Origin of the sequence: Gloeomargarita sp. SRBZ-1_bins_9 (assembly GCA_039794565.1) — a bacterium.
GTDB lineage: Bacteria > Cyanobacteriota > Cyanobacteriia > Gloeomargaritales > Gloeomargaritaceae > Gloeomargarita.
In genome coordinates, this window is the sequence record JAUQVX010000002.1 from 57,348 (window position 1) to 111,807 (window position 54,460).

Below are 54,460 nucleotides of genomic sequence, written 5' to 3' on the forward strand. Positions count from 1 at the left end.
CGGATGCAGATGGCCCTGGACTGGCTCAAAGAACACGCCGAGATTACCTTTGTCCCCCCGGGAACCCTGGCGGCGCAAACCCAGCCGGAGTCATCCCCAGCGGCGGAGGGTTGAGGCATAATGGGAGACGAGTTCCAGCGGCGGGTTTGTAAGGCGATGATTACCAGTCTGGCCAACGTGCCTCTGATCACCAGCTTGATGGGGGAGATGATTCAGGAGGCGCCTCCCCGTCCCGAAACGGGGCCAAACCTCCAAGAGCGACTGATGCAGGCGCGGATCTTGGTGTTGGGCACCCAGGTCACCGATGCCGTGGCCAATCAATTGGTGGCGAGTTTGTTGTACCTAGACGCCCAGGACCCTACCCAGGACATCAAGTTATTCATCAACTCCCCCGGCGGTTCGGTGACGGCGGGCATGGCCATTTATGACACGATGCAGCAAGTGCGAGCGGACGTCTCCACCATTTGTTTTGGTCTGGCGGCCAGTATGGGGGCGTTTCTGCTGGCGGCGGGTGCTCCCGGTAAACGCTTTTCCATGCCCAGTTCGCGGATTATGATCCACCAGCCTCTTGGGGGCGCGCAAGGGCAGGCCATTGACATTGAAATCCAAGCCCGGGAAATCCTTTACCACAAGCGCCGGTTAAACGAATTGCTTGCGCAGCACACGGGCCAGCCCTTTGAGCGGATCGAGGCGGATACGGACCGGGACTTTTTCATGTCGGCCAGTGAAGCCCGGGAGTACGGTTTAATTGACCACATCCTCACCCGCGAGACCCTCTATCCCGCGGCGGCCGCCTAAACCATCTATCGTCTGTCTGGGGAGGGTTTATGTCCCGCTATGATGGTCACCTGAAATGTTCCTTCTGCGGCAAATCCCAGGATCAGGTCCGCAAACTGATTGCTGGGCCGGGGGTGTACATCTGCGACGAGTGCGTGGAGTTGTGCAACGAGATCCTGGAGGAGGAATTATCCGAAGCCCGCAGTACGGCACCGGCGCCCAAACGCAAGCCCGCAGCCAGTCGTCCGGCTGTAACCGCCAATTGGGGTCCCCTCCCCCGCCCCCAGGAGATCAAGCAGTATTTGGACCAGCACGTCATCGGCCAGGAGGAGGCCAAGAAAATCCTGTCGGTGGCGGTTTATAACCATTACAAGCGCCTGCGGGCGGAGTCCCAGGGCAATGACGACGGGGTAGAACTGCAAAAGTCCAACGTGTTGCTCATTGGGCCGACGGGGTGCGGCAAGACCCTTTTGGCCCAGACGCTGGCGAAATTGTTAGACGTGCCCTTTGCGGTGGCGGATGCGACGACCCTGACGGAAGCGGGCTACGTGGGGGAGGATGTGGAAAACATTTTGCTCCGCCTGTTGCAGGTGGCCGATATGGATGTGGAGCGGGCGCAACAGGGGATTGTGTATATTGATGAGATCGACAAAATTGCCCGCAAGAGCGAGAATCCCTCCATCACCCGGGATGTGTCCGGCGAGGGGGTGCAGCAGGCCTTGCTCAAAATCCTGGAGGGCACCATTGCCAATGTTCCTCCCCAGGGGGGCCGCAAACATCCCTACCAGGAATGCATTCAAATCAACACCAGTAATATCCTGTTTATTTGCGGCGGGGCCTTTGTGGGTTTGGAGCGGGTGATCGAGCAACGCCTTGGTCGCAAAACCATGGGGTTTCTCCTAGAGGATTCCCCAACGCCTTTGCCGGATAAGGGCCAGCGCACTTCGCTGCTGCGGGAAGTGGAACCCGATGACCTAGTGAAATTTGGCATGATTCCCGAATTCACCGGGCGGATTCCGGTGATTGCCGTCCTGGACCCCCTGGACGAGGAGGCGCTGGCGGCCATTTTGACCCAACCCCGCAATGCCCTGGTCAAGCAGTACCAGAAATTGATGCGCATGGACAATATCGAGTTAGAGTTTGAACCGGAGGCCCTACAGGCGATTGCCCGGGAGGCCTACCGGCGGAAAACGGGGGCACGGGCGCTGCGCAGCATTATCGAAGAGTTGATGTTGGATGTGATGTACGAGTTACCGTCCCGCCAGGATGTGGCCCATTGCCGGATCACCCGGGAGATGGTGGAAAAACGTTCAACGGCGGCGGTGCTACTGCATCCCACGGCGGCCCGCTCCCGTCTGGCCTAGGGTTGTCCCCCCTAGATTAGCCTGGCCGGGGTATCTGGTGCTTGACTTGACCCCTTGTAGGGGTGGCAGGTTGCTGTCCTGGAGTGGCGAAGGGGTTAGTCAGCCCACTCCTACCGGAGGACTCCCCTCGAAAGTCCCTGCTGTCGCCCTTGGTCAAGGCTCACGAGCATGGAGGGATTTGAACCCCCGACCACCAGACCCGGAATCTGGTGCTCTATCCACTGAGCTACATGCCCCTAAGCTTCCAGTGTAGCAATTCGATAGTTGCACTGGCGCACTGCTATCATACCAGGTAGTTCAGGTTTAGGTACGGTCCATGGGTGTACGTTTTTGGCGGTCTTGGTGGCAACGGTTGGTGGTCCTGGGGGCGATTGTGGGATTGGTGGTTCTGGGGGCCGTCGGTTTATCCCCAGCTCAAACCCCGGCGAATCCCATTGGGGTTGATCCCCTGGATATAGCCGTGTCTCCCCCCAAGCTGTTGAGTATGGCCGGGGGCAGGCGGTTGATGGATGAGGCGGCCCAGGCGATTGCCCGCAACGACTACAAGACGGCGATTACCAAGCTCCAGGACGCCCGCCAGGTGTTTAATCAGCTCTCGACCTTTCACTCCCAGTTGGTGAGCAGTTTTACCGGGATTGATAACCAGGTGGCGGACAGTCAACGGCGTCGGGCAGCCGAGGCGGCGGAAATGCGGGACCAGGCGACCTATCAACTGGCGCTCGTCCACCGGGCCCAGCAGGAACCGGACTTGGCCGTACCCCTGTTGGTGCAAATTATCCGTAGCCAGCAGCCGACGCGGGAGTTGGGGCAAAAAGCGTACCAGCAGTTGCTGGAAATCGGGTTTGTGGATGTGCCATTCCCCCGCTTTGGCGACACGGGTCCCCGACCACCGGCTACCCCTGCCCCCCAGCAACAGCAACCGAACCGCCCAGCGCCATCTCCAGCGCCCCGCTGATGCCAGAAGCCGGTCGCCCCAGTTGGGATGAATACTTCCTGATGCTGGCGAAGTTGGCAGCGACCCGCTCGACGTGCTTGGCCTTGCCGGTGGGGGCGGTGATCGTCAAACAACGGCAGGTCTTGGCGACGGGTTACAACGGCCCCCCCTCCGGTTCCCCCCACTGCACCGCCCAGGGCTTCTGTTACCCCGGCCTACCCCGCTGTGACCTGAGCCGTTCCTTGCCCTCCCGCGCCATCCACGCCGAAGCCAATGCCATTGCCCAGGCGGCCCGCTACGGCATTTCCACCGAAGGCGCCACCATCTACGTGACCCTAGCCCCCTGTTTGGCTTGTTTGAAGCTCATCATTTCGGCGGGGATTCGGGAAGTGGTCTATGAAACCCCTTTCCACGGGGATAATACTCTGCAGGAGAGCTTCATCCGCGAGGGTTTGCTTCGCATGCGCCAAGTTCAGATCGACCCGGCCGTGACCGCCAGGGCCATCCGGTTTCTCCAGGGGGAGACCTCCCTCCTGTTGCCCCAGGAAGCCTAGAATCCCGCTTTCCCCCGCAGGAGCATGGCCATCTCGTTGGGTTTGGGGGAGGCCTCTAGAGCCGTCTCTTCCGTGATCCGTCCCTCCTCGTAGAGGCGCAGCAGGCACTGGTTCATGGTGCACATGCCATCCAGGGTGGAGCGGGGAATCAGGTTCTCAATCTCGTCCACTTCGTCCCGGCGGATGTAGTCCTTGATGGCGTCGGTATTGATCATAATTTCGTGGATGGCCGTGCGTTTGCCATCGGTGGTGCGCACCAGGGCCTGGGCAATCACCGCCACCAGGGTTTCCGCAATCTGCACCCGCATAGGGGGTTGCTCCGACGGCTCGTACAGGTTGAGGATCCGGTCAATGGTTTTCACCGCACTATTGGTGTGCAGAGTGCCGAACACCAGGTGACCGGTTTGGGCAGCCTTCAGGGCAATGTTGACCGTCTCCCGGTCCCGCATCTCCCCAATCAGAATGATGTCCGGGTCCTCCCGCAAGGAGGCTTTTAGGGCGTTTTCAAACTTCAAGGTGTGAATGCCCACCTCCCGCTGGCGGATCAGGGATTTCTTGCTGAAATGCACAAATTCCACCGGGTCCTCAATGGAGATGATGTGTTTGGGAAGGGTCTGGTTAATGTAGTCCACCATGGCTGCCAAAGTGGTGGATTTCCCGGAACCCGTCGGTCCGGTCACCAGAATCAATCCCTTCTGGTAATGGCACAGGTCCTTGAAAACCGAGGGCAATCCCAACTGATCAATGGTGAGAATTTTCAAGGGAATGAGACGCAACACCAAAGCCGGCCCCCGCAGGGAAATAAACAGGTTAATGCGCACGCGAATCTCGTCGCGGAAGGTGCAGGCGCCGTCAAATTCCATGTTTTTGCGAAAGAGTTCGATCTGCTCCGGCTGCAACATTTCCGCAAGCCAGCGGTCGTAGGTTTCCAGGTCGGTCACCGGTAGGTCTTCCACGATTTCCATAATTCCCCGCTTGCGGAATCGGGGCCGCTCGTTGACGCCGATGTGGATGTCCGAGGCCCCCTCTGCTTGGGCGCGAAATACCAATTCCTCCATTGAGGGCACCCGGGGTCCGCTGGCTTTGGCTACCGGTGGCGCAACGGTTCGTGGGGGTGGCACCGGGGGAACGGGGGGCGGTGGTGGAATCGGCGTCGTGCTCATAACGTGCACCTGGACAGGGGTCTTGTTTACTGTACCCAGATCGCTCCTCGATTTTAGCCTGCCCTGGGGAAATCGCCTAATATTAAAGGCAGCGGCGCAGTATAAACCATGGTAACCACCTCCCGGAAGTAGTCCTTGGCTGAATATTTGGAATACGATGACGGCACGGATACCCGCTATAAGTTGGTCAAGGGGGAGCTGGTACCGCTAGTGCTGCCGACAGGACGATATGTGGCGCTTTGCCAACCTCTGGAACGCCTGCTAGAACAGGAAATTCAGGGGTTAGGGACGGATTGGTTGGTTGGGCGGGGCGATGGGGGAGTATGCCTTCCCCGAGGCGTCGGCTTGGCCACGGTGCGTATTCCCGACTTGGTGGTGATTCCCCAGGACACCTGGGCGCAATGGCAAGAGAAGGTAGCGGTGATCGACTGTGACCTTCCCCCGCCCCTGTTGGTCATCGAGGTCGTCAGCCCTTCCACCCGCGACACGGACTACCGCACCAAACGCCCCGAGTATGCGGCCTGGGACATTCCGGAGTACTGGATTGTGGACCCCCAGGAGGAGACCCTCACCGTCTTGATCAACCGGGATGGCTGGTTTGATGCCCAGACCGATAGCGGCGACCGACGGTTACAAACTCTCACCTTTGCTGACGCTGCTTGGACACCTTGGCCGGTTTTGGCCGTTTAATCCCGTGCTGACCAGTCTGATAGCCCTCATTCTCCTGGGATTACTGGCAGGGCAAACCGCGCAACGCCTGCATGTACCGGCTTTGGTGGGGATGGTGCTGGTGGGGATGCTGCTGGGACCGCCGGGGTTGAATCTCCTCAGTCCTGACCTGCTGGCTGGTGCAGAGGAGGTGCGGGCGATCGCGGTGATGGTGATCCTGATGAAGGCGGGACTGGGACTCGACCGGGAGAAACTGCGGCAACAGGGTACGGTGGCCCTGCGACTGGGGTTTTTGCCGGCTTTGGGGGAAGCGCTGGTGGTGGCGGCAGCCGCAGTGGTCCTGCTGGGGTTTGATTGGCTGCAGGGGTTGCTCCTGGGGTGTGTGCTGGGGGCGGAATCGCCGGCGGTGATCGTCCCGGGCATGCTGCGGCTCAAGAGTTTGGGATGGGGGGTGGACAAGGGCATTCCCGACGCCATCCTGACGGGCAGCGCTCTGTCGGATGTGTTGTTGCTGCTGCTGTTTAACCTGCTGATGGCTTGGTTGACGGCCCGGTCGGCTGCCGGGGTCTGGTGGTTGCCGGTGCAGGTGGTGGTGCAGGTGGGGCTGGGAATTGCCCTGGGCTGGTTGATGGCCCAGCTGCTGGTGGCCCTGCTGGTCAAACAAAACTGGACCCAGAATGCTGTCCAGGACGGGTTGCTCACGGCGGCCTTGGCCCTGGCTTTGGTGGTGGGGGCAGAGCAGTTTCCCTGGTACTCCGGCTATCTGGCGGTGATGGCCACCGGCTTTTTTCTCATCGAATTGGATGCCCCCTTGGCGCGGCGGTTGCGGGGGAGTTTTGACGGGTTGTGGGTGGGGGCGGAACTGTTCTTGTTTGTCCTGCTGGGGGCGAGTATTCAACTGGGAGTCCTGGCGGAGACCTGGCGCGTGGGGTTGGTGATTTTAGCGGTGGGTACATTGCTGGGACGGGGGGCCGGCTGGTGGCTCTCCACCTGGGGCAGCAACTGGAATGGGCGAGAGCGGCTGTTTTTGCTGGCGGGCAATTCGGCCAAGGCCACGGTCCAGGCGGCGATTGGGGCGTTACCCCTGGCGGCAGGCCTCCCCAGCGGCGAGCAAATCCTGGCCCTGGCGGCCCTGTCTATCCTGGTGACGGCGCCCTTAGGAGCCTGGGCGATTTCCACCTTTGCGCCCCGTCTGCTCGCCCGGGGGACCGTTGACCCCACCAAAGTCACCGTGGGCCAACCGGTGGTCCTGCTGGCGGCGGTGGACGTTTCCCCTCTGGCTATCGCCGTCCTCACCAAAGCGGCGGAACTGGCGCGCCGGAGTGATGGCCGGGTGGTGGTGCTGCATGTGGTGCAAAGGGCGGACCCCCAGGGCATGGCCTGGCTGCGCCAACAGGTGGAACGGCTCCTAGCGGACATTCGCCACGAATTGCTCTATCTGGAAGGGGCGGTGGTGGAAACCATCCTGCGCACAGCCGAAACGGTGGGGGCCACGGAAATTGTCCTGGGCAAACGGGGACAGCGCCAGGAACTGCTGGTGGGTTCGGTTTCCCGGGCCGTCTTAGAAAGCAGCCCCTGGCCAGTGGTGGTGGTGGAAGAAACCCGCTAGCTAAGATTTGGCAGCCGTTTCCGCCTGATGCACCAGGTAAATCTGCCGCAGGGTGCCATTGATAAACCGGTAACTCTCTTCGCCGCAGTAGCGTTTGGCCAGCTCCACCGCTTCGTTCATAACCACCGCCACCGGCGTTCCCAAAAACACCATTTCCGCCGTCGCCAAGCGCAAAATATCCCGCTCCATGCGGTGCAGCCGTTCCAGTTGCCACCCCTTGATCCCCCGCCGCATCAGGTCGTCAATGGCCTGCCGATGGACCCACCAGGTTTGCAGCAACTGTAGGGCAAACTGTTGCACCTCCGCCTGTCCCGCCAGGTACACCCACTCCGGCAGGTGGGTCGCCGTCCCCAGGTGATTGATCGCCGTCCGGGTGGCCTCCATCGCTTCCTGTAGGTGAGCCTGGGCGCTGGCTGGGTGGAATTCCAACCGTTCGTAGGCCCGTTTCAACGTACTGCTGGCCTGTTCCAGGACCTCCTCCAACTCCTGGGTCAAGGTGCGAATGGCCGCCAAGAGCAAATCCGCCAGGGGTACCTCCTTGCCCGGGTCCACCTGACTCAGGCCCAGCAGGGCCAACTCCCGCGCCACCCGCCGTGGTTGCATCAGACCCGCTCCGAAGGAAGCAACGACTCTGGACGACCGCCCAACGTGGGGTTGACGATGCCCCCGGAAATGAGCAGCTTAAAGGCGTCCTCTACCGAAATGGGCAACGGCACGATGTCCCGCTCCGGTACCATGGCATACCAGCCCGTAGCCGGGTTTGGCGTTGACGGAATAAATACACTGACCAGGGTCTCTTGACGGGGCACCGGCAACGACCGTTCAATCACCTCCCCCGGCGTCCCCGTGACAAAGGCCACCGCCCACACATCCCGGCGCGGGTATTCCACCAGCACCACCCGGCTGAATTTCTGCCCTGAATCCCGCAGCAGGGTTTCCAGCAACTGCTTGAGTGTCTTATACACCGACCCCGCTAGGGGGATTTGCTGCAAAATCTGCTCCCCCACGTTCAGCAGCCAGCGTCCCACGATGTTGCGGGCCATCAGACCGATGAGCAAAATGCCCACCAACGGCACCGTCAGCCCCACACACAAATTCACCAAATCCTGCAACAGGGGCGGTAAATGCAAGGGGTTCAACTGCTTAGGAATGCGGGTCAACAACCGGATCACCCAATTGGCGGTGACAAAGGTAATCCAAATGGTAGTCGCCAGGGGAATCACCACCAGCAACCCCGCGATCAGATCATTCTTCAAATCCTGCTGCCACGTGGACATAGGCCGCCTTGTTCACCACCTTGTGTGTTTGAACCTAGCATAGTTTAGTGCAACCGCGACAGGACATAGTCCGTTAAATCCCACAGGGACTGGCGCGCCGGTGAAGGGGGCAAATCCGTTAAAAAAGTTGTCGCCAGACGGGCATAATCCTGGGCCATCTGTCGCGCCCGCTCAATGCCACTGCCCATGCGCACCAGGGCCACTGCCTGCTCCAAATCCCCCGGTTCGCTGAACTTGCGCTCCACAAGCTGACGCAGGGCCGGCGTTTCCTGGAGGGCAAACAGCACCGGCGCCGTGAGATTCCCCTCCTGCAAGTCCGCCCCCGCCGGTTTCCCCAACACCGCACTCGACCCGGTGAAATCAAAAATATCGTCCACCACCTGAAAGGCCAGCCCCAAATAACGCCCGTACTGGTACATTTGTTCGCACAGGGACTCCGGACAATTGCTCAACACCGCCGCCGCCTTGCAACTGGCCGCCATCAAAGACGCCGTTTTGAGAAACGATTTCTCGATATATTCCTCAAAGGACAAATCCGGGTCAAAGTGGGTCAGGCTCTGGCGGATCTCCCCCTCGGCAAAATCCATGATCACCTGGGACAGGAGCTTGACCACCGCCAGATTGTCCAAATTGGCCAGGTACCAAGACGACTGGGCAAACAGGTAATCCCCCGCCAAAATGGCCACCCGGTTGCCGAAGTAGGTATGCACCGTGGGCACATTGCGGCGCATGTCGGCCCCGTCCACCACGTCGTCATGCACCAGGCTGGCGGTGTGGATCATTTCAGTAATGGCCGCCAAACGCCGGTGCTGCAGGGTCACTTCCCCCGCCGTTGCCTTCGCCACCAGCAGCACCAGGGCTGGGCGCAGCCGTTTCCCCCCTGCCCCAAACAGGTACTCCGCGGCCGCCGACAGGATGGGGTGACGTCCTCCCACCAACTGGCGCAAGCTCTCGCTCAATTCCTGTAAGTCGGCTTCGATGGGGGCAAAGGGCGCAGTCACGAGGGTCATGGTTTGAGTTACATTTTTTTACATTGTGTATCCCTATTCTAAGGGATGCAACCGCCGGCAAGCCACCGCTTACCTACAGCCCAAGGTCACTGGGGGGCCAGTTTACGAAGCCGTTATACTTTCTTCAGATTTGCTGGTTGGCATGTTAGAGTGGAAAAAGAAAGCGGCGTGGAGCTAGCTTTCCGGCCGTAAAGGGCGGTTCAGGTTTCCGTCCTGACCGGTAGGAGATAATACGCTCTTTTTAAGAAGTTGCGATATTGGGTGTTGGGGATAGGTGCTGTATGACCATCCTACCGGTTAGCTAGGGGCAAAGAGTGGTGGTGTGGTAGGAGAACGTCCTAATTGAATCATCAGGTTTTAGATTTCAGGAGTGGGTTGGGGGCCATGACGATCTCGCTACCGATGACTATTGTGCTGGTGGCAACCGGCTATGTAGGGTTGATTTACCTACTGTTGACCCTGTGGGCGCGCTGGAAACGGCGGTTCCAAGGTTAGATGGACATTGAGGTCTGGGTGCCGGCGACAACGGCCAATCTGGGACCGGGGTTTGACTGTTTGGGGGCAGCGCTGGATTTTGGCAATTGTTTCCGTTTCAGTCTGCGGTCCACAGGTGAACCTGTCGAGGTCATCGGTGCCGATGTCCCGGCGGATAACCTGGTCTATCGGGCGTTTGCCCTGGTGTATGAACGCTTGGGCCAGCTGGTACCACCGGTGACGATGGCCCTGAAATTGGAGGTGCCTTTGGCGCGGGGACTAGGTAGTTCGGCGACGGCCATTGTGGCGGGGATGCTGGCGGCTAACCACTTTTTGGGGGAACCGGTGCCCCGCCAGGAATTGCTGCAGTGGGCCATTGCGCTGGAGGGCCATCCCGACAATGTGGTGCCGGCCTGGTGGGGGGGATGCCAGTTGGTGTGCGGCGACCAGGTGTGCACCATTCCCTGGCATCCTGGGGTGATTCCGGTGCTGGCGATCCCTGAATTTACCCTCTCGACGGTGGCGGCGCGGGCTGTTTTACCGCCCCAGGTGCCCTACCGTGATGCGGTGGCCAATTTGGGGGCGCTGGGCTGTCTATTGCAGGGGTTGCAGCGGGGGGAACCGGCCCTGTTGCGCCAAGGATTACAAGACCGTTTGCACCAACCTTACCGGCGGCAATTGATACCGGGCTATGACCAGGTGGAACAGGCGGCCCTGGCAGCAGGTGCCCATGGGCTGGTTATCAGCGGTGCTGGACCTACCCTGTTGGCCTTGACAACGCCTACCCAGGCGGAAGCGGTGGCGACGGCTATGGTCACGGCTTGGGGTCAGGTGGGGGTGCAGGCGACGGCGCGGATCAGTCGGGTATGTGCCCGGGGCGCTCAGGTGCAGGCGTAACCCTTTGCAGGCCTGAAGGTTCATCGTAGAATGGGGGCGGACAGCCAGGCGGTGAGGGGTGTGGCTATGGTGAAGGTACGGGGGCGGGCGCAGCGGTCCATATCCCTGGGGTCAGCATTGGTGGCGGGTTTAGGCGTCGGTACGATTGTGGGCTTGGCAACGGTGTTTCTCTCCAACCCCCTGCGCTGGTCGGGGTCAACCTCTACTGGCGATGATTGCGAGGTAGGGGCATTGACCCAAGTCTCAGTACTCACCTGCTGGCAGGTGCCCATCATCCAGACCATGACCCAGCAGCGGTGGGATGCGGTCACGTTCGCGGTGGCCCTGGGGGACCAGTTAATCCCCTTTTTGCGCCAGGCCCCTTGGCCCCAGGTGGCTGAAGCGGCTAAAGTTGCCCGGGTGCCAGTCTTGATGTACCACGACATCACACCCGAGAAACGGGTTTTTTTTGACGTCACGCCCCAGGAGCTGGAGGAACACTTCCGGTTGATTCAGGAGCAGGGTTTGACGCCGGTGAGTCTGGATGCGTTGGTGACCCATCTGCGCACCGGGTTGCCCTTGCCCCCAAAACCCATCGTGCTCACTTTTGACGACGGCTACCGGGGCCATTACGAATACGTCTATCCCCTGTTGCAAAAGTACAATTACCCGGCGGCCTTTGGCATCTATACCCAGGGCGTGGGCACGGGCGGCAACCGGCCTAAGGTCACCTGGGAGGAATTGCGGGAGATGGCCCAACATCCCCTGGTGACCATTGCTTCCCACAGCGTTACCCATCCCCTGGATTTGCGTCCTTTGGACGAGGCGGCCCTGGAACGGGAATTGGTGGAATCCAAACGGGTATTAGAGCGGGAACTGGGTCGGCCTATTCATTACTTTATTTATCCGGTGGGGCATTACGACGATCGGGTGCGGGCGGTGACCCAAAAGGCGGGTTACCTGGCGGCCTTCACCATGCGCAACGGCGAGGAATTTTATGCCGGGCAATCGGCGGACCTGTTGACCATTGAACGGTTTGGCCAGTCGCGCCTGCCCAGTCTCCTGGAGATGGTGTGGGGAGGGTCACCGGTGGCGGCGCCCTTGGCCGGGGTGGATTTCACGGCGCCGATTCAGTGGCAACGGGCGACGGTAGAGGGGGTGGACTTGGTGCTGGTGAGCGGCGGGCGACCCATCACCCATCACGCCGATTCCCGCTATCAGGTGGACGAGTTTTTGCGGCGCGAACCCCGGGCCGTGGCGGTGGTGGATGGGGGCTTTTTCTCCCTGGAGTCCCTCAATTCCAATGTGATGATCGGGCCGGTGTTGGCGCAGAACACCCGCCAATTTATCCCCGGTGGCAGGGGCGATGTTTCTAAATTGCGGGGACGGCCTCTGGTAGTCATTAGTCCAAAAACGGTGCGGTTTTTGCCCTTTGACCCGGACCGCCACAATACCCTGGCGGGGGTGCAGGTGGAGGTGCCGGAGGTCACGGATTTATTTGTGGCCTCGGCTTGGCTGGTGAAAGAGGGCCAACCCCGGGATTACGCCAGCTTCGGCAACCTGTTTGGCTTTGACGCCTACCGGCATCGGGCCTTTTGGGGGCTGAACCACAGCGGCCAGCCGATGATCGGGATTTCCAAAAACCGGGTGGATGCGGTGCATCTAGGACGGGCGCTGGCGCGGGCGGGCTTCCGGGAGGCGGTGATGTTGGACTCGGGGGCGACGGCGGCGCTGGCCTACCGGGGACGGCTGTACACGGATTATGAACCCCGCCCTACACCCCATGCGGTACTGCTGCTGCCGCCTGACAGGCCGTGAATGTGATCGGTCTGATTGCCGGCAATAGTCGTTATCACTGGGGTTGGTGGCGCGGGGGTCAGCTCCAACGCACCTGGCATACCCCCTGGGAAAGCGCTACGACTGTCTGGGTCGAACAACATTGCCCCTGGCCCCTGTACGTGGTCTCACCGGTGCCGAGTCAGGTGGCCCGCTGGCAAAAGCACCCCCGCGCCTATGTGCTCACCTTATCGGACATTCCCCTGCCGGGGGTCTATGCAACGCTGGGGGTGGACCGGGCCTTGGCCGCCTGGGGTGCTGCCCAAATTTATGGAACACCGGTGCTGGTCATGGACGCCGGGACGGCTCTGACCTTGAATGCGGTAGATGCCAAGGGTGTGTTTGTGGGGGGTGCCATTTTGCCGGGCTTAGGACTTCAGTGCCGCAGCCTGCACCAGGGGACGGGGGCTTTGCCGCTGGTGGCTTTGCCAGAGACTTTGCCGCCCCTGTGGGCAAAGGATACGGTATCAGCCATCCAAAGCGGGATTGGTTATACAGCAGTGGCGGGGCTGAACTTTTACCTGGAGCGGTGGTCAGGACGATTGGTAATCACGGGCGGCGATGGGGAATGGTTCTACCGGCACCTGCACCCCCGCTGGCCAAGTCTCATTTGGGCACCCGATTTGTTGATACAGGCGTTGGGGTGCTGGCAACAGCTTCAGGGGCCAAAAAGGTTGCTGTAACCGTCCGGGCAAGTGGGCCAGACCCCATCCCCATTGCCGTTAACCAGCGGCCGGTCAGCTAATCCCTGCCCAGGGGCATGACTTTCGCACAGCACAGCCGCATCCTGTAGGTGCTGATCGGTGTAGTGGTTGGGCAAGCTGACCGTGACCACATCCCGCTCCACGCCGGCTGCGTATCGCTTGAGGTCGGCCTTCTTACTAAACGCCATCAGCCGCACGTAATCCTCAGCCAAGTCCTCTTGCCCACCGTTGCCTATGTAGTTGTAGTGCTTGGTGTCGGTAGGCAATCCCAAGGCCAGCTCCTGGAAACTGGCATAGCGCCCGTAGTGTTCGCGAAAGATGCGTTGTACCTTCGTCCAGCTATTCAGGGCTGACTTGGCCTCTGCTTGCTGAGCTTTGGCCGCTTGGCTGAGAAAGCTTGGTAAGGTGAGCACGGCGAGCGTTCCCAGCATCACCACTACCACAAGCAACTCCACGAGGGTAAATCCTCCCTGCCGGACCGTCCCGTAGCGCCACCAATAATAGGCCCGCACCATGGCTGCACTCCCATCAGCGTTAGCTATTGCTCTAGGCTTACCTTACCCAACCGACACCAACTCCAAAACAGACGAGCCGATATGGATTGCTCATACCGTGAATGGTCGGAAATCACCAAGCTCTGTCTGCCACTTATCCGTAAATTGCCGGATAGGGGCCTGGAGCCGAGGGCAGGGGGGGGAAATGGGGTATATTTATCAAAGAACAAGTGACGTGCCCAGGGGGTCTATGGCCGACCGGATTATCATTTTCGACACCACCTTGCGGGATGGGGAGCAGTGCCCCGGCGCCAGTTTGAACGTGGAGGAAAAGCTCATCATTGCTCGGCAACTGGCGCGGCTGGGGGTGGATGTGATTGAGGCGGGATTTGCCTATGCCAGTCCGGGGGATTTTGAGGCGGTGCGAACCATTGCCAAGGAGGTGCGCGAGCCGATTATTTGTTCGTTGGCGCGGGCGGTCCCGGCGGATATTGAGGCAGCGGCTAAGGCCCTGGAACCGGCGGAACGACCCCGCATCCACACGTTCATCTCCACGTCGGATATCCACCTGCAGCACCAGTTGCGCAAGACTCGGGAGGAAGTGCTGGAGATTGCGGTGGCCATGGTGCAGAAGGCCAAAAGCTATGTGGACGATGTGGAGTTTTCCCCGATGGATGCGGCCCGTACCGACCCAGCCTATCTCTATCAGGTGCTAACGGCGGTGATTGAGGCGGGGGCAACGACGGTGAATATCCCCGATACGGTGGGGTATTTGATGCCAGAGGAGTTTGGGCAGCTGATTAAAAACATCCGGGAAAATGTGCCTAACATTGACCGGGCGGTGATTTCGGTCCACGGGCACAACGATTTGGGGGTGGCGACGGCGAACTTCCTAGAAGCGATTAAAAACGGGGCGCGCCAGGTGGAGGTGACGGTCAACGGCATCGGCGAGCGGGCCGGCAACACGGCGCTGGAAGAAATTGTCATGGCGCTGCATGTGCGGCGGAGCTATTTCAATCCTTATCTAGGCCGCCCGGTGGATTCCACGGAACCCTTGACCCGCATTGACACCACCCAAATTTACAAAACCTCGCGGCTGGTGTCTCAGTTGACGGGACTGGTGGTGCAGCCGAACAAGGCGATTGTGGGGGCGAATGCCTTTGCCCATGAGTCGGGGATTCACCAGGATGGGGTGCTCAAACACCGCCAGACCTACGAAATCATGGACGCCCGCACCATCGGTTGGCAGGCCAATCAAATCGTGCTGGGGAAACATTCGGGCCGCCATGCCTTCCGCACTCGCCTGCGGGAGTTGGGCTATGAGTTGAACGAACAGGAACTCAACCGGGCGTTTTTGCGCTTCAAGGAACTGGCGGACAAGAAAAAAGAAATTACCGACCGGGACCTGGAGGCGATTGCCAGCGATGAGATGCAAACGCCCATGGTGGTGAATTTCCGGCTGGAACGGGTGCAGGTGTCCTGCGGCGACCATGAGATTCCGACGGCAACGGTGACGGTGCGACTTCCCAACGGGGAGGAACGTACGGATGCGGCTACGGGAACGGGGCCGGTGGATGCGGTCTATAAGGCCATCAACCGGGTGGTGCAGGTGCCCAATCGACTGGTGGAGTTTTCGGTGCAGTCGGTGACGGAGGGGCTGGATGCTATTGGGGAGGTGACCATTCGTCTGGAGCACAACCAGCGCACCTACAGCGGTCATGCCGCCCACACGGACATCATCGTGGCGTCGGCCCAGGCCTATATCAACGCCTTAAACCGGCTGTACAACGCGTTGCAGCAACCTCCGGCGCCGGTGGTGACCAGTCAGACGTAAGATGGTGGCGGCAGGGGAGTGGCGCTGGCGGGCTATCCGGGGGGCAACGACGGCGGAGGCCAATACAGTGCCGGCGATTCGGGAGGCGGTGCTGGAGTTGCTGGAGGTCCTGGAGCGGGACAATCAGTTGCACCCCCGACAGTTGGTGAGTGTGTTATTTAGCGTGACGCCGGATTTGGACGCCGTTTACCCAGCAACGATTGCCCGGGAGCGGCCTTACTGGGATGAGGTGGCCATGTTGGATCTGCAGCACATGGTGGTGGCCCAGGGGTTACCCCGGTGTATTCGCCTGCTGGCCCATGCCTATCTACCGGCCCACCAACGGTTAGTGCATCCCTATTTGCGCGGCGCCCAGCAGTTGCGACCGGATTGGAGCTATAGCCATTGAGACGGCATGGAGGTGCGGGAATTCCGGGTAACTACGCCCATTGCCCGGTTGGACCAGGGATTGGCCCAGCAGTGGTCGGATTTGTCCCGCAGTCGCATCCAAAAGCTGATCCAGCAGGGGCAGGTCTGGGTCAACCAACAAGTGCAAACGGACAAAAACCACCCCCTGCGTCCCGGGGATCAGGTGCAGATTCACATTCCGCCGCCGGTTCCCCTGGCGATGCCCGCCCAACCTTTGCCCCTGGACATCCTCTACGAAGACGAACATCTGCTGATGCTCAACAAACCGGCGGGGTTGGTGGTGCATCCGGCGCCGGGCCATTGGGACCAAACCCTGGTCAATGCCCTGCTGGCCCACTGCCCCCAGTTTTTGGCCATGGCCGACACCCAGCGCCCGGGTCTGGTGCATCGTCTGGACAAGGACACAACGGGGGTCATGGTGGTGGCGAAAACGGCGACGGCCCTCCAGGAGCTGCAACGGCAAATCCAAACCCGCCAGATGCACCGGGAGTACCTGGGGTTGATTCACGGGCGTTTACCTACTCCCACCGGGACGATTGACGCCCCCATCGGTCGCCATCCCCGGCACCGGCAAAAGATGGCCGTGGTAACCAATGGGCGACCGGCGGTGACCCACTGGCAGGTGTTGGCAACCCAGGGGGATTACAGTTGGGTGCATTTTCGGCTGGAGACCGGCCGCACCCACCAGATTCGCGTCCACCTGAGTCATCTGGGGCGCCCTTTGGTGAATGACCCCCTGTACAGTTCCCGGCGCACCTTCAACCGTTATCTCCCCGGACAGGCCCTGCACGCCTGGCGTTTGACCCTGCACCATCCCGTCACGGGGGAACCCTTGACGTTCACCGCACCCCTGCCCTCGTCACTGGAGCAATTGCTGCGCCACCTAGGATTTAGACATAACCTAACAGGGGCGACGGTTCCCCCCGCTCCACCGGCCAATCGGGATTCACCCCCCCAATGATCACCGTCTTTAGGGGCACGTACTCCCGGGAAAACTGGCGCAGGGCGTTGATAAGTACATCCAGGGCCAGACCATCACTGGTGCCCAGGTCAAACCAGCAGCGCGCCCACCGGTCCCGGTACTCCACCTCCCCCATATTGTGCATGACCGCCTGCAGAGTTCTGTCCGCCGCCTGGTTGTCGTAGGGGAAAAAGTTCAGGTCATAGCCCTGTTCCTGGACCTGCAGGTTTTCCGCGTTGAACCCCCCCAACTTCCCCAACAAAAACCAGGAACTGAGAATCTCCTCCAGATACTGGCGCGCCCGCACATCCGGCGGTTTGGCAAATTCAAACCACAGCCAGAGATTAAACACATCCACTTCCCGGAATTGCACATTCATGGGGGGACAGCCACCACGCGGCGTTGCGCCCGTTCCCGTTCCCGCTGGATTTGGCGCACCAGGGCGGGGGGCAGTTGGGTTTCCTGGGCCAGGGCCTGGTCAAACCACTTCACCGCTTCCCCATAATTGTGCTGGCCGGCCAGGATTTGCGCCTTCAGGTAGTGCAATTCCGGGTGGTTGGGGGCCGCCGCCAGGGCCTTATCCACCTCCTGCAACGCCTCTGCCCACCTTTTCATATCCCGATAGGCCAGGGCCAACCCCCGATGCACCAGATAGGGTGGCGCTCCCGAATGGCGCAGCCGTTGAATAGCCTCCTCCACGCTGCTAAAGGGGATGTTAATCGCAATCAACAAATCGGCAAACCCCCGGATGAGATTCAACTCCGGGTCCTTGGGGTCCACCTGGGCCGCCCGGTCAAAAGCTGCCAGCGCCAGCCGCACCTTGTCCAGCAACTGGGGCACCACCAATAGCAGATTCCGCCGGTTTTGCGTGGCAATGACCCCCCCCTCCAGGAAATGGGCCACCCCCACGTATAAATGCCCCCGCAGTGGATCGGTGCGCTGGAGCTGCTCTGCTACCTGCATCGTCTGCCGGGCCGCTTGGGCCATGGTGGTCAAATCCTCATCTAGGTAAGCCACAGCCGCCTGGAGAGCATAGACCATCGGTTCCGATGGGCTTTGAGCCAGGAGGTCCCGGAGCATGGCTCGCGCTTGGGCATAGTTACCGTGGCGAAACACCTGTTCGAAGGCCTGCTCGGTTGGGTCACTGATGGGCCGTGGGGGATTCCGGCGAAAGGGGTCCCCTGCCTGAACCGGTATGGCTGCGACCCAGAGGGTGACCGTTGTCAGTAGTGCCCACCCCCACCGTTGGACCCTAGAGGCGTTCATTGCTCAAGACCGTGGTACGAAAGGTTTGTTTATCCACCCGGACCACCGTGCGGATGGAATAGCGACCAGCGGCCACCTCCTCCGGCGTGCCCCCCCGAAACGTGAAAATCCAGGCATCGCCCACATCCTCATAACGGGCTTCCCCGACCGTCCCCACCGTTTGGTGCATCGCCGGTTCCGTGCGATAGACCTCAATGCCGCCGTTGGCCCGTTCCCCCGCCATGCGCGCCAGGTTCTGCGCCCGCCGTAGCTGCATAATTTGTTGGAAACGATTAACGGAACCGGCTTGGGCCAGGGCTAGCCCAGTTGGTCCCATACTCCCAAGAGTCCAGAGCAACCCTCCCAATAGTACCAACCTACGCATGGCGTTGATCTCCTACATGCTACTCCTCCTAGGAAGCATCTGCCACCGAGAAGTTCCGCATCAGGTGTAGGTAGTGGCGTATCGCCTGGGTCAAGGGTGTCTTTTGGGCGTCAATTTGCTCCCATTGTAACCCGTAGCGGTGGGGTACCAAAGCTGCCGTGTCCTGCTCCGTCCACTGCCCCTGATAGAGCACCAGCCGACCCCCCGGTTTGACCAGGGGCGCCCCATAAGCTAATGCCTGCCGCGCCGGAGCCACTGCCCGCAACAGCACCAGGTCATAGCCCTGCCGGTGGGGAGCCAGCGTGCCCAGGACCTCCGCTCGCCCGGTGAGCACCGCGACATTTGGCAGACCCAACGCCGCCACCAATTCCTGCAAAAAGCGGGTTTTTTTCTGACGGGCCTCCAGTAGGGTGACGTGCCAATGGGGTTGCAGCAGGGCCACCACCACCCCCGGAAACCCTGCGCCGCTGCCCACATCTATCACCCGCCAGGCCGCTTTTTCTGACAGGTAGGGACGAATCCCCTGGGCGCTGTCCCACAAGTGCTTTTCCCAAAAGTCCGCTGGTGCCGTGATGCGGGTGAGATTCAACCGCTGATTGCCCCGCAAAACAACGTCGTACAGTTTCTGCCAGCGGGGGTCTTGCTGGGCTGGGTCACCCGGCCACCGGTCCAGGGGACTGAGCATCATGGCCAACCGTACTGTTGTTGGATGTAGGCGTGCAGTTCGGGGCCAGTCCCCTGCCGGCTAATGCGCCCTTCGCTCAGTAAAACCGCCTGGTCACAGTAAGCCAGTTCTTCTAGGCGATGGGTCACCCACAGGGCCGTAATACCGGTAGTGCGTACCAACTGTTGCACCTGCTGCGCCAGGTCCAGTTGTTGTTCTGGGTCCAAAAAGGCCGTCGGTTCATCCAGTAGGAGAATGGGCACCTGCCGGGCCAAAGCACCTGCAATGGCCAGTCGTTGTTTTTGCCCCCCACTCAGGCTATACACCGGTCGGTTGTGCAACTCCCACAGGCCCACCAGCCGCAATGCCTGCTCCACCCGTTCTGCCCACTGCTGCGGAGGCAAACCCGCCAGTCCAAAGGCCACATCCGCCCCCACACTGGGCATGACCACCTGGTGGTCCGGGTTTTGCAACACCAGTCCCACGGGTCCTGCCAGTTCCACCCGTCCCGCATCCGGTGCCAACAGACCCGCCAGGATTTTCAACAGGGTGGACTTGCCGCTGCCGTTGGTCCCCAGTAACATCCAAAACTCCCCCTGGGGTACCCGCAACGTGCAGTCTTTTAGAGCCAGCCGCTCCCGAGACCAACCAAAGGAGACATTCTCCAAAACAATGGCCGCCGTCACCCTTGCTCCAGATAGCTGGTCAGGGGTTGCCAGCGAAACTCCCGGCCACTGGCCACCTCCACCACCACCTTGCAACGGGGGTACTGGGTGGGCACCACCGTCAGGTAACGCAATTCCTGCCGCGCAAGGACCTTGCCCTCAATCAACCACAGCACCACGCCCTTCGCTTGGGGGGGCAGCGCCGCCAGGGCCTGATCCAGCAAAGGCGGAAAGTAGTAAACATCCCCGACCGCTGCGGTTTGGGCCAGGGCCTTGCCCAGATGGGGGGGCCGCACGCCGTGAAAACGGGTCAAATAGGCTTCCAATTCCCCCATGCCCCGGGCCGTCATGTGCAACGTGCGATACCCGGCCCCCTTTAAGCGCCGCTGGTAACGCCCCTCGTGACCCCCCTCCGGCGGCACCCAGACCGCCAACGCCCCATGTTTTTCCAAATCCTGCTCAAATTGGTTGCCAAGGACCAGTAGCGCCATATGGTTTTCCCCTCGCCGTTTACTTAAAAACTGTAACAGAGTTAACCCTAGGGCGCAGGCACCGGAAGGTCACGGGGAATGCCGCCCCGGTAAGCCCCACAGTAATAGAGGGTCATCACCGCCTCAAAGGCCCAGTGGTTGGGGTCCAAATCGGCAAAGGGAATCGGCAACTCCCGCACCCGTCGTTGGGCGCAGGCTAGGGCGACCGCACGTTCTGAAGGCATAGCCCTTACTGGCACTGAAGGCAGGCTCAACAGTAGGGTGATAAGCCCGAGGGGAAGTAATAAACGAGGCATGGCAGTACCCCCATCCCGACTATTCACACCGTAACAAAGTTGGCCCCCAAACCGGGTTAGAGTGTAGCCTTGAGGCAAGGGGAGACCACCGATGAACATCACCGATTTTCGCGCCGCCTGCCAAACCTGGAGTGTGGGTACCCGACCGGTCTTGGAATTGGGGAGCTTGATTCGCACCGGTGAGGACGCCCGGGCTGTGATGCGGGTGATTGCCGCCCTGTGGTGCCAGAGTTTAGAGATGGATGATTCCACCGTTACCCGCATGGCCTTTATCTATGACCTGCTCAGCCACTGGGAATCCTGGAGCAAACATCAAGCCCAAGAGTGCGAGCAAGTGGTCCAGGGACTGCATTTACAATTGCAACGAAGGCAGATGGACAAAAGTACCGATTTGCCCTGTTCCCAAGAAACCCTTGACCTACTCATCCAAGTCCTGGCCAGTGGCATCAGCGCCCATCTTGACGATATGGACTAAAATGGCCTGTAGGTAAGCCAGGGGTGATGGTTGGAAGTAGATTCCCGGCAGTGTTCCCTCCCATTACAATAGGCTGCCTATCCATAGAGACGGCGAGTTTTTCCCATGTTTGAGGCCCTAGCGGAACAACTCGAAGCGGCCTGGAGGAAGCTGCGTGGTCAAGACAAACTGACGGCCGGCAACATTCAAGAGGCCCTCAAGGTGGTGCGCCGCGCCCTGCTGGAGGCCGATGTCAATGTTCAGGTGGTGCGGGAGTTTATCCAGGCGGTAGAGGAGCGGGCCATCGGTCAAGCGGTGATCGCCGGCGTGCGCCCCGACCAGCAATTCATCAAGGTGGTGTACGACGAACTAGTGGCGGTCATGGGCGGTCAGCAAGCCCCCCTCCAGGAAGCGCCAGACCCCCCCACCATTGTCCTTCTGGCCGGACTCCAGGGCACGGGCAAAACCACTGCCGCAGCCAAGCTGGCCTTGTACTTGAAGAAACAGAGCCAAAAACCCCTACTGGTGGCCACCGACATTTATCGGCCTGCCGCGATTGATCAACTGCAAACCCTGGGGCGGCAGATTGACGTGCCGGTCTTTGCCCTGGGGACAGACGTCAACCCCGTGACTATCGCCGAGCAGGGGGTAGCCCACGCCCGGTCCGCAGGCTACGACTGGGTGATTGTGGACACGGCGGGACGCCTGCAGATTGACCAGGATATGATGGCGGAGCTGGCCCAAATGAAAGCGGCGATTCAACCCCACGAAGTATTGCTGGTCGTGGACGCCATGACCGGTCAGGAGGCGGCCAACCTCACCCGGGTCTTTCATGAACAGATCGGCATTACCGGTGCCATCTTGACCAAGGTGGACGGGGACAGCCGGGGGGGTGCGGCCCTATCGGTGCGTTACGTCTCCGGGCAACCGATCAAATTCATCGGCACCGGCGAAAAAGTGGAGGCGCTGCAACCCTTTTATCCCGAACGGATGGCCTCCCGCATTTTGGGCATGGGGGATGTGCTCACCCTGGTGGAAAAGGCCCAAGAAGCTGTGGACTTGGCCGACGCCCAAAGGATGCAGGAAAAAATCCTCCAGGCCAAGTTTGACTTCACCGATTTCCTCAAGCAACTACGACTCCTAAAAAACCTGGGGTCGTTGGGAGCGTTTCTGAAGCTCATCCCCGGCATGAACCAGCTCAAAGCCGAGCAGATTCAGCAGGCGGAAAAGCAACTGCGGCGGGCGGAGGCAATGATCAATTCCATGACCCCCGAAGAGCGCCAAAACCCCGATTTACTGGCCAGCAGTTCCTCCCGGCGCCGGCGCATTGCCAAGGGTTCCGGACACACCGAAGCGGACGTGGCCAAGCTGGTACAGGACTTTCAACAGATGCGCACGATGATGCAGCGGCTGAGCATGGGTGCTCTTCCGGGCATGGGTATGGCCGGCGCTACCAGCGGACGGTCAGCGCGACGCAAACAGCAGCCCAAAAAGCGCAAGGGCTTTGGCCAGTTATAGAGCTACAATTCCCCGCGCATGGCCCGCTTCATGTCCTGTACAGCTTGCGTCAATCCCACCAGCACCGCCCGGCTGATAATGCTGTGGCCGATATTCAGTTCTTCCATCCCGGGAATACAGGCCACCGGATAGACGTTGTGATAGGTCAACCCATGGCCCGCGTTCACCCGCAACCCCAACTCCTGGGCTAATTTCGCCCCCAAGGTTAATCGCCGCAGTTCCTGTTGACATTCCTCTTCATGGCGCGCCAGGGCGTAGGGACCCGTGTGTAGCTCGATCCAGCGGGCACCGGTTTGCTGAGCAGCCCGAATCTGGTCCGGTTCGGCAGCAATAAACAAACTCACCGGTATCCCCTGCCCCTGAAGTGTGCCCACCGTCTGTGTCAAGAGCTTGAGGTTACCCACCACGTCCAACCCCCCCTCGGTGGTGATTTCCTCCCGCCGTTCCGGCACCAGGGTCACATAATCCGGGCGAATGTCCAGCGCAATAGCCACCATCTCCTCGGTCGCTGCCATTTCCAGATTGAGGTGGGTTTGCACCGTTTGCCGCAGCAGGCGCACGTCCCGTTCTTGGATATGCCGCCGGTCCTCCCGCAAGTGTACCGTAATCCCATCTGCCCCCCCCAGCTCTGCCAAGATGGCCGCAGCCACCGGGTCCGGTTCCGTCGTGCGTCGGGCCTGGCGGACTGTGGCAACATGGTCTATGTTGACGCCGAGTGTAGGCACCGTGTTGGACTCCTATCCCTTCTCTGCCATTGTACCCTTCTGGCAACGCCAATCCCCGGCACAACGGGTCTTTTTACTGGGCGGCTTGGCCTTGGTGTTGGTTTATCTCCTAGCGGCTCTGCTGGCCCCCTGGCTGGTGTCCCTGGGGTTGCCGGACCCCCAAGAATTTCTCCGCCATAGCCCGCAGCAACCCCCCAGCCCCCAGCATTGGTTCGGCACCGACCGCCAGGGCTACGACGTGCTCAGCCGGGTGATTTTTGGGGCGCGGGCGGCCTGGCAGGTGGTGCTGTGGGCGACGGGCCTGAGTTTGGGGGTCGGTTTTCCCCTGGGTGCCCTGAGTGGCTATTGGGGCGGCAAAGTGGACAGGGTGATCCTGTTTCTCATGGACACCCTTTACACCTTACCCGGGCTGCTGTTGGCCTTGACGGCGGCCTTTGTGGTGGGGCGAGGGGTGCTCAATGCCGCCTTGGCTCTGAGCATTGCCTATATCCCTCAGTACTATCGTGTGATCCGCAACCACACCCTGAGCCTGAAAAATGAACTGTTTGTGGAAGCAGCCCGAGCATTGGGGGCCGGCGATTGGCGGATTCTGGTCCATCATTTGGGGCGGCACCTGGGGCGGGATTTACCGGTGCTCATTAGCGTCAACAGCGCCGATGCCATCTTAACCCTGGCCGGGCTGGGTTTTTTGGGGTTAGGTTTACCGCCGGAGACGCCGGAGTGGGGACACGAGCTGGCCCAGGCCCTCGACAGTTTGCCGACAGGTGTATGGTGGACAACTCTCTTTCCTGGCCTGGCCATGACGGGGTTGGTGGTGGGGTTATCCCTGGTGAGCGAAGCCTTGGGGGAAGCCTAGGGGCGCATTAGTATAGGTAAAAAAACGGTAGCACCCATGGAGCTGGACGACCTCTATGCGGAACTGAGCCTGCTGCGGCGGACCAATGAATTGCTGCGCCAGGAAAATGAGAACCTCAAACTGGGGCGGGATGTGCTGCTGGAGCGATTGCGACAACTAGAAGTCGTCACCAGCCCCTGCCAAAACTGCCTAGGGATGAGCGAGAGCTGGTTATTGCAGGCATCGGGGGTCAACTATGCCTACTTGAAAGAACTGCTGGCCCGAAAAGATTGGGAAGCTGCCGATCTAGAAACCCAGCGGCTACTGCTGCAAATTGCCGGCCCCAAAGCCCAGGAACGGGGTTTTTTAGACGCCACCGATATTGACCATCTACCCTGCATCGCCCTGAAGATTATCAATAAGCTCTGGAGCGTTTATTCCAACGGCAAATACGGCTATATCGTCCAGCAACGCATTTGGTCCCAAACCCGCAGCACTGCCAATTTATGGGGGCATCCCGATTTTGAGGGTTACTACCCCATGCGGGAAGGAATCGGCTATTCCCTCGCCCAGCGCCTGATCCGGTGCGCCCTGGAGAGTTTTTAGGCTGTCAGGAATTGCCGACCTAGCCGGTTATCTCCCTGAGTGAGGGATAGGGTTTTTGCTGAGACAGGCTATGTTCTCTGCCAACCCTCGACGAGAACTAGTCGTGACCACTCTCCTAAAAAAACATAACGACGTGAAGTGGTTAGCCAAAGTTTCCCAGATATGGGGGGAACTTGTTAGTAGCCGCTCCGTCTGGGGAAGTAGTCGCATGCAGGTTGTGCAAGAGCAATGAAGACTATGAACACGTTACGTCTTGGGCGTCTTTTGGGTGCTAGTGGTTTGACTTTGCTGCTGGCCACACCCAGTTTAGCATTCAGCGATACTCGGAATTTCTGGGCCGAAAGTTGCATTCAGCAATTGGCCAATCGGGGCATTATCGGTGGCTATCCTGACGGCACTTTTCGCCCCAACAATCCGGTCACCCGGGCGGAATTTGCCACGATGATTAACCGGGCCTTTTTGTCCGGGTCTGGTCGAGGGGCCATGGGTTTCCGGGATGTGCCGCCGGGCTTTTGGGCCTATGACGCCATCAATCAAGCGGCTGGGGCTGGTTTCCTGTCCGGCTACCCCGACGGTACTTTCCGGCCTAACCAAAACATCCCCCGGGTGCAGGTGCTGGTTGCCCTGAGCAGCGGCCTCAATCTCAGCCCCACCCAGGCCCCGGAGGTGACCCTCACCCGCCTGTATCGGGATGCGGACGCCATTCCCACCTATGCCCGGCCAGGGGTGGCGGCGGCCAGTGAGCAACAGTTGGTGGTGAATTACCCCGATGTTTCCCTCCTGCGCCCCAATCAATTGGCCACCCGGGCAGATGTAGCGGCCAGCCTTTGCCAGAGCTTGCAAATCGCCGGCATTCCCAGCCAGTACATCGCCAACTTCAGCCCGGCCACGCCTATCCAAGCAGGGGTCGCCACCTTGCCCCAGGGAACTCTCATCGTCACCCGCCTGGGGAATCAGCGGGTGATTCTCGCCCCCCAGGACACCTTACCCCTAACGGTCACGGTGGCCCAGGACGTGCGGGATAGTCAAGGTCGGGTGCTCCTACCTGCAGGAAGCACCATCACGGGGCGGTTGCAACCGGCAGGTCAGGGGTCCCAGTTTGTCGCCCAGCAGGTCACGGTCCGCGGCCAAACCCTTCCCCTAGACGCAACCTCGGCGCCGGTGCGGCGGACCCGCGAGGTGAGTGAGCGCAGTTTACGGCCCATCCTCCCCGGCGCCCTGGTGGGTACGGCGGCGGCCGCCCTGATTGCGGGGGTCACCGGCGACCGACGCATTGAAGCCGGCGAAGTCTTAGCTGGTACAGCAGCGGGTGCGGCAGCGGGCTTGAACTGGGGGCGGGAACCGGGTAAGGCCCTGCGGGATTTCGGGATTGGCGCAGCTGTGGGTGCAGCGGTCGGGGGTCTGTCTGGTGACCGGCGGGTAACGGCGACGGAAGTCCTCGGGGGGGCCGTCTTGGGTTCTGTCGTCGGTGGTGCAGCGGACCGGCGTCAAATCCGGGAAGTGATTGTCCTGGAACCCAACAGCGACCTGGTGCTGACCGTCAATCAACCGGTTAACCTGCCCTTGTAGGCACCTCAAACGACTCATTCCCTGGGGGCTATCACGCCGGGGAATGGGTCAACACCAGGGTCCGTGAGGGCATCACCGTCCATAGATTGGTTGAGTCACCGCCCCAGATCGGGCCAGGATGTTGAAATTCGTCGTTCAAGGTCTTTTCCAAGGCCAGCCATACCTGCATAAAACGGTCCTTCTGGGCCTGGGGTAAGGTCTTGGACAGATGTTTGAGACATTCCAGATTGCTGTAGAAAACCGCTTGAATCTGCCACCCCACTTCCCGCAGTAGCTGGTCAATTTCGGCCTGAATGACTCTCTGTTGAAACGGCGCCACATACCCCAGACGCGCCAAAAAAGGAGCTAGCCAATTATGTAGGGCCACTTTACAGGCTGGTAGCCAGGTGCGGGGTTGATGCACATCCAGCAGGGCGCGAAAATGGCCGTCGTCGTAGTTCAGGTAAAAAATTCCCTGGGGCGCCAGTTGACGTTTAGCAATTTGCAGATAACGCCGGCGGTCGTAAACGTGCTCCAGGACGCTAAAACTGACGATGAAATCGGCATTAATAGCCACCTGTTCCAACTCCGATCTCTCCAGCAACCGGGCTGGCAGACCGGCTAGACGTTCTTGTGCCAATCGGCGCCGTTGGGGATGGGGTTCAAATCCCCACCATTGGATACAGGGATAGTCCCGGAGAATTTGCGGCCAATACCCCCCATCCCCACAGCCGTAATCCAAAACCACGGATGGACGGTCCGGGCGGAGGCGGCCCAGTAGGTCTTGCAGCACCCAGGACTTGGCGCTATTGCCCCACCAATAGGCCGTTGGCACGGTGCAAACAGCAAAATAATGGTGAATTTCGTTCCCCAGGGTACCACAGGCCCGACCCCGCTTCGGTAGGATAGAGACAGGTTGTGTACCCCTTACGGGATGACCGATAGCCAACGTCTTGACCCTGCCACCCAATTGGCGTTGACCATCGCTCGGGCCGCCGATGAGCGCAAAGGTCAAGACATCCTCCTCCTACGAGTTGCGGAGATTTCCTATCTAGCGGATTACTTTGTCCTGGTTACCGGGTCCTCACCAGCCCAAGTCCGCGCCATCGCCCGCGCCATTGAAGAACAAGTAGCCCACCAGTGGCACCGGCGCCCGCGACACCAGGAAGGTTCGCCGGAAGGGGGTTGGGTGTTGCAGGATTACGGTGATGTCATCGTTCACCTTTTCCTACCCCGGGAGCGGGCTTTCTACGACCTGGAACGCTTCTGGGCCCATGCGGAGCGGTTGGCCTTTGCGCCGGTCGGTTAAAATAAAGCCCTGGGAGAGGTGGCAGAGTGGTTGATTGCACTCGACTTGAAATCGAGCGAGACGCCAGTCTCCGCGGGTTCGAATCCCGCCCTCTCCGTTACCGCCGCTGTTGGAACCGCGCCCGCAGCACGATGGCCACGCTGTTCATCAGCACTAGCAACCCCAGCAGGGCAATGATCCCGGCGGCCGCCACCTGGTGAAACTCCTTCTGGGGTCGGCTGGCCCAGTTGAAGATCTGAATCGGCAAGGCCGTAAAAGGCGTCTGCAGGGCCTCAATAAACGAACCCAGCCCCAGGGTTACCTTCTCAATCACCACCAACCCATTCTCATCTACCGTCGTCGTCACCGGCCAGGGGGGCAGGAAGGCAATAAACGTTAACGCCCCCAGGGTAATCAACGGCGCCGTTTCTCCAATCGCCCGCGCCAGCGCCAGAATCGTCCCCGTCAGGATAGCCGGAAACGCCACCGGCAGTACGTGGTACCAAATCGTCTGCCACATGGTCGCCCCCACGGCGTAGGACGCCTCCCGCATCTCCCGCGGCACCGCCCGAATCGCCTCCCGCGTGGAAATAATCACCACCGGCAGCACCAACGTCGCCAGGGTCAGCGCCCCCGACAATACCGACCGTCCCCCCGTAATCGGCTGAAACAACCGCACATACAGTTCCAACCCTAACAGCCCATAAATAATCGAAGGCACCCCCGCCAGGTTGGCCGTATTGATTTCCAGGATTCGGTTGTACCAGCGGTCCCGGTCCGCATATTCCTCCAGGTAAATCGCCGCCCCGATGCCCAAGGGAAACGCAAAGATGGGAATCAAAAACATCAGCCAGATCGAACCGACGAGGGCCGATAAAACACCCGCCTCCGAGGGGTCGCGCGAAGGAAACTTGGTCAGAAACTGCCAGTTGAAATAGGGTAGACCATTGCTAAAGACATCCCACAGCAAAAGGGCCAGGAAAAACAAACCAAAGATAGTGGCCAGAAACGCAACGACTGCAAAGATATTTGTCTGAACCTTACGCCCCTCAAAATTAGGACGAAAGTTAGCCTCAAAAGGCGGCAAGACAGTGGTCATAGCGATACCTCCACCCTAGTAGACTATGCGGTATCTACGCACAAAGATGTCCGCCAGAACGTTGAGGATCAACGTCATGACAAACAGGATGAAACCGGCAAAGAAGATACTGTAGAAAGACAGGGTACCGGTGGGGGTATCCCCCAAACTCACCTGCACGATAAAGGCTGTAATCGTCATCACCGACTGCAGAGGATTCAGCTCCAGAATCGGATTCTGTCCCGCCGCCAAAGCCACGATCATCGTCTCCCCCATCGCCCGAGAAACTGCCAGCAAAAACGCCGAAACAATCCCCGACAGAGCCGAGGGAATCACCACATTCACAATCGTTTCAAACTTGGTTGCCCCCAAGCTGTAAGCCCCCTCCCGCAACAGATTGGGCACCGCATACAAGGCATCCTCACTTAGGGACGCCACCAGGGGAATAATCATAATCCCCATCACAAACCCGGCGCTTGTGGCATTCAAACCCGCCACTACTTCCTGCCCGTTGGGAATAATAGCCTGCAACGCCGGCCCCACCACCACCAGGGCAAAAAAGCCGTACACCACCGTCGGCACCCCCGCCAGGATTTCCAGCATCGGTTTCAAAACTGCCCGCACCGATTCCGGCGCATATTCACTCAAGTAAATGGCACTCAGTAGCCCCACCGGCAGCGCCACAATCATCGCAATCAAAGACGTGATAAATGTACCCCAAATAATGGCGATAATCCCGAACTCTGGCTCGGCAAACAGGGGCGTCCATTGAGTCTCTGTAAAAAATTTGGTCCAGGAGTGTCCTTCCTCAGCAAGCTTGCGGAAGAACATTAAACTTTCCAGCACCAAAGTGGCCGTGATCCCCACCGTCACAAAGATAGAAAAAGAAGCAAACGCCCCCGTTAACAGGCGCATGAACCGATTGACCCAGCGGCTGCGCACCTGATGGCGTTCATAGTCGGTAAACCCTTGCTCGGCGATGGTCATCGTTGTTCTACTCCCGCGCCAGGTACTCCATCATCATAAAAGAAAAGGGGGAGAACCCATCAGCTCCCCCCCCCCTACAGCCAGCAGACTAGTTTACCCGCTCCAGCTTCATCAGTTGGTCAATCGTCAGACCGACCCGGTTTTCCCCGCCATACACCGTGCCTGTCCGGCCCCGCCGCAGGTTGTCCAAATTGGCCGCATAAATCCGGCTAGGCAAGGGCACGTAACCAGTTTTGGGCACCAGACGGCTCGCATTGCGCATGGAGAACTCCACATACTCCCGCACCTCCGGACGCCGCAGGGCCTCCGTGCTCACGTAAATGAACACGGGCCGCGACAGGGGGTTGTAGGAGCCGTCCTCCACCGTCTTGCGACTCGGCAGCACCGCCTGACCCCTGTTGTTCACAATGGGCACCGCCTTCAGCCGGTTCTTGTTCTCCTCATAGTAGGCAAACCCGAAGTAGCCCAGCGCATTAACGTCAGTGGACACTCCTTGCACCAGCACATTGTCATCTTCACTGGCGGTATAGTCCCCCCGGCTCTGCCTGGACTTGCCCATGATCGCTTCGGTGAAGTAGTCGAACGTCCCCGAGTCCGTGCCAGGGCCAAACAACCGCAGGGGACGATTCGGCCAACTGGGGTCCACTTGGTTCCAGGTGCGAATTTTCCCTTGGGCCGCTGGCTCCCACATCTTGCGGAGTTGCTCCACCGTCAACTGCTTCACCCAATTGTTCCGCGGATTCACCGCCACCGTAAGGGCGTCAAAGGCAATGGGCAATTCGATATAGTTAATATTCTTGCTCCGGCAGGCTTCCATTTCCCTTTTGGCAATGGGTCGCGAGGCGTTAGAAATATCCGTTTCGCCGTTGCAGAACTTCTTAAACCCACCACCGGTGCCAGAGACCCCCACTGTGACCTGCACCTGGCCCCGCTTAGACTTCTGAAACTCCTCCGCAATCGCTTCAGCAATGGGAAAGACCGTGCTGGAACCGTCAATCCGCACCACGGCACGCCTTTGCGCCACTACCTGGGTCACACCAGCTAGACCCGCCGTCAAAGTAGCAGCCGTCGTCAGCGCCCAAAAGGTCGTCGTTGTCTTCATATCCTTACCCCTCCCACAAATAGGAGCTATACATCACGGGCTTGTATCCCCTCTTCAATTGTTCCAAAAATGTCAGCCCTGTCAAGCAGAAATCCCTGTTTTTCACCATTTTTTAATCCGGTCTTAACCGTTTCTTAAATTGAAGGGTTGGAGGGATTTTGCTGCTGGGTAGGTATTGCAGGCAGCGGAAATCCCCTCATAGGTGATTGTCAGTAATGATGGTGTATTTTCAAGGCCGATGGGCGGGTGATTCGGTTTGATGGATGGACCAGCGATATTCGATGGTGAATCCAGCCCGGCGGCATTCCTCCTCCAGCCATTCCTGCTGCACGCTAGCTTTGCGTAGGGTAGCCAGGAGGTCGTGCAGGTGTTGACGTTGGCCAGGATACTGGTCGAGGGCCTTGAGGGTATGGCGTTCCAGAAGTTGCATCAACAGTTCGTAGTGAATGGGTGCAGGCAGGACAACCGATTTCATAGGGTTTGAGAACAACCGTATCCCCAATTTTAGTCGCTTTTGTGCTCCCTGAGGCTGGGCTAGAATGGGGGTGTCCGTCCCGAGATACCCGTCCATGCGTCCTTGGCCGAGTCCAGATACGCCGTTGTACAACCATTCCCTGGGGGCTATCGAAGATTGGTTGCGGACATTGGGTGCCCGGCAAAACCCCCAGGAATTGCACCGCTGGTTTCTCCAACGGGGCCAGTGGCAGGCGGAATTATCCCTGGAGATCGAGGAGTTGCAGGTGCGTTACCTGGGGGCAGGGGGTGGGCGGGATGTGGTCCGGCGCTTCCGCTACTCCCTGAGTCGGCAGGAGGTGCAGACGGGAATTTTGCAAGGGCCGTAAATTCCGTTACCTTAAATTTTAAGGAGTTCCATACCCCCCGGAGGACGTGCATGGAGGCAATGGCATTGACGGCGCTGAATACGGTCACGATCGCACCTGAGTTGCTGGTTGTGGTGACCTTGACGGTCGTGTTGCTGGCGGACTTGGTCACGGGCCGACAAGCTTATCGTTGGACACCCTATCTGGCGGTGGCGGGTCTGGTCGGGGCGGTGGTGGCCCTGGTGGGGCAGTGGTCGCTACCGGTGACGGAGGGATTTGCCGGTAGTTTTCAGGCTGACCGCATCGGCATTCTGTTCCGGGGGATGATTGCCCTGTCAGGGGCGATGGGGGTGCTGATGGCCATTCGTTATGTGGAGGAAGTGGGCAGCGCCCTGGGGGAGTACATCACAATTTTGTTGGTGGCTACGGTGGGGGGCATGTTCCTGGCCGGGGCGGATGAGATGGTGATGGTGTTTGTGTCCCTGGAAACGTTGGGGCTGGCCTCTTACCTGCTGGCGGGTTACATGAAGCGGGATGTGCGCTCCAATGAGGCGGCGCTGAAGTATCTGCTGATTGGGGCCACCAGTTCCGCCATCTTCTTGTATGGGTTGTCCTTGCTGTATGGGTTGTCGGGGGGAGAGACCCGTTTGGGGGCTATTGCCCAGGCTCTGGTGCAACGGGATTTGGGGCAGTCCTTGGGGGTGTTGGTGGCCCTGGTGTTTGTGATCGCCGGGATTGCCTTTAAGTTGTCGGCGGTGCCTTTTCACCAATGGACGCCGGATGTCTATGAGGGGTCGCCGACGCCGGTGGTGGCCTTTTTGTCGGTGGGGTCGAAGGCGGCGGGATTTGCTCTGGCGATCCGTTTGCTGGTGACGGCCTTTCCCGAGGCAACGCCCCAGTGGCGGTTTGTGTTTGAGGCGCTGGCGGTTTTGAGTATGGTGTTGGGGAATGTGGTGGCCCTGACCCAAACCAGCCTGAAGCGCCTGTTGGCCTATTCCTCCATTGGGCAGGCGGGTTTTCTCATGATCGGCTTGGCCATCGGCACACCGGAGGGCTACGCCAGCATCCTGTTTTACACCTTTATTTACCTGTTTATGAACCTGGGGGCCTTTGCCTGTGTGATTTTGTTTAGCCTGCGGGCGGGCACGGATGAGATTAGCGAATATGCTGGCCTGTATCAGAAAGATCCGCTGTTGACCTTGGGGCTGAGTTTGTGCCTGTTGTCCCTGGGGGGGATTCCACCTCTGGCGGGCTTTTTCGGCAAACTGTATATCTTCTGGGCCGGTTGGCAGGCGGGGGCCTATGGGTTGGTGCTGGTGGGGCTGGTCACCAGCGTGATCTCCATCTACTACTACATCCGGGTGGTGCGGATGGCGGTGGTGAAGGAACCCCAGGAAATGTCCCTGGCGGTCCAAAATTATCCGGCGATTACCTGGGACCGGCCCGGTTTGCCGGAGTTGAGGGCGACGTTGGTGACCTGCGTGGTGGTGACGGCGGTGGCCGGGTTGCTGGCTAATCCCATCCTGACAGTGGCCAACCAGGCCGTACAGACCACGCCCTTTCTCCAACCTACCCTGGTGTCTCAGCGCTAGGGGTGCGGGGTTGGTAGGAGGCCATAACCCGCCCAGCTCCCCGCCACTGCCGATAGTAGGTTTCGCCGATGGGTCCCCGGTCCGGTCCGAGGGAATCTACGCCAATGCCATTGCGACCCTGTTCGGGACCGGAGCAGTGAATGTACTGTTGCCGGCCTAGGTAAATCCCCACGTGGGTTGCCCGTTCCCCTAGGCCAAAAAACACCAAGTCCCCGGGCTGCAGGTCGCTGGGGTCAATGGCTAGAACAAAGGCCTCCTGCTGATAGGCATCCCGGGGCAACCAGATACCCGCCTGGGCAAAGGCCGTCTGCACCAACCCCGAGCAATCAAAATCTGGACCGACCGTCCCCCCCCAGCGATAGACATGGGGTTGTCCCATGGCTTGGATGACGAAATGCAACACCAGCGGCAACCGTAGTTGGATGGCCGGGCGGGTGAGTTGGGGTGGTTCGTAGGCTTCGGTGGTCAAGATCAACCGTTCCCAGTCCGCTGCGTTGATCCAGCCGCTATAGTCGTCCTCCGCCAAGGTGACCCGAACCCGTGACCCCTGTTTCTCCCCCCCATACAGCCAGCGGCCGGCCCGAGCCTGGGTCACCAAACGGTCACTGGTAGGGGATTCGTAGAGGTCTAAATCGGCTAGACACCGGTAGGGCATGGAGTCTCAGGTACGGTTTCCCGTGGGAGACGTCCTCGACGATGGGAACTGACCTTACGGCTGAACTTGCGGGCATAGGCCCGGTTGCGCAGCGCTTTTTCCTTCTTCGGATTTCGGCGTTTCGCCACGAATACAACCTCCAAGGTGGCCCGCCGGTGTTGGCAAGCCAGGACTGCCCTTAACCCCGGGAGCGGTATGCATCTCGCCGGTTTTCTTTGGGACGGGCCTTGTTCACTCGCAATTGCCGCCCCATCCATTCGGCCCCGTCCAGTTCGCTGATGGCCTTTTCTTCCTGGTCGTCGGCCTGCATTTCCACAAAAGCAAAGCCCCGCATCCGCCCCGTTTCCCGGTCCATGGGCAGGACCACACTTTTTACATCGCCGTACTCGGCAAAAACTTCTTGCAGGTCCTCCTTGGTGACCCGATAGTTTAGATTACCTACGTAAATCGTCATGGCTACGCCTCAACAAAAACAGTCACTGACCGTGCAGTCGGTTGCGGAAAATTTCTTCTAGCCGTCTACGGAAACCAAGAAGAACCCTCGACCCAGACCTACAGCAGTTCTTTTTTAGTATAGCAGTTGGGGAAAGCCTTAGCTAGAGTAGGGGCAGTTCGGAGGCGAAGGATGGGTTTAACCGCCTTGGGGGGGATTCTCCAGCAACTGGACAGCAGCCCCACCTGGGAACGGTGCCGGCAGTGGCAAACCCTGCTGGGTCTGTGGGCGGAACTGGTGGGGCCAACGGTGCAACGCCAGACCGAACCCCTGTACATCCGGCGGGGGGTTTTGTACGTGGCCACCCGGTCGCCGGTTTGGGCGCAAAACCTGACCTTTGAACGGCAGCGGTTGCTCCAGCGTCTGAATGCCCATTTGCCGGAGCCCTTGCAGGACATTCGCTTTCGCCCCCTGTTGACTCCCGAGGGACAGCCCCCTGCCGGTCGCATCTTTCGAGGGGGGACCCGCACGCCGGCCTTGCCCTGCGCTGGGACACCCACCTACCGCCGTCCACCCCACTGTCCCCGTTGTCACCTGCCGGCACCCCTGGTGGAGTTGGACCGGTGGGGTATCTGTGGCCTGTGCCGAGCGGCGGAACTGGCGACCTAGGCGTTAAACTAGGTAAAGGCCTGCGAGGATCCACCATGGTTCAGTCACCGTACTACGGGGATTACTACTACCGCACTCCGCCCCCCGACTTGCCCTCCCTGTTGCTCAAGGAACGGATTATTTATCTAGGGATGCCAATTGTGCAGCAGGTCACGGAGCTGATCATTGCCCAGTTGTTGTACCTGCAGTACGAGGACCCGGAAAAACCCATTTATTTCTACATCAATTCCACGGGCACCTCCCGTTTTGATGGGGAACCGGTTGCCTGGGAAACGGAGGGGTTTGCCATCTGTGACACAATGGCCTACATCAAACCGCCGGTGCATACCATTTGTATTGGGGTGGCGATGGGGATGGCGGCGGTGCTGTTGTCGGCGGGCACCAAAGGGCACCGGGCCAGCCTGCCCAATGCCTCCATTATCTTGCGCCAAAGTCGCAGCTATACCCGGGGGCAGGCCTCGGATATCCAAATCCAGGCGCGGGAGGTGCTACACAACCGGGAAGTGATGCTGGACATTCTGGCGGCCAATACGGGACAGCCCCGGGAGAAAATTGCCAAGGACATGAGCCGCACCTTTTACCTGACGCCCTACCAGGCCAAGGAGTATGGGTTGATTGACCGCATCCTGGAACCCACCCGCAAATTGCCGCCTACGGTTATGCAAGCGTTGGCTTCCAGTTCGTCCTAAGGAGTGTGACCTATGCCGCTGGGTATCCCCAAGGTTCCTTACCGTCTGCCCGGTGAACCCTATACCCAATGGATTGATATTTACAACCGGCTGTACCGGGAACGGATTATTTTTTTGGGGCAAGAAATTGACGACGACATTGCCAATCAAATCGTGGCGGTGATGTTGTATTTGGATTCGGAGGACCAGGGCAAGGATATTTACCTGTACATCAATTCGCCGGGGGGGTCGGTGCATGCGGGGCTGGCCATTTACGACACCATGCAGCACATCAAATCGGACGTGGTGACAATCTGTGTGGGGCTGGCGGCGTCCATGGGGGCGTTTTTGTTGGCGGCGGGGACCAAAGGGAAACGCCTGGCGCTGCCCCATTCGCGGATTATGATCCACCAGGTGTCGAGTGGGGCGCGGGGGCAAGCCTCGGACATTGAAATCGAAGCCCGGGAGGTGTTGCGCATTGACCGGCAACTCAACCAGCTGCTGGCCTATCACACGGGGCAGCCGGTGGAGAAGGTGCAACAGGACCAAAAGCGGGACTTTTACATGTCGGCCCAAGAGGCGCTGGCCTATGGGATTGTGGACAAGGTGATTGAAGGCCGGGCGCCCTAGGATGACTGACCCTCGCTTGGTGGAGAGTTATCGCTGTTTGGGTTTGGCGGTAGGGGCCTCCCTCGAGGAAGTCAAAGTGGCCTACCGGCGTTTGGCCCGTCGCTGCCATCCGGACTTGCACCCCCATGACCCCCATAGCCACGAACGGTTTATTGCCCTCCAGCAGGTGTACCAATATCTGTTGGCCCACTTGACCCAGACACCGGTTGGGACAGCGCCTCAGGTGCGGGTGACCGTGCAGCATCGCCCCGCGCCAGAACCAGGGCCACCCCTGACGCCCCAAGAGCGCTACCTCAAGCACAAATTCCAGGTGCAGTGGCGGACCTTGCTGGAGCAAGAACGGTTTGCCCGGGCGGTGGCCCTCCTAGAGACCCTGCGGCAGCGGTTTCCCACAGACAGGGAGATTCCGGGTTGGTTGGCCCAGACTTACCAGCGCTGGGGGCGGGCCTTGATTGACCAGGGGCAATGGGACAAGGCCCGGGGATGCCTGAAAACGGCCCTGCGCCTGGACCCCCACAACCCCACGCTCTGGCAGGAGGTGAATCGGGAGTTTATTCGGCTGGAGCAGGGGATGGGCAAGTACTCTTAGAGCCATCACGCTCACTATTACAGTTATCCAACAGGATTTTGGCCAGGTTAACAAGAGATTACAAGAAGTTAAAGACCGGCGGGTAGGGGGGAAGCGGGTGTTAGCGTAGAAGTAGTAGAGCGCACCAAATTTCTGTGGGGTTTATGCCTATGAAGATTGTGATTCACGGCAAAAACATTGCCATTACCGACCCCATTCGTGAGTATGTGGAAAACAAGCTACACAAGGCCCTGGATCACTTCAACGGTTGGATTACGGAGGTAGATGTCCATTTGTCCGTAGCCCGCAACCCCCGCATTCACGATACCCATGTGGCGGAGGTTACCGTCTATGCCAAGGGGCATGTTCTGCGGGGGGAAGAACGCAGTGAAAATCTCTACGCCAGTATTGATTTGGTGGCGGATAAATTGAACCGGAAAGTCCGCAAGTTTAAGGAGAAGAAACAGGCCAAGCTGCACCAAACACCGGTGCCGGTGGCGTCGCCGGATCTGGTCACACCGACAACCGAGCGGTCCCCCGAATTGCCCAAGGAGGTGGTCCGCCGCAAGTACTTTGCCATGCCCCCAATGACGGTCGAGGAGGCCCTTGAGCAACTGGAGCTGGTTGATCATGATTTCTATGTGTTTCGCAACGCCGAGACGGGGGAAATTAATGTGGTTTATGAACGGAATCACGGGGGTTATGGGTTGATCCAACCCCGGGGCAACGGTCACCCCAAACCCTCGGCCTAGGGGCACGTAGGGGGTTACACTAGAAAGGCGCGTGTCTAGGAGGACCCCCAATGGCGGACCTGGCCCCCAACCAGCAGTTGTTGCCCCTGACGGCCAGCACCAATGCTCAGGGTCATTTGGTGATTGGTGGTTGTGATGTGGTGGCGTTGGTGGAGCGTTGGGGGTCGCCGCTGTATATTTTGGATGAGGTGACTCTGCGCACGGCCTGCCGCCAGTATCAGGAGGGGTTCCGGCGGTGCTATCCCGGACCGAGCCAGGTGATCTACGCGGCTAAAGCCTGGTGTTGTCTGGGGGTGCTGGCGATGGTCGTGGGGGAAGGTCTGGGGCTGGATGTGGTCTCCGGGGGGGAACTCCTGACGGCCATGCGGTTGGGGGTAAAACCCGAGTGGGTCTATTTTCACGGCAATAACAAGTCTCCGGCGGAATTGGAGTTGGCCCTGGCCTATGGCTGCCGCCTTGTGGTGGACAACTGGCATGAGCTGAAGACGTTGGCGGCTTTGGCCCAGGCGCAGGGGGTGCGGGTGCCGATGCTGGTGCGTTTGACGCCGGGGATCGAGTGCCACACCCACGAGTACATCCGCACGGGGCATCTCGACAGCAAATTTGGCTTTGACCCCGGTCAGTGGCCGGCCCTGGTGGACTGGTTGCTGGGGCAATCGCATCTGGAATGCATCGGTTTACATGCCCATATCGGTTCCCAGATTTTTGCCCTGGACCCCCACCGGGATTTGACCCAGGTGCTGGTGGATTATTACGCCCAGGGGCTACAGGCCGGCTTGCCGTTGCGGGTGTTGGATGTGGGCGGGGGATTGGGTATTCGTTATGTAGAGAGCGACCAGCCGCCGGCGATTGCCGATTGGGTGCGGGTGGTGAGTGCAGGCATAGCCCATCACTGTCAAAGCCGGGGATTGCCCTTGCCTTGCCTGGTGGCGGAACCGGGGCGTTCGATTGTGGGACCGGCCGGTGTGACGGCTTATACCATCGGCGGGCGCAAGGATATTCCCGGCGGGCGCACCTATCTAAGCGTGGACGGCGGCATGTCGGATAATCCCCGTCCCATCACTTACCAGGCCTCCTACCAAGCGCTGGTGGCTAATCGCTGCCTCGACCCCCTGGCGGAAACAGTAACCATTGCCGGCAAGCACTGCGAATCGGGGGATATTTTGATCCGCGACCTCGCCCTGCCCTTGACCCAACCAGGGGATGTGCTGGTGGTGCTGGCAACCGGTGCCTACAACGCCAGCATGGCCTCCAACTACAACCGTATGCCCCGCCCGGCAGCTGTGGTGGTGCGGGATGGGGATGCGGAGTTGCTAGTGAAACGGGAAACCTGGGAAGACCTCCTGCGGCAGGACTGTTTACCGGCCCGCTTGGAACTGGTGGGGGCCTGACCCCAGATGCGCCGGTGGCTGGGGGTAGGGGGACTAGGGTTGCTGTTGGTATTGGGATTGGGGATGGTCCTGCCCCGGCGCCGGCCCGTTGCCCGGGAAACCCCCTGCCCGATTGGGATTTACATTGTGGGGGGGGTGATTCACTCGGACCTCATTTTGCCCCGCCGCAATGCCATCTGGGACTGGGCACTGATGCTACCGATGGACCAAATTGCGCTCGGTGAACCGGATTACCTAGGTTTTGGGTTTGGCGAGCAACAGTTTTACATGGCGCCCCCGGCCCCTCTGTGGCAGCGCTGGCCGGATGGGTTGCGGGCTTTATTCTGGGCCAATCCGGGAATTGTCTATGTCTATCCATTGGCTCAACCACCCCAGGCAGCCCAGTGCATTGGTTTGCAACCGGACCAGTACCGCCAACTAGCGCAGTACATCCAGGACTCGTTCCGGCGGGATGACCAAGGGCGATTGCAACCGTTGGGGCGAGGGCATCAACCGGTGGGGCAGTTTTTTGCCGCCCGGGCCACCTACTCGCTGCTGTTTACTTGCAACCATTGGACGGCGGAGGGATTGGACCGCGCCGGTGTCCCTGTGCCCTGGCTGCCCCTGGTGACCGTCAGCCTCCTGTGGCACACTCGCTGGACCTGTCCCTGTCCTCAGGCCGCCAGTTCTTGAGCCAAGGCCTCTTTCACCCGGGGGGAGCGAATCTCACCTGCGTGGGTAATGCAAGCGGCCGCCACAATGTCATCGGCAAAATCCCAGCGCAACTCCTGACCGCTAATCAGCAGGTTCAGCAGGCTCAACAGATTTTTGCTGTACATCTGGCTGGCGTGGACGGGCATCGTTGCCGGCAGGTTCAACGGCCCTAGGATGGTCACCCCGTGGCGCACCACCTGGCGTCCCGGTTCCGTCAGGGCGCAATTGCCCCCCTGGGGTGCGGCCACGTCCACGATCACGCTACCGGCTGGCATCCGGGCAACCATGGCTTCCGTGACTAACAGGGGCGCCCGTTTCCCCGGCACCTGGGCCGTGGTAATCACCACCTCCGCACGAGCCACATGGTCGCTAATCAGTTGGCGGGACTTTTCCTGGCTGGCTTCCGACACCTCCCGGGCGTAGCCCCCCCCGCCTTCCACGGCCTCCTCTAGAGTCACTTCCACCAACTTGGCCCCCAGACTGTGCACCTCCTCTTTGACCTGGGGACGAATATCAAACGCCTCCACCACCGCCCCCAAGCGCCGCGCCGTAGCAATCGCCTGTAGGCCTGCCACCCCGGCCCCGATGACAAAGACCTTGGCGGGGGGAATAGTCCCGGCTGCCGTCGTTAGCATGGGGAAAAATTTGGGCAAGTGGGCCGCCGCCAGGAGCACCGCCCGATAACCCGCCACCGACGCCTGGGAGGACAGGGCATCCATGCTCTGGGCGCGGGAAATACGGGGGATCATCTCCATACTGAAAGCCGTCACCCCCTGTTGCGCCAAATCCCGCACCAACCAGGGCCGTCCCAGGGGGTCCATAAACCCGATCAACACCGTTCCGGGCCGTAACCCGCGTACTTCGGTTTCCTGGGGGGGGGCCACCTTGAGAACCACATCCGCCTGGGCCAGCAACGTCGCCGGGTCAGAGACGATCTGGGCGCCCGCCGCGCTATAGGCCCCATCGGGGAAATAGGCCGCTTCCCCCGCCCCCTGTTCCACCAGCACCGTCAGACCCCGTTGCACCAAACGCCCCACCGCTTCCGGCACCAGGGCCACCCGTGTTTCCCCCGGCTCCCGTTCCTTCAGGACGGCTATGCGCATATCCCCCGACCCCCATCAGCGGACAGCTACTTTAATGTGGCACGGCCAAGGGCGACCCCACCCCAAAAATCCAGAAAATCTTTAGCATCCCTGCCCCTGGCGCTGGTGCTCTACAATGCCATTCGGTATCCCTGCGAGCCCTATAGCCCATGTCCTTTGTACCCCTGCACGTCCACACCGAATACAGCCTGCTGGACGGCGCCAGTCAAATTCCCCAGTTGGTGGAGCAGGCCGTGATGCTCAACATGCCGGCGATTGCCATTACCGACCACGGGGTGATGTACGGCGCCATTGAACTGATCAAGCAATGCCGGGAGCGGGGGATCAAACCCATCGTCGGCAACGAAATGTACATCATCAACGGGGACATTACCAAGCAGGAACGCAGCCCCCGCTATCACCAGGTTGTGCTGGCCAAAAACACCCAAGGGTACAAAAACCTGGTTAAACTCACCACCATTTCCCACCTCCAAGGGGTCCAGGGCAAAGGCATCTTCTCCCGCCCCTGCATCAACAAAGAACTTCTGGAGACCTACCGCGAAGGTCTTATTGTCACCAGCGCCTGTTTGGGGGGGGAAATTCCCCAGAAAATCCTCCAGGGAAAGCGCCAGGAAGCCCGCCAGATCGCCGCTTGGTACCAGAAGGTGTTTGGGGATGATTTCTATCTGGAAATCCAGGACCACGGTTACCCGGAAGACCGGATTGTGAATGTGGAAATCATCCGCATTGCCCAGGAGCTAGGCATCAAATACATTGCCACCAATGACTCCCACTACATTTCCTGCTTTGATGTGGAAGCCCACGACGCCCTGCTGTGCATCCAAACCGGCAAGTTAATTACCGACACCAAACGCCTGCGCTATAGCGGCACGGAATACCTGAAATCGGCCCAGGAAATGGCCCAACTGTTTCGGGACCACCTCGACGATGATGTCATCCAAACCGCCATCCAAACCACCCTCGAAGTTGCTCAGAAAATCGAGCCTTATCACATTTTAGGGGAACCCCGCCTACCCCATTACGACGTACCGGTGGGCCACACGGTGGACACCTACCTGGAACAAATTGCTTGGCAGGGCCTATCGGAACGGTTGGGCATGAAGCGGGACCAGATTCCCCCGGCCTATAAAGAGCGGCTGTCCTATGAATTAAAAGTTATTCAGCAGCGGGGGTTTTCCGGGTATTTTTTGGTGGTGTGGGACTACGTGAAATACGCCCGGGACCATGGGATTCCGGTGGGGCCAGGTCGGGGGTCAGCTGCCGGTTCCCTGGTGGCCTATGCCCTGAAAATCACCAACATTGACCCGGTGCATCACGGCCTGCTGTTTGAGCGCTTTTTGAACCCCGAGCGTAAATCCATGCCCGATATTGACACGGACTTTTGCATTGAGAACCGCGACCGCCTGATTGAATACGTCACCCAACACTACGGCAGTGACCGGGTCGCCCAAATTATTACTTTCAACCGCATGACCTCCAAGGCGGTGCTCAAGGACGTGGCGCGGGTGCTGGAGGGCATCAGCCACCGGGAGGCCGACCAAATGGCCAAACAGATTCCTGTGTTTCGCGGCAAGCCCGCCCCGTTGCAGGAAATGATTAGCGAAAATACCCCTTCACCGGAATTCAAAGCTCGCTACGAGCAAGAAGAAAAAGTCCGCCACTGGGTGGACCTGGCCATGCGCATTGAGGGGGTAAACAAAACCTTTGGCGTCCATGCCGCCGGCGTGGTCATTGCCCCGGAACCGTTGGATGAACTGGTGCCCCTGCAACGCAACAATGACGGCGCCCTTATCACCCAGTACGCCATGGAGGATATCGAGTCCCTGGGCCTATTGAAGATGGATTTTCTGGGGCTGCGCAATTTGACCCTGATCCGGCAAGCGGTCGAACTCATTGAAAAAAATCATCAAGTGCGCCTTGACCTGGACCATTTGCCCCTGGATGACCCGAAAACCTATGCCCTGTTGGAGCGGGGGGAAGTGGAGGGCATTTTCCAGTTGGAATCGGCGGGGATGCGCCAGATTGTCCGGGATTTGAAACCTTCGAGCATTGAGGACATTTCCTCCATCTTGGCCCTGTATCGCCCCGGTCCCCTGGATGCGGGTTTGATTCCCAAATTCATTGACCGGAAACACGGCCGAGAAAAGATTGAGTATGCCCACCCCCTGCTGGAACCCATTCTGCGGGAGACCTATGGCCTCATCATCTACCAGGAACAGATCATGAAAATTGCCCAGGATATGGCCGGTTATTCACTAGGGCAAGCGGATTTGCTGCGGCGGGCCATGGGCAAGAAAAAACCGGAGGAAATGGAAAAACAACGGCAGGTGTTTTTAGAGGGGGCGGCCAAAAACGGCATCCCCAAAGATATCGCCGTGGCCCTGTTTGAACAAATGGTGCTGTTTGCCGAGTACTGCCTGACCTACGAAACGGAGGTGCTCACCGTGGAGTACGGCCCCGTGCCCATTGGTGAGATTGTCGAGCGCCGCCTACATTGCCACGTCTATAGCGTCAATGCCCAAGGGGAACTCTACACCCAACCCATTGCCCAGTGGCACGACCGGGGAGAGCAGGTGGTCTATGAGTACGAACTCGACGACGGGACGGTGATCCGCGCCACCCCCGACCATAAGTTCATGACCACCGACGGGCACATGCACACCCTCGATGAAATCTTCACCCAGGGACTGGAATTGCAAGCCCTGCCGGTGGTGACCCTGGCCCAAGTTTAGCTTTTTGCAACCTTTATGCAATATCTGGCCGGTCGAGGCTGGCGGGTAGTCATAAAAATAGCCAGAGCAGACCGCCCCGGCTGACCTGTGTATCCATCTGAGAGAGGAGAACTCGATAGTTACTTTAGCGTTTATTGAAAATTTTTGTCAAGAGTTGGGGATGGGGAACCGGGGTTGGGGTTTGGGCATCGGAGAAGGTGGACTACAATCGAGCCACAGGAGAACAAGCCATGAACAGGATGCAGCGGCTGGCGGTGACGGGTTTATTGAGTTTGGGGTTAATGGGCGGTCTGATGGTGCCGGTGGGGGTGCAGCCGGTGGCCCAGGCCCAGCAGGTGACGGACCCGAACCCGGAGCCGGATAGTCGGCAAGTGCCTCCGGATACGTCCATTTCTGGGGTATTTGCGGGGGGACCGGTGAACCCCAATTCGGTGCGGGTGTTTGTCAACGACCGGGATGTGACGGCCCAAAGTACCATTACCCGGACGTTTTTCAGTTATCGGCCCACCAGTCCCCTGCCGCCGGGGCGCAATACGGTGCGGGTGACCTATGCCGGGATGGATGGGGTGCCGCGCACGGTGCAGTGGTCGTTTCGGGTGCAGCGTCCCCAGGCGCAAGTGCAAATCCGGGATATTAACCATAACGCCGATAGCCAGCCCCTGGGACCGGGAAGTACGTTTTTGGTGACCATGAACGGTACACCCCGCGCCCAGGCCAGGTTTTGGCTGATTCGGGAAGGTCGAGCGCCGGAGGTGTTGAACGCCCAGGAGGTGTCGCCGGGGGTGTACGTGGCCACCAAAGCGGTGCAGGCCGGGGAGGTTTTCCGCCATGGCGTTGTAGTGGGTCGGCTTGAGCGGGACGGGCAGGTGGTCCATGCGGCAGCGGCCCAACCGGTGGAGTTTGTGGCGACGGCGACGACCACACCGGTGCCTCCCATCGGTAATCTCCCTACTCCTGGCAATCCTGGCGTCATCCCCCTGCAACCCCAATTTCTCAGTCACCGGGATGGGGACCAAATCCAGAGCCGGGGCTTTACTTTGGTGGGGCAGACGCGTCCCCGGGCGGTGGTGCGAGTCCGGGTGACATCCCAGGTGCCCCTGTTGGGGGGGGTGATTACCGTGGCGCCCCAGACCCTGGTCAATCAGGACGTGGTGGCGGATGCCAACGGGCGGTTTGAGGTGGCGGTGCCCTGGCGGGGGGTTGTGCCGGTGGGGGCGGAGTACCGGGTGCGGGCGGTGGCCCGTTGGGGCAATGAGACCAGTCCCCCCACCGAATTGGTGCTGGTGCAAGGGCGATGAATACCCTGGCGGGCCGGGATATTTTGAGCATGGCGGATTTGTCGGCGGCGGAAATCCACAGCCTGTTGGAACTGGCCCGCCTGTACAAGCAGGGTCAGCGGTTGGGGAATGCCCAGGGGCGGGTGCTGGGGTTGCTGTTTACCAAGGCGTCTACCCGGACCCGGGTGAGTTTTACGGTGGCGATGTTGCGCCTGGGGGGTCAGGTGATTGACCTGCAGCCGGGAGCGATGCAGATGGGCCGGGGGGAACCCATCCGGGATACGGCGCGGGTGTTGGACCGGTATTTGGATGTGCTGGCGATTCGCACCTATGCCCAAGCGGAGGTGGCTGCTTTTGCCGAGTGGGCGACGATGCCGGTCATCAATGCCCTGACGGACCGGGAGCATCCCTGCCAAGTGCTGGCGGATTTGCTGACCATGCAGGAATGTTTTGGGGGGCTGGCCGGGTTGAGGGTGGCCTATTTGGGGGATGGGAACAATGTCTGTCATTCGCTGCTGTTGGGTTGTGCGCTGATGGGGATGCATTTAACGGTGGCCACGCCCCCGGAACATCGGCCTGACCCGACCATCTGGCAGCAGGCGCAGGCTTTAGCGCAAGGGGGCGCCCGGTTGGTGCAAACCCAGGACCCGGAAGCGGCGGTGCAGCAAGCCCAAGTGCTCTACACCGATGTGTGGGCCAGCATGGGGCAGGAGACGGAAACGGCGGCCCGTATCCCCCGCTTTTGGCCCTATCAGGTCAACGAGCGGTTATTGGCGCTGGCGGACCCCGAGGCCATTGTGCTGCACTGTTTGCCGGCTCACCGGGGGGAAGAAATCACCGAGGGAGTTTTGGAGGGTGCCCAGTCGCGGGTGTGGGACCAGGCGGAAAACCGGCTCTATGCCCAGCAGGCACTCCTGGCCCAGGTTTTGGGACTCGTCTGACCGCTGACCCCTTGGCGTCTTAACCGTCTGTTAACCTGTTTACCAATCAGGCTTAATGTTGGCGCGCTAAAGTCGCAAGTGTGAACAGAGCATGTATAGTAGAAGCATGGGTTCACCAGCTTACTGATTGGTTGTTGAGGTGTGAGGTGGAGTGATGCGTGACACGTTGCTGAAGTTGTTTCAGGTGGCGCCGGCGGCCTTTGGGGTGGTAGCGGTATTTGGTGGCGTAGCTCGGGCGCAGGCGGTGCCGGGTACGAATCCCACGCTCCAGCGGGCCGAGCAGTACTATGTGGGGCCTTCGACGATTAACCAGGCGCAGGTGACGTCGGTTTCGGAGTTTGTGGATGTGAGTCCGACGGACTGGGCGTTTCAGGCGTTGCAGTCGTTGGTGGAGCGGTATGGGTGTATTGTGGGTTTGCCGACGCAGCCGCCGACCTATCAAGGGCGCCGGGCGACGACGCGGTTTGAGTTTGCGGCTGGTTTGAATGCTTGCTTGGACCGGATTAATGAGCTGATAGCGGCGTCGGTGGAGAATCTGGTGACCAAGGATGACCTGCTGGTGATCCAACGGTTGCAGGAGGAGTTTGCGGCGGAGTTGTCGGTGATTCGGGGCCGGGTGGATGCGATTGAGGCGCGGACGGCTCTGCTGGAGCAGCAGCAGTTTTCCACGGTGACCAAGCTGCGGGGGGAGGTCATCTTTGCGCCCTATGGGGTGGCGGATAGCCGGGTGGCCTACAACCGGATTGAAAACGAGTTGCTGCGGGGGGGGCGGAACTTTACTGGTTCGAATGCGGCAGGAGCGGCTCGGGGTGCAGTTGTGTCAGCTGGCGGGAACCCCATTATCCTTGGCCGGGGGGCGCGCACGGCTGACAGATTGGCCTTCGGTTACCGGGCGCGGTTGAACTTTGATACGAGCTTTAACGGTCGGGACCGGTTGCGGGTGCGGTTGCAAGTTGGTGATGTGGATAACTTACAAACCGCAACAGGTGCGAATGAGAGTCGCTTGAGTTTTGACATTGGTACTAATGGTAATTTCCAAGTTGACCACTTATCCTATGATTTCACCTTTGACCGGGACCGGGGTCGGGTGATGATTGCGGGGGCCAATGTGGAGTTCAATGATTATTTCGATACCTACAACCCGTTGGCTTCGGATGGAACTGGCTCGATTTCCCGTTTTGGTCGTTTCAATCCTCTGTTCTATCGGTCGGGTAGCAACACGGGTTCTGGTGCCTTTATCGGCTACCGGTTCAATCCCATCTTTCGCGTTGATGCTGGTTACTTGGCTGTCAATCCTGGTCGAGGTGCTTCTGCTGCTAACCCTGATTTGGGTCTGTTTGGCTCGAACTACACAGTGGGTGTTCTCTTGGGTGTGGAACCGGTCCGTGATTTTAAGTTCGGGATCGGTTACACCCATACCTACAATGAGGATCGGAACCGAGTAGGTGCTACAGCTTCGGGCATCAATCTGACTGGTGGTACGGGGACAGATTTTGCGGTTAACCCCTTTCTTCCGCCAGGGACACCGACTGGTTCGGGGGTATTGCTTGACCCCGGCCGCACGGCTGTCAATATGGATACCGTCAACCTGATGTTCCAGTGGCGGGCTTTGCCCCAGTTCACGCTGGCGGGTTGGTTTGGCTATGGCTGGGCGCGGGGTCAAGGTGACCGACGGGGAATTGTTCCTAGGCAGGGGACCCGACGGGCGCAAATCCTGACGGCAGCTCTGGCGTTTGCTTTCCCGGATACTTTTGGCCGTCGGGGTGATCTGGCTGGGTTGATTGTGGGGATTCCCCCTTATGTGGTGTCCAGTGACTGGTTTGGTAACCAAGCTCCTACTGGTTTTAACGTACCTGCTGGTATAGTTGCGCCAAATGCACCAGCTCGTCGGATTCGGTTGCGGGACCGGGATGTGCCGGTGCATGTGGAGGCCCTGTATCGGTTCCAGGTCAATAAGTACTTGACGGTAACGCCCGGTGCCTTTGTGGTGTTTAACCCCAACGGGGATAGCCGCAACGACCCCATCGTGGTCTATACCGTCCGGACGACTTTCACTTTCTAGTCTCCACCCTATAACCTGAGTCCAACAGGCGGCTGGCTACTAGATGGCTGGCCGCTTGGTTTAGGAATGCGGAAATTGCGGGACTCGGTGTTGTCGCTTCAATAGACAATGAGCGTTGGGCAGGTATAGACCAGCGGGTGGCCAATGAGGAGTTTGGGCGCTATCATCGCCGGTGTGATGGTGGCTTTCGTCAAAGACCTGTTTTCCCCAGACCAACCCTAAATCTATGCCGGACAGGACCATTACCGTTACCTTGGGCGAGCGGAGTTACCCAATTGCTATTGCCAGCGGTCTGTTGCATCGGACAGGCCAATGGCTGGCGCAAATGGGTCTAAAAGGTAAGGTGCTGGTTGTCTCTAACCCCACCGTTTTTCGTGCCTATGGGGGAGCTGTAATACAAGCTTTACAAACCGCCGGTTTTGACGCCCAATCCTGTCTTTTGCCGGCTGGTGAACGTTACAAGACCCTGCGAACGGTGGAACGGATTTACCAGCAGTGCGCCCAACACCGTCTGGAGCGGCAATCAACTCTTGTGGCCCTGGGGGGGGGGGTGATCGGGGATATGGCTGGTTTTGCGGCGGCAACTTGGTTGCGGGGGATCAACTTGGTGCAAATCCCCACCACCCTACTGGCGATGGTGGATGCGGCTATCGGCGGAAAAACGGGCGTCAATCACCCCATGGGTAAGAATTTAATCGGCGCTTTTTATCAGCCCAAAATGGTCATGGTTGATCCCCAAGTCCTGCAAACCTTGCCCCCTCGGGAATATCGCTCCGGTATGGCGGAAGTTATCAAGTACGGGGTGATCGGGGACCCCCAACTGTTTACCCTGCTGGAAGCACAACCACGCCTGTCCCACTACCGGTATCTAGCCCCGGAAACCCTCACGCAAATCCTCTATTTCTCCTGTCAAGCAAAAGCAACAATCGTCAGTCAAGATGAGCGGGAAAGCGGACTGCGGGCGCTCCTCAATTACGGTCATACCATTGGCCATGGGATTGAAACAGTGACCCACTACCGGCGTTATACCCATGGGGAAGCGGTGGCCCTGGGCATGATCGCCGCCGGTGATATGGCCGTGCAGTTGGGCTGGTGGTCGGAAACCGAATACATGCGCCAAAAAGAACTAATTGCCAAGGTGAAACTCCCCACCAAACTGGCGCCCGATGTTGACCTGGAGGCCATCCAAAACGCGCTGCATTGGGATAAGAAAGTCCAGGGGGGAAGGCTGCGATTTGTCTTGCCAAGAGCGATTGGCCGGGCAGAGATTACGCATCAAGTGCCCCCAGAGGTCCTTCGCCGGGCATTGCTGCGCCTACAAGGTCAATAACTCCGGCCACGCCAGCGTTGCGGGCGAGTGATGGTGGAAAGAAAAATGCGCCACACCGCCAAGGGATCGGCCAAAGGCGATAACCAGAAGGGCCAGCTTTGCCTGCTCCAACCGGCATAAACCGGACGAATCGCCCATAACATCGCCCAACGAATGAGGAGTAAACCAGCATTCAAGCCCACCAGTATCTGATGGATGGGATTAGGAGGGAAAAAAGGACTGGTCATCAGCACCACCAGAGGCAACCCTTGCACAGCCGTTAAAAACCAGAGATCGCCCCAGCGCTGTCCAGGCTCGGTTGCATCCTTCAAGTCCAGTGAACGTCCCCATTCACGCCAGGTTTCCTTGGCCCCTTCGTACATGCGCACCTGCAAAACCTTTGACCCATCAAAGAAGCCCACTTTGTAACCCCGCTGGGCTACCTGACGCACAAATGTCACATCATCACAGAAGGAACTTTTGGCAATTTCGTAGCCCCCCACTTGCTCTAATACATGCCGTTTAACTAGGCAACATTGCCCGTTGGCCATGAGGCGTTCTGGGTCGCTGATAGGCGCACCGGTGGCCCCAAACCGATAAATTAAGGTTATGAGTAAGGCCGGTTGCAGCCACCATTCGCCCGGATATTTAAGCAGAAATTGGGGCGATAGGGTAATCAGGTCATAGTTTCCGCGAAGGGCTAGCTCCAAAAGCGCAGGAACTAAACCGATTTGGGGACGGGTATCGGCATCCAAATTCAGTATCCAAGTGCTATGGGGAGAACTCTGTCGCCAGCCCCAATCCAAAGCCCAAGGACGTCCCACCCAACCCCTAGGTAAAGGCGGGTCGGTTAATAAACGCATACGGGGGTCATGGGCCTGTTGGGCAGCTACCAATTCCCGGGTGCCGTCTTGGGAATGACTGTCCACCACCAAAATCTCCCGCACACTGTAGCCCTGGCGTCTGACTCCCTCTAGGCATGGCCCTAAGCGTTGCGCTTCGTTGAGGGTCGGAATAATAACACTCACTTGGCCGAGATAGGCGGGAATTTCCGGCGCCGGTTGTAAAGGAGAAGAGCGCTGTAATCCGGTCAATAATCGCGCTAATAATAATGCCGTCGCCGGTAATTGCAACAGTAAAATGACTAAACCCATGAACCCTCAGCACCCCCTACACCGCTTGCCTATTTTAATAACTTTTACAACATTGATTGCCCCTGGATGCTAGACCGACCGTTTGTGGTTTTACTGCTAATAACTGGTGTGCCATCGTTCGAGCGACCGGTATTGGATGGCCTCTTGGATGTCCTCCCAATCTAAATAGGGGCTGGTGCTCTGTTTCAAGTCGGCAATCGTGCGCGCCACTTTTAACAGGCGGTCCATCCCCCGCGCCGATAAACCCAACCGGCGAATCACCTGTTCTAAACGACCTTGGTTGTCCGACGTTAGCTGACACCAGCGGCGGATATGGACCGGTTGCATCTGGGCGTTGCATTGCACGGATGAGCGTTCCCCAAATCGCTCCCGCGCCAACTGCCGCGCTTTTTCCACCCGCACCCGCACGGCGGCTGAGGCTTCTCCCGTCGGCTGCTGCACCATTTCCTCCGGCTTGAGGCGCCCCACCTGCACCTGCAAATCAATCCGGTCCAGCAACGGCCCCGACAGTTTACCCCAGTACTGCCGCCGTTGGTGCGGGCTACAGCTACAGGGCTGCACCGGGTCGCCGTAATAGCCGCAGGGACAGGGATTGGTAGAGGCAACTAACGTAAACCGGGCCGGAAAGGTCACCGTCTGGCGCGCTCGGGATACGGTCACTTTCCCGTCCTCCAGGGGTTGGCGCAAAAACTCCAGCACATCTCGCTTAAACTCCGTCAGCTCATCGCAGTAGAGGATGCCGTGATGGGCCAAGGACACTTCCCCGGGTTTAGGGATGCTGCCACCCCCAACGAGCGCCGGTCCGGAGGCCGAATGGTGGGGACTGCGAAACGGTCGTTGGTTGATCAGCGCCCCCCGTTCCGGCAACAACCCGGCCACTGAATAGATTTGGGTGACCTCCAGCGCCTCCTGCAAGGTCATGGTGGGGAGAATCCCGGGCAATCGTCGGGCCAACATGGTCTTGCCACTCCCCGGCGGCCCCACCAGCAGCAAGTTGTGCCCCCCCGCCGCCGCAATCTCCAAGGCCCGCCGCGCCAAATACTGCCCCTTCACATCCCGCAAATCTAAACAGGTTTGGTCGCCAGAGCGCTGGAGTTCCTGCATCGGGTCCACTCGCACGACCGGAAACGCCCCCGGCGATTGCAACAACTGCACTACCTGCCCCAAATGGTCACAGCCATACACCTGCAATTCCTGAATGAGCGCCGCTTCCCGGGCGTTGGCCGTGGGCACCACCAGACGCGTGATTCCCAACCTGGGCGCTGTCGCGGCGATGGGCAATACCCCCGCTACCCCCCGCAGCGACCCATCCAGGGATAATTCCCCAAGGAATAAGGTCGTATGGGTATCATCCACCTGGACTTGTCCTGAGGCCAGCAGGATGGCGATGGCCATGGGCAGGTCAAAGGCCGGGCCTTCCTTGCGCAGGTCCGCAGGCGTAAGGTTGACCACCACCTTGCGTTGGGGAACGGTAAAACCGGCATTTTTCAGGGCCACCCGCACCCGTTCCCGCGCCTCCTGCACCGCACTGTCCGGCAGTCCCACCACCACTAGCCCCGGCAGCCCCGGCGCAATGTCCACCTCCACCCCCACCCGAATTGCCTCAATACCCAGCAGCGCTGCGCTCCAAACCCGGGTATGCATCGGTCCTCTCCCGCCTATCACCTCCAGTGTAGTCCGGGCGCAGTACACTGAAAGAGCAAGGTGCAGGGGGGGCAACCGTGTCCCAATGGGATGCCATTGTCATCGGCGCCGGGATAGGGGGGTTGGTGGCAGCGACGCAACTGGCCCGCCGGGGTGCGCGTGTGCTGGTGCTGGAGAAATATCTCATTCCGGGAGGGAGCGCCGGTTATTTTGCCCGCAATGGCTACCACTTCGACGTGGGCGCCTCCATGATTTTCGGTTTCGGGGACCAGGGAACCACCAACCTGCTGACCCGGGCCTTGGCCGCCGTGGACCAACATCTGGAGACCATCCCCGACCCCGTCCAAGTCCACTACCATTTGCCGGGGGGACAACAGGTACGGGTGCACCGGGATTATGAGCAATTTCTGGCGGAACTGACGCGACTTTTTCCCCATGAAAAGCGGGGTATCCGTGGCTTCTATGACGAGTGCTGGCGCGTATTTGGCTATCTCAATACCATCGAACTGCTGTCTTTGGAAGAACCCCGCTATTTGCTGCGGGTTTTCTGGCAAAACCCTGGTGCCTGTTTGGGCTTGGCCCGCTATTTGCCCTGGAATGTAGGACCCATCGCCCGTAAATATATTCGCGACCCGGAGCTGCTGAAATTCATTGACCTGGAGTGCTACATCTGGTCGGTGGTGCCGGCGGACCAAACGCCCATGATTAATGCGGGGATGGTTTTTGCCGACCGGCATTACGGAGGCGTGCGCTATCCCAAGGGGGGCGTAGGCCAAATCGCCCAAAAACTAGCCGCCGGGCTAGAGCAATATGGGGGTGAAATTCGCTATAAAAGCCGGGTTAGCCGCATTCTGCTGGAGCGGGGCCAAGCGGTTGGGGTAAAACTGGCCAACGGTCAAATTTACCGGGCCAAACGCATCATTTCCAACGCCACCCGCTGGGATACTTTTGGTCATTTATTACCGGAAATTCCCCCCGCCGAGCAGCGTTGGCGCCGCCGTTATCAACCCTCCCCCAGTTTTTTGAGCCTGCATATGGGGGTGAAAGCCAGCGCCATTCCTGCTGACACCGACTGCCATCACGTGCTGCTCGACGACTGGAACGCTATGACCGACCCCTACCAAACCCTGTTTGTGTCCATTCCCACCCTCCTCGACCCGGATTTGGCTCCCCCCGGTTATCACATCCTCCATGCCTTTACCCCCTGCTGGCTGTCGGATTGGGAATACCTGTCACCCCGGGACTACGAACGCCAAAAGGAAACCAAGGCCGGCCAAGTGATTGAACGGTTGATGCGGTTGTTTCCTCGGCTGGATCAGGATTTGGACTATATGGAAGTGGGCACCCCCCGCACCCATCGCCGTTTTCTCGGACGGATGGATGGCACCTATGGCCCCATACCCCGGCGCGCCTTGCCCGGCCTGCTCCCCATGCCCCTCAACCGCACCACCATCCCCGGCCTTTATTGCGTCGGCGACAGCACCTTCCCCGGTCAGGGACTCAACGCCGTGGCCTTTTCCGGCTTTGCCTGCGCCCATCGGGTCGCCGCCGACCTGGGGCTTTTAAGAAATGTTGCAAAACTGTGAACTTTTCGTTAAGTTGTCAATAGGGATGTTTTGGGAGGGATGGTGATGAACAATCAAGAGCGGAATTTGTGGCGTTGGGGTTTTACCGCAGGAGCGGAGAACTGGAACGGGCGTTTGGCGATGCTGGGGTTTGTATCGGCCCTGATAGTGGAGGCCCTGAGTGGTCAAGGGGTGTTGCATTTCCTGGGCTTACTGTAATGGGGATTTTTGGACTGGGTAAAAAGCTGGTGCTGCCCCGGCCGGAGGAGGCGCTGCCCGGTCGTTCCACCCCGATGCCGGTGCCGGAAAAGCACTATGTGAACGGTCACCCCCTCCAGCCCCCCTATCCCCAGGGTATGGAGATGGCCATGTTCGGCATGGGGTGTTTTTGGGGGGCCGAGCGCAAATTTTGGCAGTTGCCGGGGGTGTATGTGACGGCGGTGGGCTACGCCGGGGGATATACGCCCAACCCCACCTACCAAGAGGTCTGCACGGGGCTGACGGGTCATAACGAGGTGGTGCGGGTGGTGTTTGACCCCCAACAAATCAGCTACGCCACCTTGCTCAAAACCTTTTGGGAGAACCACGACCCCACCCAGGGGATGCGCCAGGGCAATGATGTGGGCACCCAGTACCGCTCTGGGATCTATGTGTATGGGCCTGAGCAGCGGCGGTTGGCTGAGCAATCCCGTGACCTGTACCAGAAGGCCCTCAGCGCCGCTGGCTATGGCCCCATTACCACTGAAATCCTGGATGCGCCGGAGTTTTACTACGCCGAGGCCTACCACCAGCAGTATCTGGCCAAAAATCCCGGCGGCTACTGTGGGTTGGGCGGTACCGGTGTTCCTTTCCCCCTGGAAGAACTTGTCGCCTCCGACGCATAAGCTACAATAAAAGACTGTCGGCTCAGTAGCTCAGCGGTAGAGCAGGGGACTCATAAGCCCTTGGTCGTGTGTTCAAATCACACCTG

Annotated in this window: 59 protein-coding genes and 3 tRNA genes (2 of these 62 only partly in view); 38 read left to right on the forward strand and 24 right to left on the reverse strand. The window is 59.5% G+C overall.

Translation table 11 applies throughout. The features are described 5' to 3' along the window. The 3 genes from tig to clpX form a co-directional block, all read left to right on the forward strand. Positions 1-114, forward strand: partial view of a trigger factor gene (tig, locus tag Q6L55_02625; GenBank protein MEN9257613.1) — the final stretch only. 1,263 nt of this gene lie to the left of the window's left edge; only the last 114 of its 1,377 coding nucleotides appear in the window; its start codon lies beyond the left edge, outside the window; the stop codon is at positions 112-114. 84 nt (positions 115-198) lie between these two features. Continuing rightward, positions 199-798 carry an ATP-dependent Clp protease proteolytic subunit gene (locus Q6L55_02630; protein MEN9257614.1) on the forward strand — a complete coding sequence of 200 codons (600 nt, stop codon included), beginning with the start codon at positions 199-201 and terminating at the stop codon, positions 796-798. A gap of 29 nt (positions 799-827) precedes the next feature. Next, a complete protein-coding gene (clpX, locus tag Q6L55_02635) occupies positions 828-2,141 on the forward strand; it encodes an ATP-dependent protease ATP-binding subunit ClpX (protein MEN9257615.1) in 1,314 nt (437 codons plus the stop codon). A 163-nt stretch (positions 2,142-2,304) separates the two neighbouring features. On the opposite strand, the gene Q6L55_02640 is transcribed toward clpX, so the two are convergent. After that, positions 2,305-2,377: transfer RNA gene (locus tag Q6L55_02640), tRNA-Arg, on the reverse strand. An 80-nt stretch (positions 2,378-2,457) separates the two neighbouring features. Here Q6L55_02640 and Q6L55_02645 point away from each other — a divergent pair. Next, positions 2,458-3,096, forward strand: a complete 639-nt coding sequence (locus tag Q6L55_02645) for a hypothetical protein (protein MEN9257616.1) — start codon at positions 2,458-2,460, stop codon at positions 3,094-3,096. After that, positions 3,096-3,629 (forward strand): dCMP deaminase family protein, encoded by a 534-nt coding sequence (locus tag Q6L55_02650; protein ID MEN9257617.1) that lies wholly within the window; start codon positions 3,096-3,098, stop codon positions 3,627-3,629. Before Q6L55_02645 ends, Q6L55_02650 begins: the two co-directional genes overlap by 1 nt. Here the strand turns inward: Q6L55_02650 and Q6L55_02655 are convergent. Further along, the gene (locus Q6L55_02655) at positions 3,626-4,792 is read right to left on the reverse strand and encodes a type IV pilus twitching motility protein PilT (protein ID MEN9257618.1); all 1,167 of its coding nucleotides are present in this window, start codon (positions 4,790-4,792) and stop codon (positions 3,626-3,628) included. The two genes, Q6L55_02650 and Q6L55_02655, sit on opposite strands and share 4 nt — an antisense overlap. A gap of 135 nt (positions 4,793-4,927) precedes the next feature. Between Q6L55_02655 and Q6L55_02660 the strand changes: the two genes are divergently transcribed. Further along, positions 4,928-5,482 carry a Uma2 family endonuclease gene (locus Q6L55_02660; GenBank protein ID MEN9257619.1) on the forward strand — a complete coding sequence of 185 codons (555 nt, stop codon included), beginning with the start codon at positions 4,928-4,930 and terminating at the stop codon, positions 5,480-5,482. A 4-nt stretch (positions 5,483-5,486) separates the two neighbouring features. After that, entirely contained in the window at positions 5,487-7,070 is a 1,584-nt protein-coding gene (locus Q6L55_02665) for a cation:proton antiporter (protein MEN9257620.1), read from the forward strand. On the opposite strand, the gene nusB is transcribed toward Q6L55_02665, so the two are convergent. Genes nusB through sds form a run of 3 tightly spaced genes read right to left on the reverse strand, consistent with a single transcriptional unit; the run spans position 7,071 to position 9,357 of the window. Next, on the reverse strand, positions 7,071-7,673 hold the full coding sequence (gene nusB, locus Q6L55_02670; GenBank protein MEN9257621.1) for a transcription antitermination factor NusB: 603 nt from the start codon (positions 7,671-7,673) through the stop codon (positions 7,071-7,073). Continuing rightward, complete coding sequence (locus tag Q6L55_02675) at positions 7,673-8,347, reverse strand: DUF502 domain-containing protein (GenBank protein ID MEN9257622.1); 675 nt, start codon at positions 8,345-8,347, stop codon at positions 7,673-7,675. Before Q6L55_02675 ends, nusB begins: the two co-directional genes overlap by 1 nt. Positions 8,348-8,391: 44 nt before the next feature. Then, entirely contained in the window at positions 8,392-9,357 is a 966-nt protein-coding gene (gene sds, locus Q6L55_02680; GenBank protein MEN9257623.1) for a solanesyl diphosphate synthase, read from the reverse strand. A gap of 495 nt (positions 9,358-9,852) precedes the next feature. Here sds and thrB point away from each other — a divergent pair, with 495 nt between their 5' ends. From thrB to Q6L55_02695, 3 genes are all read left to right on the forward strand, one after another. Further along, a complete protein-coding gene (gene thrB, locus Q6L55_02685; protein ID MEN9257624.1) occupies positions 9,853-10,728 on the forward strand; it encodes a homoserine kinase in 876 nt (291 codons plus the stop codon). Between the two features lie 66 nt (positions 10,729-10,794). Further along, complete coding sequence (locus Q6L55_02690; protein ID MEN9257625.1) at positions 10,795-12,525, forward strand: polysaccharide deacetylase family protein; 1,731 nt, start codon at positions 10,795-10,797, stop codon at positions 12,523-12,525. After that, positions 12,522-13,226 (forward strand): type III pantothenate kinase, encoded by a 705-nt coding sequence (locus Q6L55_02695; GenBank protein ID MEN9257626.1) that lies wholly within the window; start codon positions 12,522-12,524, stop codon positions 13,224-13,226. Before Q6L55_02690 ends, Q6L55_02695 begins: the two co-directional genes overlap by 4 nt. Here Q6L55_02695 and Q6L55_02700 read toward each other — a convergent pair. Further along, a complete protein-coding gene (locus tag Q6L55_02700; GenBank protein ID MEN9257627.1) occupies positions 13,202-13,762 on the reverse strand; it encodes a type IV pilin-like G/H family protein in 561 nt (186 codons plus the stop codon). The two genes, Q6L55_02695 and Q6L55_02700, sit on opposite strands and share 25 nt — an antisense overlap. A gap of 229 nt (positions 13,763-13,991) precedes the next feature. Here Q6L55_02700 and Q6L55_02705 point away from each other — a divergent pair, with 229 nt between their 5' ends. The 3 genes from Q6L55_02705 to Q6L55_02715 are packed head-to-tail and all read left to right on the forward strand — an operon-like array spanning position 13,992 to position 16,944. Continuing rightward, positions 13,992-15,575, forward strand: a complete 1,584-nt coding sequence (locus tag Q6L55_02705; GenBank protein MEN9257628.1) for a 2-isopropylmalate synthase — start codon at positions 13,992-13,994, stop codon at positions 15,573-15,575. A 1-nt stretch (position 15,576) separates the two neighbouring features. After that, positions 15,577-15,963, forward strand: coding sequence for a chorismate mutase (aroH, locus tag Q6L55_02710; protein ID MEN9257629.1), 387 nt, complete (start codon positions 15,577-15,579; stop codon positions 15,961-15,963). A 6-nt stretch (positions 15,964-15,969) separates the two neighbouring features. Beyond that, the gene (locus Q6L55_02715) at positions 15,970-16,944 is read left to right on the forward strand and encodes an RluA family pseudouridine synthase (GenBank protein ID MEN9257630.1); all 975 of its coding nucleotides are present in this window, start codon (positions 15,970-15,972) and stop codon (positions 16,942-16,944) included. Here the strand turns inward: Q6L55_02715 and Q6L55_02720 are convergent. The 7 genes from Q6L55_02720 to Q6L55_02750 form a co-directional block, all read right to left on the reverse strand. Then, positions 16,874-17,323 (reverse strand): DUF3531 family protein, encoded by a 450-nt coding sequence (locus tag Q6L55_02720; GenBank protein ID MEN9257631.1) that lies wholly within the window; start codon positions 17,321-17,323, stop codon positions 16,874-16,876. The two genes, Q6L55_02715 and Q6L55_02720, sit on opposite strands and share 71 nt — an antisense overlap. Beyond that, positions 17,320-18,210, reverse strand: a complete 891-nt coding sequence (locus Q6L55_02725; protein ID MEN9257632.1) for a Sll0314/Alr1548 family TPR repeat-containing protein — start codon at positions 18,208-18,210, stop codon at positions 17,320-17,322. The genes Q6L55_02720 and Q6L55_02725 overlap by 4 nt, the downstream gene beginning before the upstream one ends. After that, positions 18,197-18,526 carry a hypothetical protein gene (locus tag Q6L55_02730; protein ID MEN9257633.1) on the reverse strand — a complete coding sequence of 110 codons (330 nt, stop codon included), beginning with the start codon at positions 18,524-18,526 and terminating at the stop codon, positions 18,197-18,199. The genes Q6L55_02725 and Q6L55_02730 overlap by 14 nt, the downstream gene beginning before the upstream one ends. A 76-nt stretch (positions 18,527-18,602) precedes the next feature. Continuing rightward, a complete protein-coding gene (gene rsmG / locus Q6L55_02735; protein MEN9257634.1) occupies positions 18,603-19,262 on the reverse strand; it encodes a 16S rRNA (guanine(527)-N(7))-methyltransferase RsmG in 660 nt (219 codons plus the stop codon). Then, entirely contained in the window at positions 19,259-19,924 is a 666-nt protein-coding gene (locus Q6L55_02740; protein MEN9257635.1) for an ABC transporter ATP-binding protein, read from the reverse strand. The genes rsmG and Q6L55_02740 overlap by 4 nt, the downstream gene beginning before the upstream one ends. Further along, positions 19,921-20,394, reverse strand: coding sequence for an NAD(P)H-quinone oxidoreductase subunit N (locus Q6L55_02745; GenBank protein ID MEN9257636.1), 474 nt, complete (start codon positions 20,392-20,394; stop codon positions 19,921-19,923). The genes Q6L55_02740 and Q6L55_02745 overlap by 4 nt, the downstream gene beginning before the upstream one ends. 47 nt (positions 20,395-20,441) lie before the next feature. Further along, complete coding sequence (locus Q6L55_02750; GenBank protein MEN9257637.1) at positions 20,442-20,618, reverse strand: hypothetical protein; 177 nt, start codon at positions 20,616-20,618, stop codon at positions 20,442-20,444. Between the two features lie 163 nt (positions 20,619-20,781). Here Q6L55_02750 and Q6L55_02755 point away from each other — a divergent pair, with 163 nt between their 5' ends. Both Q6L55_02755 and ffh read left to right on the forward strand, forming a co-directional pair. Further along, a complete protein-coding gene (locus Q6L55_02755) occupies positions 20,782-21,165 on the forward strand; it encodes a hypothetical protein (protein ID MEN9257638.1) in 384 nt (127 codons plus the stop codon). Positions 21,166-21,270: 105 nt separating this feature from the next. After that, on the forward strand, positions 21,271-22,662 hold the full coding sequence (ffh, locus tag Q6L55_02760; GenBank protein MEN9257639.1) for a signal recognition particle protein: 1,392 nt from the start codon (positions 21,271-21,273) through the stop codon (positions 22,660-22,662). Between the two features lie 2 nt (positions 22,663-22,664). Here the strand turns inward: ffh and Q6L55_02765 are convergent, their stop codons facing one another. Further along, positions 22,665-23,387, reverse strand: coding sequence for a pyridoxine 5'-phosphate synthase (locus Q6L55_02765; protein MEN9257640.1), 723 nt, complete (start codon positions 23,385-23,387; stop codon positions 22,665-22,667). On the opposite strand from Q6L55_02765, the gene Q6L55_02770 reads away from it, so the two are divergent. The 3 genes from Q6L55_02770 to Q6L55_02780 all read left to right on the forward strand — a co-directional run bounded on the left by Q6L55_02770 (position 23,365) and on the right by Q6L55_02780 (position 26,397). Then, positions 23,365-24,243 (forward strand): ABC transporter permease, encoded by an 879-nt coding sequence (locus Q6L55_02770; protein MEN9257641.1) that lies wholly within the window; start codon positions 23,365-23,367, stop codon positions 24,241-24,243. The genes Q6L55_02765 and Q6L55_02770 overlap by 23 nt on opposite strands. Before the next feature lie 36 nt (positions 24,244-24,279). Beyond that, complete coding sequence (locus Q6L55_02775; GenBank protein ID MEN9257642.1) at positions 24,280-24,828, forward strand: GUN4 domain-containing protein; 549 nt, start codon at positions 24,280-24,282, stop codon at positions 24,826-24,828. Between the two features lie 237 nt (positions 24,829-25,065). Further along, complete coding sequence (locus tag Q6L55_02780) at positions 25,066-26,397, forward strand: S-layer homology domain-containing protein (GenBank protein ID MEN9257643.1); 1,332 nt, start codon at positions 25,066-25,068, stop codon at positions 26,395-26,397. A gap of 31 nt (positions 26,398-26,428) precedes the next feature. Here Q6L55_02780 and Q6L55_02785 read toward each other — a convergent pair whose 3' ends face one another. Continuing rightward, complete coding sequence (locus tag Q6L55_02785; protein ID MEN9257644.1) at positions 26,429-27,211, reverse strand: methyltransferase domain-containing protein; 783 nt, start codon at positions 27,209-27,211, stop codon at positions 26,429-26,431. Between the two features lie 99 nt (positions 27,212-27,310). Here Q6L55_02785 and rsfS point away from each other — a divergent pair, with 99 nt between their 5' ends. Both rsfS and Q6L55_02795 read left to right on the forward strand, forming a co-directional pair. Next, positions 27,311-27,685 carry a ribosome silencing factor gene (gene rsfS / locus Q6L55_02790; protein MEN9257645.1) on the forward strand — a complete coding sequence of 125 codons (375 nt, stop codon included), beginning with the start codon at positions 27,311-27,313 and terminating at the stop codon, positions 27,683-27,685. Positions 27,686-27,697: 12 nt separating this feature from the next. After that, a tRNA-Ser gene (locus Q6L55_02795) sits at positions 27,698-27,782 on the forward strand. On the opposite strand, the gene pstA is transcribed toward Q6L55_02795, so the two are convergent. The 4 genes from pstA to Q6L55_02815 all read right to left on the reverse strand — a co-directional run bounded on the left by pstA (position 27,783) and on the right by Q6L55_02815 (position 31,306). Then, entirely contained in the window at positions 27,783-28,763 is a 981-nt protein-coding gene (pstA, locus tag Q6L55_02800; protein MEN9257646.1) for a phosphate ABC transporter permease PstA, read from the reverse strand. It abuts the tRNA gene before it with no gap. Between the two features lie 15 nt (positions 28,764-28,778). Beyond that, entirely contained in the window at positions 28,779-29,729 is a 951-nt protein-coding gene (pstC, locus tag Q6L55_02805; protein ID MEN9257647.1) for a phosphate ABC transporter permease subunit PstC, read from the reverse strand. Between the two features lie 88 nt (positions 29,730-29,817). Further along, positions 29,818-30,831, reverse strand: a complete 1,014-nt coding sequence (locus Q6L55_02810; GenBank protein MEN9257648.1) for a PstS family phosphate ABC transporter substrate-binding protein — start codon at positions 30,829-30,831, stop codon at positions 29,818-29,820. Between the two features lie 229 nt (positions 30,832-31,060). Beyond that, complete coding sequence (locus Q6L55_02815) at positions 31,061-31,306, reverse strand: DUF5340 domain-containing protein (protein ID MEN9257649.1); 246 nt, start codon at positions 31,304-31,306, stop codon at positions 31,061-31,063. A gap of 94 nt (positions 31,307-31,400) precedes the next feature. Between Q6L55_02815 and Q6L55_02820 the strand changes: the two genes are divergently transcribed. After that, positions 31,401-31,673: a DUF3143 domain-containing protein gene (locus Q6L55_02820; GenBank protein MEN9257650.1), complete on the forward strand. Its 273-nt coding sequence runs from the start codon at positions 31,401-31,403 to the stop codon at positions 31,671-31,673. Positions 31,674-31,723: 50 nt separating this feature from the next. Continuing rightward, positions 31,724-33,244, forward strand: coding sequence for an NAD(P)H-quinone oxidoreductase subunit N (locus tag Q6L55_02825; protein MEN9257651.1), 1,521 nt, complete (start codon positions 31,724-31,726; stop codon positions 33,242-33,244). Here the strand turns inward: Q6L55_02825 and Q6L55_02830 are convergent. Together Q6L55_02830 and Q6L55_02835 are read right to left on the reverse strand one after the other, a co-directional pair. Then, positions 33,222-33,899, reverse strand: a complete 678-nt coding sequence (locus Q6L55_02830; protein MEN9257652.1) for a C40 family peptidase — start codon at positions 33,897-33,899, stop codon at positions 33,222-33,224. The genes Q6L55_02825 and Q6L55_02830 overlap by 23 nt on opposite strands. A gap of 178 nt (positions 33,900-34,077) precedes the next feature. Next, positions 34,078-34,353 (reverse strand): RNA-binding protein, encoded by a 276-nt coding sequence (locus Q6L55_02835; protein ID MEN9257653.1) that lies wholly within the window; start codon positions 34,351-34,353, stop codon positions 34,078-34,080. Between the two features lie 171 nt (positions 34,354-34,524). Between Q6L55_02835 and Q6L55_02840 the strand changes: the two genes are divergently transcribed. The 7 genes from Q6L55_02840 to Q6L55_02870 all read left to right on the forward strand — a co-directional run bounded on the left by Q6L55_02840 (position 34,525) and on the right by Q6L55_02870 (position 39,682). After that, the gene (locus Q6L55_02840) at positions 34,525-35,001 is read left to right on the forward strand and encodes a DUF721 domain-containing protein (GenBank protein MEN9257654.1); all 477 of its coding nucleotides are present in this window, start codon (positions 34,525-34,527) and stop codon (positions 34,999-35,001) included. A 35-nt stretch (positions 35,002-35,036) separates the two neighbouring features. Then, on the forward strand, positions 35,037-35,690 hold the full coding sequence (locus Q6L55_02845; protein ID MEN9257655.1) for an ATP-dependent Clp protease proteolytic subunit: 654 nt from the start codon (positions 35,037-35,039) through the stop codon (positions 35,688-35,690). A gap of 12 nt (positions 35,691-35,702) precedes the next feature. Then, entirely contained in the window at positions 35,703-36,299 is a 597-nt protein-coding gene (locus Q6L55_02850; GenBank protein ID MEN9257656.1) for an ATP-dependent Clp protease proteolytic subunit, read from the forward strand. A gap of 1 nt (position 36,300) precedes the next feature. Then, positions 36,301-36,888 (forward strand): DnaJ domain-containing protein, encoded by a 588-nt coding sequence (locus Q6L55_02855; GenBank protein ID MEN9257657.1) that lies wholly within the window; start codon positions 36,301-36,303, stop codon positions 36,886-36,888. A gap of 143 nt (positions 36,889-37,031) precedes the next feature. Beyond that, positions 37,032-37,619, forward strand: coding sequence for a ribosome-associated translation inhibitor RaiA (gene raiA / locus Q6L55_02860; GenBank protein ID MEN9257658.1), 588 nt, complete (start codon positions 37,032-37,034; stop codon positions 37,617-37,619). Between the two features lie 50 nt (positions 37,620-37,669). Beyond that, positions 37,670-39,010, forward strand: a complete 1,341-nt coding sequence (lysA, locus tag Q6L55_02865; protein MEN9257659.1) for a diaminopimelate decarboxylase — start codon at positions 37,670-37,672, stop codon at positions 39,008-39,010. A gap of 6 nt (positions 39,011-39,016) precedes the next feature. After that, positions 39,017-39,682 (forward strand): DUF2459 domain-containing protein, encoded by a 666-nt coding sequence (locus Q6L55_02870; protein ID MEN9257660.1) that lies wholly within the window; start codon positions 39,017-39,019, stop codon positions 39,680-39,682. Here Q6L55_02870 and Q6L55_02875 read toward each other — a convergent pair. Further along, the gene (locus Q6L55_02875; protein MEN9257661.1) at positions 39,664-40,806 is read right to left on the reverse strand and encodes a Re/Si-specific NAD(P)(+) transhydrogenase subunit alpha; all 1,143 of its coding nucleotides are present in this window, start codon (positions 40,804-40,806) and stop codon (positions 39,664-39,666) included. The two genes, Q6L55_02870 and Q6L55_02875, sit on opposite strands and share 19 nt — an antisense overlap. A gap of 149 nt (positions 40,807-40,955) precedes the next feature. Here Q6L55_02875 and Q6L55_02880 point away from each other — a divergent pair, with 149 nt between their 5' ends. The 5 genes from Q6L55_02880 to aroB all read left to right on the forward strand — a co-directional run bounded on the left by Q6L55_02880 (position 40,956) and on the right by aroB (position 49,148). Beyond that, on the forward strand, positions 40,956-43,538 hold the full coding sequence (locus Q6L55_02880) for a DNA polymerase III subunit alpha (protein MEN9257662.1): 2,583 nt from the start codon (positions 40,956-40,958) through the stop codon (positions 43,536-43,538). A 230-nt stretch (positions 43,539-43,768) separates the two neighbouring features. Further along, a complete protein-coding gene (locus tag Q6L55_02885) occupies positions 43,769-44,836 on the forward strand; it encodes a hypothetical protein (protein MEN9257663.1) in 1,068 nt (355 codons plus the stop codon). Continuing rightward, positions 44,833-45,756 (forward strand): ornithine carbamoyltransferase, encoded by a 924-nt coding sequence (argF, locus tag Q6L55_02890; GenBank protein ID MEN9257664.1) that lies wholly within the window; start codon positions 44,833-44,835, stop codon positions 45,754-45,756. The genes Q6L55_02885 and argF overlap by 4 nt, the downstream gene beginning before the upstream one ends. Positions 45,757-45,910: 154 nt before the next feature. After that, positions 45,911-47,818 carry an iron uptake porin gene (locus tag Q6L55_02895; GenBank protein MEN9257665.1) on the forward strand — a complete coding sequence of 636 codons (1,908 nt, stop codon included), beginning with the start codon at positions 45,911-45,913 and terminating at the stop codon, positions 47,816-47,818. A 226-nt stretch (positions 47,819-48,044) separates the two neighbouring features. Next, entirely contained in the window at positions 48,045-49,148 is a 1,104-nt protein-coding gene (aroB, locus tag Q6L55_02900) for a 3-dehydroquinate synthase (protein ID MEN9257666.1), read from the forward strand. Here aroB and Q6L55_02905 read toward each other — a convergent pair. Next, positions 49,142-50,281 (reverse strand): glycosyltransferase family 2 protein, encoded by a 1,140-nt coding sequence (locus tag Q6L55_02905; GenBank protein MEN9257667.1) that lies wholly within the window; start codon positions 50,279-50,281, stop codon positions 49,142-49,144. The two genes, aroB and Q6L55_02905, sit on opposite strands and share 7 nt — an antisense overlap. A 96-nt stretch (positions 50,282-50,377) precedes the next feature. Then, a complete protein-coding gene (locus tag Q6L55_02910) occupies positions 50,378-51,925 on the reverse strand; it encodes a YifB family Mg chelatase-like AAA ATPase (GenBank protein MEN9257668.1) in 1,548 nt (515 codons plus the stop codon). A 77-nt stretch (positions 51,926-52,002) separates the two neighbouring features. Here Q6L55_02910 and crtH point away from each other — a divergent pair, with 77 nt between their 5' ends. The 4 genes from crtH to Q6L55_02930 all read left to right on the forward strand — a co-directional run. Then, the gene (crtH, locus tag Q6L55_02915; GenBank protein MEN9257669.1) at positions 52,003-53,511 is read left to right on the forward strand and encodes a carotene isomerase; all 1,509 of its coding nucleotides are present in this window, start codon (positions 52,003-52,005) and stop codon (positions 53,509-53,511) included. 39 nt (positions 53,512-53,550) lie between these two features. After that, positions 53,551-53,709 (forward strand): chlorophyll a/b-binding protein, encoded by a 159-nt coding sequence (locus tag Q6L55_02920; protein ID MEN9257670.1) that lies wholly within the window; start codon positions 53,551-53,553, stop codon positions 53,707-53,709. Next, on the forward strand, positions 53,709-54,374 hold the full coding sequence (gene msrA, locus Q6L55_02925; GenBank protein ID MEN9257671.1) for a peptide-methionine (S)-S-oxide reductase MsrA: 666 nt from the start codon (positions 53,709-53,711) through the stop codon (positions 54,372-54,374). Before Q6L55_02920 ends, msrA begins: the two co-directional genes overlap by 1 nt. A 19-nt stretch (positions 54,375-54,393) precedes the next feature. After that, positions 54,394-54,460, forward strand: a tRNA-Met gene (locus Q6L55_02930) (it continues 5 nt past the right edge of the window).

Excerpts from the sequence above, each read along its gene's own strand:
- Q6L55_02880 (MEN9257662.1), top strand. The coding sequence starts at position 40,956 with ATGTCCTTTGTACCCCTGCACGTCCACACCGAATACAGCCTGCTGGAC.
- raiA (MEN9257658.1), top strand. The coding sequence starts at position 37,032 with ATGCCTATGAAGATTGTGATTCACGGCAAAAACATTGCCATTACCGAC.
- Q6L55_02690 (MEN9257625.1), top strand. The coding sequence starts at position 10,795 with ATGGTGAAGGTACGGGGGCGGGCGCAGCGGTCCATATCCCTGGGGTCA.
- msrA (MEN9257671.1), top strand. The coding sequence starts at position 53,709 with ATGGGGATTTTTGGACTGGGTAAAAAGCTGGTGCTGCCCCGGCCGGAG.
- Q6L55_02910 (MEN9257668.1), bottom strand. The coding sequence starts at position 51,925 with ATGCATACCCGGGTTTGGAGCGCAGCGCTGCTGGGTATTGAGGCAATT.
- Q6L55_02725 (MEN9257632.1), bottom strand. The coding sequence starts at position 18,210 with ATGAACGCCTCTAGGGTCCAACGGTGGGGGTGGGCACTACTGACAACG.
- Q6L55_02920 (MEN9257670.1), top strand. The coding sequence starts at position 53,551 with ATGGTGATGAACAATCAAGAGCGGAATTTGTGGCGTTGGGGTTTTACC.
- Q6L55_02780 (MEN9257643.1), top strand. The coding sequence starts at position 25,066 with ATGAACACGTTACGTCTTGGGCGTCTTTTGGGTGCTAGTGGTTTGACT.
- ffh (MEN9257639.1), top strand. The coding sequence starts at position 21,271 with ATGTTTGAGGCCCTAGCGGAACAACTCGAAGCGGCCTGGAGGAAGCTG.
- Q6L55_02870 (MEN9257660.1), top strand. The coding sequence starts at position 39,017 with ATGCGCCGGTGGCTGGGGGTAGGGGGACTAGGGTTGCTGTTGGTATTG.
- Q6L55_02895 (MEN9257665.1), top strand. The coding sequence starts at position 45,911 with ATGCGTGACACGTTGCTGAAGTTGTTTCAGGTGGCGCCGGCGGCCTTT.
- Q6L55_02650 (MEN9257617.1), top strand. The coding sequence starts at position 3,096 with ATGCCAGAAGCCGGTCGCCCCAGTTGGGATGAATACTTCCTGATGCTG.
- pstA (MEN9257646.1), bottom strand. The coding sequence starts at position 28,763 with ATGACCACTGTCTTGCCGCCTTTTGAGGCTAACTTTCGTCCTAATTTT.
- Q6L55_02655 (MEN9257618.1), bottom strand. The coding sequence starts at position 4,792 with ATGAGCACGACGCCGATTCCACCACCGCCCCCCGTTCCCCCGGTGCCA.
- Q6L55_02830 (MEN9257652.1), bottom strand. The coding sequence starts at position 33,899 with ATGCCCTACCGGTGTCTAGCCGATTTAGACCTCTACGAATCCCCTACC.
- Q6L55_02810 (MEN9257648.1), bottom strand. The coding sequence starts at position 30,831 with ATGAAGACAACGACGACCTTTTGGGCGCTGACGACGGCTGCTACTTTG.
- Q6L55_02885 (MEN9257663.1), top strand. The coding sequence starts at position 43,769 with ATGAACAGGATGCAGCGGCTGGCGGTGACGGGTTTATTGAGTTTGGGG.
- Q6L55_02755 (MEN9257638.1), top strand. The coding sequence starts at position 20,782 with ATGAACATCACCGATTTTCGCGCCGCCTGCCAAACCTGGAGTGTGGGT.
- Q6L55_02645 (MEN9257616.1), top strand. The coding sequence starts at position 2,458 with ATGGGTGTACGTTTTTGGCGGTCTTGGTGGCAACGGTTGGTGGTCCTG.
- sds (MEN9257623.1), bottom strand. The coding sequence starts at position 9,357 with ATGACCCTCGTGACTGCGCCCTTTGCCCCCATCGAAGCCGACTTACAG.
- Q6L55_02745 (MEN9257636.1), bottom strand. The coding sequence starts at position 20,394 with ATGGCGCTACTGGTCCTTGGCAACCAATTTGAGCAGGATTTGGAAAAA.
- Q6L55_02775 (MEN9257642.1), top strand. The coding sequence starts at position 24,280 with ATGGAGCTGGACGACCTCTATGCGGAACTGAGCCTGCTGCGGCGGACC.
- Q6L55_02850 (MEN9257656.1), top strand. The coding sequence starts at position 35,703 with ATGCCGCTGGGTATCCCCAAGGTTCCTTACCGTCTGCCCGGTGAACCC.
- Q6L55_02875 (MEN9257661.1), bottom strand. The coding sequence starts at position 40,806 with ATGCGCATAGCCGTCCTGAAGGAACGGGAGCCGGGGGAAACACGGGTG.
- Q6L55_02855 (MEN9257657.1), top strand. The coding sequence starts at position 36,301 with ATGACTGACCCTCGCTTGGTGGAGAGTTATCGCTGTTTGGGTTTGGCG.
- clpX (MEN9257615.1), top strand. The coding sequence starts at position 828 with ATGTCCCGCTATGATGGTCACCTGAAATGTTCCTTCTGCGGCAAATCC.
- Q6L55_02770 (MEN9257641.1), top strand. The coding sequence starts at position 23,365 with ATGTTGACGCCGAGTGTAGGCACCGTGTTGGACTCCTATCCCTTCTCT.
- aroB (MEN9257666.1), top strand. The coding sequence starts at position 48,045 with ATGCCGGACAGGACCATTACCGTTACCTTGGGCGAGCGGAGTTACCCA.
- Q6L55_02840 (MEN9257654.1), top strand. The coding sequence starts at position 34,525 with ATGGGTTTAACCGCCTTGGGGGGGATTCTCCAGCAACTGGACAGCAGC.
- thrB (MEN9257624.1), top strand. The coding sequence starts at position 9,853 with ATGGACATTGAGGTCTGGGTGCCGGCGACAACGGCCAATCTGGGACCG.
- Q6L55_02815 (MEN9257649.1), bottom strand. The coding sequence starts at position 31,306 with ATGAAATCGGTTGTCCTGCCTGCACCCATTCACTACGAACTGTTGATG.
- Q6L55_02720 (MEN9257631.1), bottom strand. The coding sequence starts at position 17,323 with ATGAATGTGCAATTCCGGGAAGTGGATGTGTTTAATCTCTGGCTGTGG.
- Q6L55_02820 (MEN9257650.1), top strand. The coding sequence starts at position 31,401 with ATGCGTCCTTGGCCGAGTCCAGATACGCCGTTGTACAACCATTCCCTG.
- argF (MEN9257664.1), top strand. The coding sequence starts at position 44,833 with ATGAATACCCTGGCGGGCCGGGATATTTTGAGCATGGCGGATTTGTCG.
- Q6L55_02705 (MEN9257628.1), top strand. The coding sequence starts at position 13,992 with ATGGCCGACCGGATTATCATTTTCGACACCACCTTGCGGGATGGGGAG.
- Q6L55_02905 (MEN9257667.1), bottom strand. The coding sequence starts at position 50,281 with ATGGGTTTAGTCATTTTACTGTTGCAATTACCGGCGACGGCATTATTA.
- rsmG (MEN9257634.1), bottom strand. The coding sequence starts at position 19,262 with ATGATGCTCAGTCCCCTGGACCGGTGGCCGGGTGACCCAGCCCAGCAA.
- Q6L55_02750 (MEN9257637.1), bottom strand. The coding sequence starts at position 20,618 with ATGCCTTCAGAACGTGCGGTCGCCCTAGCCTGCGCCCAACGACGGGTG.
- Q6L55_02630 (MEN9257614.1), top strand. The coding sequence starts at position 199 with ATGGGGGAGATGATTCAGGAGGCGCCTCCCCGTCCCGAAACGGGGCCA.
- Q6L55_02715 (MEN9257630.1), top strand. The coding sequence starts at position 15,970 with ATGGAGGTGCGGGAATTCCGGGTAACTACGCCCATTGCCCGGTTGGAC.
- pstC (MEN9257647.1), bottom strand. The coding sequence starts at position 29,729 with ATGACCATCGCCGAGCAAGGGTTTACCGACTATGAACGCCATCAGGTG.
- lysA (MEN9257659.1), top strand. The coding sequence starts at position 37,670 with ATGGCGGACCTGGCCCCCAACCAGCAGTTGTTGCCCCTGACGGCCAGC.
- Q6L55_02675 (MEN9257622.1), bottom strand. The coding sequence starts at position 8,347 with ATGTCCACGTGGCAGCAGGATTTGAAGAATGATCTGATCGCGGGGTTG.
- nusB (MEN9257621.1), bottom strand. The coding sequence starts at position 7,673 with ATGCAACCACGGCGGGTGGCGCGGGAGTTGGCCCTGCTGGGCCTGAGT.
- Q6L55_02835 (MEN9257653.1), bottom strand. The coding sequence starts at position 34,353 with ATGACGATTTACGTAGGTAATCTAAACTATCGGGTCACCAAGGAGGAC.
- Q6L55_02825 (MEN9257651.1), top strand. The coding sequence starts at position 31,724 with ATGGAGGCAATGGCATTGACGGCGCTGAATACGGTCACGATCGCACCT.
- Q6L55_02730 (MEN9257633.1), bottom strand. The coding sequence starts at position 18,526 with ATGGGACCAACTGGGCTAGCCCTGGCCCAAGCCGGTTCCGTTAATCGT.
- Q6L55_02700 (MEN9257627.1), bottom strand. The coding sequence starts at position 13,762 with ATGGTGCGGGCCTATTATTGGTGGCGCTACGGGACGGTCCGGCAGGGA.
- rsfS (MEN9257645.1), top strand. The coding sequence starts at position 27,311 with ATGACCGATAGCCAACGTCTTGACCCTGCCACCCAATTGGCGTTGACC.
- Q6L55_02845 (MEN9257655.1), top strand. The coding sequence starts at position 35,037 with ATGGTTCAGTCACCGTACTACGGGGATTACTACTACCGCACTCCGCCC.
- aroH (MEN9257629.1), top strand. The coding sequence starts at position 15,577 with ATGGTGGCGGCAGGGGAGTGGCGCTGGCGGGCTATCCGGGGGGCAACG.